Consider the following 57,671-nt stretch of genomic DNA (forward strand, 5'->3'; position numbering starts at 1 on the left):
AAAAGGCAACCACGCTTGCAATTGTGCATAATGAGAAAGCAAATCTTTAAAAATAATGTTCTCTTTATCGGTTCCTTTAAAAACAGGAAGCATATCTCCTACTTTTGTCTCTAAAGTAACTTTCTTTTTATCATATAATTGCATTGTGATTGGCAATGTTGAAACTATTTTAGTTAATGAAGCTACATCATAAATATCCGAATTTTTCACACTTGTTTTATTTGAAAAAGTGTGATAACCAAACGCTTTTTGATAAATTACTTTCCCTTTTCTAGCCACAAGAATTTGACCACCGGGTATCATTTTGGCATCGATAGTTTTTTGCATAATATCGTCAATTTTAGCTAAAATTGTCGGATTCATGTCAACATTTAGAGGATGTGTAAAACCCAATCGATTTATTGTTTCTGTTTTCAATCCATGATTTACTTTGAATTCTTCATTGATGCTAACCGGCAAAAAACCTTTCGCATCAATAGCTCCAAAAATTATTTCCGCTGCGACTGTTTGAGCAATTTCATTATTTTGATAGGCTACAATAATACCGTCTAAATCTTCAAAACTTGTAATCGAACTTAAAGCATAAGGTTTTACAAAACCTGTGAAAATAACTTTTTTACGTTTAGCTATTTCGGAAATCCATTGTAATTCCTTTACAGAAAAATCATGTTTTTTCCAAGCACCATCAGCTTTATGATAACCGATTATTACTTTATTAAAATCTGCTAATTGAAGTAGTAATGAATCCAAATTTTCATTCGAAATTTCTTCGACTTCTGCATATTTTGAAAGTGTTTCAAGAAAAATTCCTTTTGAATCATCACCCATTTTCAGATATGCAATATTTTCTTTTTCAATGTTTTTTATGGGTAAAATACTCAATTTGTTCTTTAATACAGTGATACTATTTTCATACAGTTTATATAATAAAGCATTCGTCTCCTCATTATTGATTGATTTAGAAAGATTCGTTAAATCAATTGGTTTTACTTTAGACAAACCTGCTTTGAATTTATAATGCAGTATTTTTTTTACTGAATGGGTAAGGCGTTCTTCGGTAATCAAATTTTGTTCGTAAGCTTCTTTAATTTTTTGAACTGCAATCGGAACATTTTCCGGAAATAGCAAAATATCATTTCCGGCTTGAAAAGCGGCTAAGTCAATATCTCCTGGACTTTTAAAATTACTCGCCCCTTTCATATTTAAGGCATCGGTAAAAATTAATCCTTTAAAATTCAATTCCTCTTTTAATAAATCGGTCACAATTACATTTGAAATGGAAGAAGGGTATCCTTTACGGGTTTCAAAAGCAGGTACTTCTAAATGAGCAACCATTACACTGGCTAATCCTTTGTTGATAAGTTTTTTATACGGATACAATTCTACATTCCGAATGTGTTCTTGCGTAAAATTGATAACCGGTAAAGTATAATGTGAATCGGTTGAAGTAGCTCCATGTCCCGGAAAATGTTTCCCTGTGGCAAAAACACCATTGTTTTGTAAACCAATCATCAAAGCCAAAGCTCTATCAGTTACTCGATCTTTATCTTCACCAAAAGAACGGTTTCCGATAATTGGATTCTTGGGATTGGTATTGATATCTAAAACAGGAGCAAAATTAAAATGAACTCCAAGTTGTTTGGATTGTAGTGCCATTTGTTTCCCAACTTCTTCAATAAGTTTCAAGTCTTGAATGGCTCCTAAAGTCATGTTCCAAGGAAATTTTGTTACCGAATCCAAACGCATACTCAGTCCCCACTCGGCATCTATACCAATAAACAAAGGGGTTTTTGATAATTTTTGAAAGCGGTTGGTCATTTTTGCCTGACGAACGGGTCCGCCTTGGAAAAAAATTAATCCACCTATTTTTTGTTCAGTGATTAATTTATCTAATGATTTTATATGAGCTGAATCTTTGTTGGAATAAGCCGCCACCATAAAAAGCTGACCTATTTTTTCTTCTAAAGAAAGAGCATTATAAATACTATCCACCCATTTCTTTTCGTCAGTAGTTGGAACGGAATAGTTAAATGAAACTGAATGCTGATATTCTAATTTAGGAAAAGTATCTTTTTGATGTGTTTGAGTTGGTTCATGAATAGCCAAAGGTTTTTGCTTGATTTTATTGGTTGCACAATTAACAACCACAATCAAAACAAGTATCAACGGAACTATTTTAAAATATTTACTATTCATAATATTTCAAAGACGTCAATTTTAATGCCTTTTTATGACTAACGCAGTAATTTAAGCTAAAATTATAATTCTGTGAAGTTAAATTAAAAAAAGCGACTATGCCAACTTTCCGCAGCGGGAATTTCCCAACTTTCTTTCCATTCTTCAATGGTATTAACTAAGTTATTAAAAACAATAGTGTTAGAAGAAACTGCTTTTTCTTTCGCCATACGTTTAAAATCTAGCAACGATTTATGCGTGATATATTCGCCTTGACGATAAGTCACGTTCATTTTATCTAATAAATCAACCTTGTATTTTTGTTCCAAGGCTTGAATGAATTCAACTGACTTATCAATAGAACATCCGGTGGCTTGCTGTACTTCTTGATTTACAGCTAATATAATAAATCGATTGTATTGAAGGATAAAAGAAGCTTCTAAAGACGTGCCATGAGCAGACCAGTCTTCAACAAAAGCTTTTAAATCGTTTTCTATTTCTGTAACTTCATCATCCGAAAATTTTCGGTTGGATTGGTAAATCCAAATTCGGGATTCTTCAGGAAGGTTTTCAAAAGGAATATACATTATTTTTTTGGTAAAGAGTAATGGGTAATTGGTGATAGGTTAGAAAAAATTCCCTTTACCCATAACCCATCACCCATTACCTAATTTATAAATCTTGTGCGTTTGCAATCAACTCAGCCACATCCATGACTTTTATTGAGGCTTCTTTTTCTTTATTTTTCACACCATCAGTCATCATGGTATTGCAAAAGGGACAACCCGCTGCAATAATATCCGGTTTTGTTTCCAATGCATCTTCGGTACGTTCGATATTTACTTCTTTATTACCGGGTTCGGCATCTTTAAACATTTGGGCTCCTCCTGCTCCACAACATAAACCATTGGCACGAGAACGTTTCATTTCTAGTAATTCAACATCCAGCTTTTGAATCAAATCACGAGGTGCTTCATACACATTGTTGGCTCTTCCTAAATAGCAAGGATCATGAAAAGTGATTCGTTTCCCTTTGAATTGGCCGCCTTCAATCGTTAGACGACCCTCATCCAATAACGATTTTAAAAATTGGGTATGATGCACCACTTCATAAGTACCGCCAAGTTCCGGATATTCATTTTTTAATGTATTGAAACAGTGTGGACAAGCCGTCACGATTTTTTTTACTTCATAAGCATCCATCACTTGAATATTCATCATGGCTTGCATTTGAAACAAAAATTCGTTTCCGGCTCTCTTTGCCGGATCACCGGTGCAACTTTCTTCTGTTCCTAAAACGGCAAAAGAAACATTGGCACGGTTTAAAATCCGTACAAAAGCTTTGGTAATTTTTTTGGCTCTATCGTCAAAACTACCGGCACAACCCACCCAAAATAAAACTTCGGGTTGTTTGCCTTGAGCCATCATTTCTGCCATGGTTGGCACCATTAGATTTTCTGCCATGCTTTATAGTTTTTTAGATTGTTGGATTATTGGATTTTCAGATGAACTGATAATCTAATAATCTAAAAATCGTTAATTATTCATGATGTTCGTCATCAAAAACCTGAATGGTTACTTCTTTTTCAACCAAATCGGTAAATTTTCCTCTGTAACGAGTGGCTTTTACTAAATGGTTGTCAATCCAATGGTAATTCCCACCTCTTGGTTTTCCCATTACCATTCCATGGTATTTGAATCCGTGTTTTTTTAACCAAATTTCGGTATATTCTCTGTGAGCTTCGGTTCTGGATGTAAAAAAGAAAATGATGTGACCTTCATCATACCATTTATTCAACGTTTTTAAAGCATCCGGATACACTTCTGCTGTCAACATTCGCTCGGGTTCTTCGTTTGGAATATCGTCGCAAATGGTACCGTCAATATCAATCAAATAATTTTTAATTCCCGGAGGTAAAATTGGGCTTAAATGTTGACCATTTTCGGTCACCGTTTGTAATTTCTTTTCAATGTCTTCCGCTTTCATTTTTTAAATTTTAATTTGTTTCACATGCATTAAACACCTCCCCAAGCCTCACATATATGGGAAATTGTTTGGTTTATATTAATTTTCGTCTTTCCAGTTTAATCGGTCCATTTGATTGTATTGCCATGGAGCTCCGTTGTTTTCTATATTAGTCATCATAGCATTGAGCGACATAGGAGCAGCACTTTGTTCCATGACCAAATATCTTCTCATGTCCATAATAATGGATAACGGACTAATATTTACCGGACATTCTTCTACACAAGCATTGCAAGAAGTACACGCCCATAGTTCTTCCGGAGTGATGTAATCATTTAATAAGTATTTATTATCCGGTACAAAAACACCTTTATTGGCATCGATGTTTTTACCCACTTCTTCCAGTCGATCACGAGTATCCATCATTATTTTTCGTGGAGACAATTTCTTTCCGGTTTGATTGGCCGGACAAGAAGAAGTACATCGACCACATTCTGTACACGTATAGGCATTAAGTAACTGAACCCAATTCAAGTCTTGAACATCACTGGCACCAAACTTAGCCGGAACAGCATCAGGATTGGCAGGAGCGGCAAAAGGATCGGCACTAGGATCCAACATTAATTTTACTTCGTTGGTAACACTTTCTAAATTATCAAACTTTCCTTTCGCATTTAAATCGGCAAAATACGTATTTGGGAAAGCTAAAAGGATATGCAGATGTTTTGAAAAATATAAATAATTTAAGAAAATTAAAATCCCACAAATGTGTAACCACCAAGCGGCACGTTCAATTACTATCACAACTCCCTCTGAAAAGCCATTGAAAAGCGGTGCAATAAATTGACTCACCGGAAAACTCCCCGCTTCATTGTAGTGATGTACTTCCATTTGTTGCAACCAAAGATCTGCTGCATTCATAAGAAGAAACAAAGACATCAATACAATTTCAAAATATAAAATGTAATTGGCATCACTTTTGGGCCATGCTTTTAAATCAGAACTGATAAAACGCTTTAATTTGATTACATTTCTTCTTGTCCAGAAAAGGATGACAGCAACCACTACTAAAACAGCTAATATTTCAAAAGAAGCGATTAAAATATTGTAAAATCCTCCCATGAATGCAAAAACTCGATGTGTTCCAAACAAGCCATCAATAATGATTTCTAACATCTCTAAGTTTATGATTATAAATCCAATATACACAATTATATGAAGTATTCCGGCGATAGGTCTTTTTACCATTTTGGATTGCCCCAAAGCAATCATAGCCATATTTTTCCATCGCTCAGACGGGCTGTCTTTTCGGTTTACATCTTGTCCTAATTTGATATTTCGGATTAATTTTTTGACATTGATGGCAAAATATCCAAATCCAATTGCTAAAAGAATCGCAAATAAAATATTATCTAAATAACTCATAAAAACTTATTTTTTAGTTTGAGTTGAATCGGTTTCTTTAGGTGCTACGTAAGGTTTGTTTTTCTTACCGAATAAAGAAACATTTACATATCGTGTAGGATTTAAACGTAAATCTTGTAGCAAAAGTTCCAATTCTTTGGATGATTTGGTAAAATTTTCATACATCTTATCATCTTTCAATAATTTACCCATTGTACCATTTCCGGCTTCAAGGTTAGCCATTATTTTATCTACACTTGCCAATGTTTTTTCTAAATTTTGAACCGTTTGTTTAAGATTAGCTTGAGCTAGAGAATCAGAAATTTTTTCAAAATTGGAAGAAACTTTTTCAAAATTGGTAACCACATTATTTAATTTTCCTTTGTTGGAAGAAATAAGCTCATTTGCTCCATTTGATGCTTGATTTAATGCCGCAAGTGTTTCACTTAACTCGCTAAAACTTTTCTTTAAATCATTTTTGGCTTTTTCATCCAATAAACTGTTTACATTCAATAAAACTAAATCAGCACTTTCCATTGCTTTTTCAATTTTCTCTTGTAAGGGTGCTAATTTTTCAGAAACCAATTCCGTTAAACCGGGCTTAACACCACCTTTTAGATAACCACCATCCTCAATAAAAGTTTTATCGTCAAGGTTGGGAACTATTTGAATCTGCTTACCACCTATTAATCCCGGTTCATAAATTCTGGCTAAACTAGATTTAGAAATTTTAAAATCCGAATTAATTTGAAGTTCTACTAATAACTTTCCTGAATCATCAGAAAATTGTATGTTTTTTACTTTACCTATTATTAATCCATTAATGGTTACCGGTGAAGAAGACATAAGTCCTTCTACATCATCATATAAAACATATATTGTTTTATGATTGGACAAAATATCAGTTCCTTTTAAAAAACTATATCCCCAAATAAATAATAAAATGGCTGATATAACCAGAATGGCAGTTTTTATTTCTCTTGATAGTTTCAATGCAATTTATTTTTTACAAATGTATAATAATTCTAGTTACTTTTTTTTCAAAGCTTCTTGAATGCTGATTTTTTTGCCGTTCTTAAAAGCTACAATAAACGATGATTCATATCCTTTTTCTTTGGCTTCTGCTAATTTTGTTTTGGCTTCTTCATAGCTGGAGGTTTCCGCATAAAAATATTTATATAATGCATTATCAACTACCAATGAAATGGGCGATAAACCTTTAAAATTCTGCGGAACTAAATCTAATTTTTTTCCGCTTGCTGAGATTTGGATTTTAAAGACGGCTTCATCAGTTGATGGTTTTGCTACGATTTCAGGCTCAATTTTTTTAACTTCTTTTGTTTTAGGTGTATCAATTTTAGCTAAGCTTTCATTTGGAACTGGTTTTTCTTTTTCTTTTTCTCTTTCTGTTCTATCAACAACAATTGTTCCGCCATAATATTCTTTTTTATAGGATAAAATAGCATCTGCGATTCCTTTTGCTAATTCATTTTGGCCACTTTCAGAATTTAAATATTCTCCTTCGGGTCGATAGGAAAGAAAACCTAATTCTGTTAAAACACTCGGCATAGAGGTTTGATTCAATACAAGAAACGGACCTTGTTTTACACCTCTGTTTTTACGGTCTAATTTGTTGGTATATTCATTTTGAATTTTCGTAGCAATCGTAATACTTTGATCTAAATACTCTTCTTGCAAAAGCGTAATCCCAATAATACTTTCAGGAGATTTTGGATCATAACCCGCGTATTTAACCTTATAATCACTCTCAAGTGTAATTACCGCATTCTCTTTTTTAGCCACTTCTAAGTTGGATGCATTCTTTGTTAAACCCATTACAAATGTCTCCGTGCCCTGAGCTTCTCCTTTGGGTGCTGCATTACAATGAATCGATAAAAACAAATTAGCATTTGCTCTATTGGCAATTTTTGCTCTTTCCATTAATTCAACAAAAACATCTGTTTTTCTGGTATAAATCACTTGTACATCCGGATTTTTTTCAAGAATCTTTCCAACTTTCAGAGCAACATTCAAGGCAATATTTTTTTCGATAAAGCCATAGTAGTTGGCTCCAAAATCTTTTCCGCCATGACCGGCATCTAAAACAACTTTAAATTTTTCATTTGATTGTCCAAATATTTGGAATGAAAAGAAAAATAAAACTATATAAATGAGCGATTTATACTTATTTTGCGAATACATCATTTCTAAAAGTTAATTTTAATTAAAACTCTACGTTTTAAGATTTATTATTTATTTATTTTTGACCCGAAATTATCATTAAGTTTGGCGGTTCAAAAATCAAGCCATAATTTTACAAAAATAGTATTAAAACCTTTGCATACAAACTTATTTCATATCGTTTTATCAGCATTTTTCCTAACAATTGGTTTTGCAAATGGTTATACTCAAGAGCTTCCCTCTAAAACACTTAAAATTTCACCATCCCAAATTCAAGACAGCTTGATAGTCAGCAAAGAGGACTTCATTACAGTTAATGATTCGGTAAAGAAAGATTCTACTAAAGTGGAACAAAAGAAAAGTGTTTTAGAAGATAAAATCAAGTACAAAGCTGATAACTACACTAAAATTGACCAAAAAAAGAAGTTAATTACATTGTATGATCAAGCTGAGTTATATTATCAAGATATTGAATTAAAAGCCGGAATCATTGTCATGAACTATGAGAAAAACGAAGTGTATGCCGGAAGAATAAAAGATTCCACCGGTAATTACACTCAACTTCCCGTTTTTAAACAAGGAACAAATGTTGTTGAACCTGATTCTATTCGATTCAATTATAAAACGAAAAAAGCTTTAATTTGGAATTCTAGAACTGACCAAGGCGAGTTCCGAGTGAAGGCAGAAATTTCCAAAAAAGAAAATGATTCCGTTTACTTTTTAAAAGGTGCCAGATTTACTACTTCAAAAGATATTGATGATCCGGAATACTATTTTTACACCAAAAAAATAAAATTGGTTCCAAAGAAAAAAGTGGTTACTGGCTTAACCAATATGGTTATTGCTGATGTTCCAACTCCAATTGCTATTCCGTTTGCATTTTTTCCCATGACGGAAGAAAGTCAATCCGGAATCATAATACCTACTTTTCAAGATACCAGAAGACAAGGTTATTCACTTCAAAATATAGGCTATTATTTAGCTTTAAGTGACTATGTAGATTTAACCATTTTTGGAGATTATTATACGAATGGAAGTTATGGTTTGCGTTTTGAAAGTTCTTATGCGGTCAAATATTTGTTTAGCGGAAACTTGAATGTTCGTTTTGAAAATCTGATTCAAAGTGAAAAAGGTTTTCCAGATTATTCCAAATCCAGAATTTACAACATTCAGTGGTCACATGCACAAGACCCGAAATCTAGTCCTAACTCTCGATTTTCTGCTTCTGTGAACTTGGGAAGTAGTCAGTTTTTTCAACAATCTCTTAATCAAATAAATGTAGGCTCTAACTTAGTTAATAACTTGAGTTCTTCTGTTTCCTATTCTAAAACTTTTAATACTGTTCCGCAAGTGAATATGTCGTTGTCGGCAACTCACAATCAGAATACACAAACACAACAAATCAACATGACTTTGCCAACACTTCAAGCGAGTGTGGACAGAATATTTCCTTTTGCTCCAAAAGACGGAGTTAAGAAAGGATTTATAAAAAACATCAACTTTCAATATAATTTAAGAGGTGAAAATAGAATCAGCACATTTGATTCATTATTCTTTAAACCTCAAATGTTTAGAGATGCGAAAACCGGTTTTCAACATTCCATTCCGTTAAGTACTAATTTCAAAGTTTTCAAACATTTTAGTGTTAGTACAAGTGCAAATTACAATGAGGTTTGGTATTTTAAAACATTAAGAAAGAATTTTGATTCTGAATTAAATCAAGTTGTAACAAATGAAGTAAATGGTTTTGATGCCTTTAGAACGTATTCTTTTTCAAGTAGTGTAGGTACAACCATTTATGGAACGTTTAATTTTGGAGAAACTAAAAAAATACAAGCCATTCGACATGTAATGCGACCTTCTATTTCGCACAGTTATACGCCAAGCTTTGAACAATATTATGATACTTATGCCATGGATGCTAGTGGGAAAATGCAAGAATATACGCGATTTGATGGCGGTATTTTTGGATCTCCTTCCAGTAATTACTCCAATAATTTAGGTTTTAATTTGAGTAATACATTTGAAGCTAAAGTAACTGATAAAGACAGTACAAAAACGGAAGCCAAAAAAGTAATGTTGTTGAATCAGCTAAATTTTTCAACGAGCTATAACATGGCTGCTGATTCTTTACGTTGGACACCGATGCGAGTGAGCGGAGGAACCGTTTTATTTAACAATAAAATGAATGTGAATTTTGCTGCCACTCTTGATCCTTATGCCATTAATGCAGCCGGAAGAAGAATTGACAAATGGAATATAGACAATGGCGGAAGTCTTTTTAGAATGACAAGTGCCAACATGACAACAAACTATTCTTTTTCGAGTAAATCTAAAGAGGGAAATAAGAAGAATAATAAACAAGGAGCCAGAAATGGAGGTCGAGAGGATGATTTATTTGGTACCAACACGGATTTAGGTGACAGTAGGCAAAGCCAGTTTTCAAATGATGAGGAAGAAGAAACTAAATTCTCTGAATTTTACAAATCAGAAATACCTTGGGATATTACTTTTGCTTATTCTTTGACGTATAGCAATAACAACAGAGAAAGTAAAATTACCGGAAATTCCGTAATGATTTCCGGCAATATGGATTTAACTCCTCGTTGGAAAGTTGGTGTTTCAACCGGATATGATTTTGTTCAAAATGGAGTCACCTTCACTCAATTCCGATTTGAACGTGATTTGCTGAGTTGGCGAATGGATTTCAACTGGACTCCTTATGGTGATTTTGCTTCTTGGGGATTTTTTATTGGAATAAAATCATCTGTTTTGAGCGACATTAAATGGGATAGACGTTCGTTACCTGATAGAACTTTACGATAAAATTTAAAATATGAAAAAAATCATTTTTACTGAAAAAGCACCCGCTCCTATTGGGCCGTATAGTCAAGCTGTTTTGATTGGAAACACCTTATATACTTCAGGTCAAATTGCACTTCATCCTTTCTCCGGTGAATTAATTTTAGATTCTATCGAAGTAGAAACAAAACAAGTAATGGAAAATATGAAGGCTGTTTTAGAAGCTGCCGACATGGCATTTTCCAATGTTGTAAAAACCACCATTTTCATCATGGATATGGCTGATTTTGCGGCTATCAATAAAGTATATGCAACTTATTTTGATGAGCAGCAAGCACCGGCTAGAGAAACTGTTCAAGTAGCTGGTTTACCAAAAGGAGTGAATGTGGAGATTTCAATGGTAGCGTTGAAATAAAACTTATTCTTGTTTTACAATTTTAACCGTTTTTGAAAGTCCGTTTTCATTTTCTATGCTAAAAAAGTAAATACCGTCTGAACCTAATACCTCAGTAGAAAAATTTACTTGGTTTTTAATTTCAAGTGTTTGAATCGTTTTTCCTAAACTATCTGTTTGTGCAATCTTACCTGTAAATGGTGTTGAAAAGCGAAAATGTATGGTTTTTGTGGTTGGATTAGGAAAAACTTTTATTTCAGAAAAAAGAGTACTCTCGAGAGATAAAGCATTTGGTTCTAAAAGCATTACCCAATAATCTGTTTCTCCTCTATTTGTCTCCGTTTTTTCTCCAGATATTCCTGAACGAGAATTACCGGCCAAAAAATACCTTCCATCATCTAAACAAATTAAATCTTGAATACTATCGGCTTCACTACCACCAATGGTTTTTTGACCTAAAATCTCTCCATTTTCATCAACTTCCAACAACCAAAAATCAGAAGAACCACGTGAATTTTCAGTTTTTACACCAGAAATATTTGAACTGGAACTTCCTGCAAGTAAAATATTGCCATTTGATTTTTCCTTAATAGAATTTAAAACTTCACCTTCAAATCCACCATATACTTTTTGCCAAATAATTTCTCCTTCACTATTTAGTTTTAATACCCAAAAGTTAAACAACCCATAATTATCTAGTGTTTTATCTCCAGAAATAGGAGAAGTAGAATAACCTCCAACTATGTAACCATTATCTTGTGAAATGATTAAATCGCCAAATACTTCTAAACCACTGCCTCCTAAAGTTTTTTGCCACTCTATTTCACCGATGTTGTTCAATTTAACAATCCAATAATCAAAATCACCTCTTGAATTTTCATTTTTTTCACCTGAACTATTTGAATTTGATTCGCCCCCTAAAATATATCCACCATCTGATGTAATTTGTATAGTAAATAATCTATCTGTTAAATCACCTCCAATTGTTCGCTGCCATTCGATTTCATTATCTTGGTTTAATTTCAAAATCCAAAAATCAGGATTTTGAAAATTACCTCTAGGATTCTCTGTTTTTTCTCCCGATATTGGGGAATCGGAACTGCCACCAATTATCAAACCATTATCATCAGTTCTCTTGATATTACTTAATCCATCAAGTCTGTTTCCTCCAATAGTTTTTTGCCAAACGATAGAACCAAAAACATCAATTTTAAGAATCCAATAATCATTTAAACCTCTTGAATTTTCAGTTTTCTCACCAGAAATATTTGAAGAAGAAGTACAACCTAATAAAAATCCACCATCAAAATCTTTAGTCATTTGAATTAAAGCATCTCTACCACTACCTCCTATTGTTTTTTGCCATTCTAAAATTCCTATTTCAGAAATTTTAATCATCCATAAATCACTTTCTCCCCTACTCAACTCCATCTTATCACCAGAAGCACTTGAATATGAAGTTCCGCCAATAAAAAAATCACCATCATAATTTTCACATTTTCTAACCCAATCATAATCGTTTCCGCCAATTGTCTTTTGCCAAATAATTCCGGGTTGAGCAAATACATTTAAAACAAATAAATTAGATATGATAAAAATAATTTTCATATTATTGTTTGTAAATTATGGTATGTTTTATAGCACCACTTTCAGTTTCTTTGTTAATAATATGATAAAATTGATTCATTAAGGATTCATATAATCCAGGATCTTTTACTTCCATATCGTTCAATTCTTTGACTGTAAAATTATAAGAACCAATTAAAGGTGTTGATACAACTAATCCTTTAACAAAATTTTCTGTTGAACAATAAAAACCTCTATTGCAATCTACAAAAACTTCTCTACTAACAGCTGGGTTAACTTGATTGATTTGAACATAAAAAGACGCTGTACTATTTTTTACAACAGGTAAATCATCAATAATAGCTGTAGATGGGTCATCACCAAATGTAGAATAAAACACATAATCAAACCCTTTTTGAAAGCGATGTTTTTTTCTTAAATTTCTACATACTTCTGCTGTACCATCGCCATTATCTTCTACACTAAAAACCACATTTCCACCATAATCCGTAATTTCAAATGGCTCATACAAACTTTCTATTGTATTATATGTTAATACTATGTGAGATAAGCTCGGATTTTGTAAATAGCTCCTCATTCGTTTTGCTTGACCTGGAGTAAAGTGTAAACCACATTCAATTAAAGCGTCATAACTCATATAATTGGAAGGAATTACATTTTCATAAGGTGTCCCTAAACAATCTGTTTCATTAGGATTAAAAACATGAATACAATTATCGTAAGTATGATATGGCAAACATGCTGGTGTGTCTTCAACTTGATCACCAGCTATGTGAGCATTATAAAGTGGTGAATTTTCATCTCTAGTAACATGTTCACAGTTTCCTTCTGGTCCATTATTTGGATCATTTATATTATAATTTTGAAAAGTATGTGCTAAACGTAAACAATGTCCCATTTCATGAATTATCGCTAATTCTCTATAAATACCTTCAAAGGTTCCAAAAGTCATTTTTATAAATGTATTTCCATAAATGGAATATGCATTAGCACCACCAACATATTGCATCAAATAAATATTATACATATTTGGAATGGAAGGCAAGCCAGATAAATTATTCATTGTCATAATAGAATTATTTACAACACGATAACCTTTATATTTAAAAAAAATATTAAATTGGTTAAATTCAACATTTAATATTTTAATTAATTCCATTGCTTCATTCTCACCATACTGATAATTAGGAAACAAAATACTTCCTGTATTACCATTATCATCATTAATAAATGTAAAAAAAATATTTAATACGTATTTAGCATCCGGGTCATAATTTTGAGGTTGAAAATTATTCAAAACAATGTTACCTTCTTCAATAACTCCACATGTAAAAGTAGTTTGTGCTTTAATTGAAAAAGAAAATAAAATCAGTAAGTAAGTAAGTAAGTAAGTAAGTAAGTAAGTTTTCATGAAAATAAAATTTAAAATCAATCAAATTTAAAATTATTTTTTAATATTTTAACAATTAAAACAGGAAATTATAACAAATTTTTCATAAAAACTTTTTTTTATTTAAGTTTACAATACTTTAAATAGAATATTACATAAAATTTATTCTTGTTTTACAATTTTAACCGTTTTTGAAAGTCCGTTTTCATTTTCTATGCTAAAAAAGTAAATACCGTCTGAACCTAATACCTCAGTAGAAAAATTTACTTGGTTTTTAATTTCAAGGGTTTGAATCGTTTTTCCTAAACTATCTGTTTGTGCAATCTTACCTGTAAATGGTGTTGAAAAGCGAAAATGTATGGTTTTTGTGGTTGGATTAGGAAAAACTTTTATTTCAGAAAAAAGAGTACTCTCGAGAGATAAAGCATTTGGTTCTAAAAGCATTACCCAATAATCTGACCCTCCTCTATTTACTTCTGTTTTTTCCCCTACTATGCTTGAAAGTGAATTTCCACCCAGAAAAATGCTTCCATTATCGTCTACAAGCATATTTTCAATTCCATCATAAAGTTCACCACCAATTGTTTTTTGACCAATTATGTTTCCATCAAAATCTATCATAACGACCCAAAAATCTTCCAATCCTCTTGAAAAGCTGTTCTTATCACCGGAGAAATTCGATTTTGAACTACCTCCTAGAACGTATCCTTGACCGTTTTTGGAAATACTAGTTAAATTATCCTGATCATTACCTCCGATTACTTTTTGCCATTCTATAGTTCCATTACCAGATAATTTTATTACCCAATAATCATTTAAGCCTTTAGTATTTTCAGTTTTATTTCCTGATATTGAAGAATTTGAATAACAACCAACCAAAAATCCACCATCATCGGTTTGAAGTATGTCTCCAAAAACCTCAGTTTGACTTCCTCCCAAGGTTTTTTGCCATTCAATGATTCCTTGGCTATTTACTTTTACAATCCAAATATCATAATCGCCAAAATTAGTTTCTGTTTTTTCTGCTGAAATAAACGAATTTGAATCACCAGCCAATAAAAACCCACCATCAGAAGTAGCAATTACATTATATAATCGATCATTTTGATTGCCACCAATTGTTCGTTGCCAGATGATTGAATAGTTAAAATCCATTTTTACAATCCAAAAATCATTATCTCCAACAGCTCCTCTTCTATCTTCTGTTTTCTCACCAGAAGCCATAGATTCAGAAAAACCACTTAATAAAGGACCATCGTTAGTTTTTATAATGGAAGTTAAAACATCATTTCTGTCACCTCCTATCGTTTTTTGATTGATAATATTTCCAAGATTGTCAATTTTGATTAACCAATAATCGCTTAAACCTCTTCTGTTTTCTGTTTTTTCACCTGAAATGTTTGATGAAGAGGTACAAGCTAGAAAGTAACCATTTTCATCATCGCTAATTATTTGATTTAAGGCATCACTTCCACTCCCTCCAATTGTTTTTTGCCACTGAACCAATCCACCATCAGAAAATTTTATTATCCAAGGGTCAGTTGATCCTCTGCTAACCTCATTTTTGTCACCATTAATACCGGTATTTGAAGTTCCACCCACCAAGAATCCGTTGTCATTTCCAACCACGCAAGAACTATACCCATCAATTTGATTTCCTCCCATTGTCTTTTGCCAAATAATTCCGGGTTGAGCAATGCCAAATTGGGAAATAATAAAAAGTAAAAAAGCCTTTTTCATTAATTTTTTTCATTAAATTTAATGTAAATATGGCTTGAATAAAATTTCTTAAAAGAATTTTAACTATTGATAAACATACCATTTATGAGAAGTTGAGCCGTTGCTTCATTTGTTGCCAACGGCACATTATGTACATCACACACACGAATAAGCATATTTACATCCGCCTCGTGAGGATGACTGGATAATGGGTCTTTGAAAAAAAGTACCATTTTTGTTTTTCCTTCTGCTACTCTTCCGGCTATTTGAGCATCTCCACCTTGTGGCCCTGAAAGCATTTTTTTGACTTTAAAACCTGCTGCTTCGGCTTTTGATCCGGTTGTTCCGGTGGCAATTATTTTGATATGTTCTCTTTTTAAAACTGCACTATTTTTATTTAAAAACTGGACCATATCGGCTTTTTTACCATCATGTGCGATTACTGCGATTTCCATTTCTAATAAGATTAAAAAACCACGATTCTCATCGTGGTTCAGGGTTATTTATTTAGGATGTGATAAGCAATCAAACCATCAATTGGTCTTCTTAATACATTACCTAATTGTAAATTGTGTTTTTCTAACGTAATTTTTAATTCATCCTTTAAATAAAAGGCAATTGATCCTACAAAATGAATAGGCAATTCATGGCAATTATCATATTGTTTGATGTAATTTTCCACAAAATCTTCCATTTCTTTGAAAATATATTTTTGACAAAATTCGGTATCTTTATGTTTGATTAAAAATTTGGCAAATGTGGCTAAATAGGCATTTGGATTGGGTTCTTTATACAAATTTTGCTTGATATAATCAGGATCGGTGTTGTATTCTTCTTCAAACTCAAGAGCCATTTCTTTTGGCATTTTGTTAAAGGAATATCCTCTTAATAAATGACGACCAAACCGATTTCCACTCGCATCATCCATACAGATATAGCCCAATGATTGCACTTTTTGATGTAAAACTGAACCGTCAAAATAACTACAATTTGAACCGGTTCCTAAAATACAAACAATAGCTTTTTCATTTTTTGGTGTGGTAGCATAAACAGCCGCATACGTATCTTCATTTACCGATATGGTTGCATTTGTAAAATAGGCTTTAAACACATCTGTTAAAAAGATTTTCATACGATCTGTTCCACAACCTGCTCCGTAAAAAAACAATTGATTTGCTTTTGTTTTATTAAAAGAAATATCAAATTTATCGTTTAAACGTTCAATCACTTCTTCTTTGGTTAACACTTCCGGGTTGAGACCAAGTGTTTGAGTGGTAAACAAAACCTTTCCATTATCATCAATGGCAATCCAATCTGCTTTTGTTGACCCACTATCTACAAGTAATTTCATAAGTTAGTTTGTTTGTTAGTTAAAAATAAAAATCCCGTTGTAAAGCATTACAACGGGATTTCATTAGTTTTATAAGTTGGCGATATGAACAGATAAATCAATCAATTTTGAAGAATATCCATACTCATTATCATACCAAGAAACCAATTTAAAGAAAGTTGAATTCAATCCGATACCCGCTTTTGCATCTACAATTGAGGTTCTTGAATCAGATATAAAATCTTGAGAAACTACATCATCTTCTGTGTAACCAAGGATTCCTTTCATTTCATTTTCAGATGCTCTTTTCAACACAGCCATAATTTCCTCATAAGAAGTTTCTTTGGCAACTTTTACGGTTAAATCCACCACAGAAACGTCAGCAGTTGGAACTCGCATCGACATACCGGTTAATTTTCCGTTTAATTCTGGGATTACTTTACCTACCGCTTTTGCAGCACCGGTAGAAGCCGGAATGATATTTAACAAAGCTGCTCTTCCCCCTCTAAAATCTTTTCTTGAAGGTCCGTCAACTGTTAATTGAGTAGCCGTTGTAGCATGAACAGTAGTCATTAAACCTTCAACTATTCCAAAATTGTCATTGATAACTTTAGCTAAAGGAGCTAAACAGTTGGTTGTACATGATGCGTTTGATACAATTGTATCAGCAGCTGTTGCTTTTTGATGATTTACACCCATAACAAACATAGGAGCATCAGCAGATGGAGCAGAAATCACCACTTTTTTGGCACCACCATCAATATGTGCTTGGGCAGTAGCTAACGTGGTAAAAATACCTGTACATTCAGCAACTACATCAACATCAACTTTTTCATCATCCCATTTGATTAATTTTGGATCTTTCTCAGCGGTTACACGAATAAATTTGTCGTTTACATATAATTGACCATCTTTTACTTCTACTTTTCCATCAAAACGACCGTGAACAGAGTCATATTTTAACAAATAAGCTAAATGATCTACATCTAACAAATCGTTGATGGCTACTACCTCTACATTATCTCTGTTGAAGCTTTCTCTAAAAACAATTCTTCCAATTCTACCGAATCCATTGATTCCTAATTTTACTTTTGACATTTTATTTACGTTTAAAATTTTATATATACTATATTGACATTATATCTGAAACCCTAAGTAATTCTTTATCGATAGTTGAGTGACCTTTGATAGCTTGATCTAACGGAGTCAATTCTACTTTATCGTTCATTAAACCTACCATATAACCAGATTTATTCTCTAACAAGGACTCAACTGCTTTAACTCCTAAACGAGAAGCAAGAACCCTATCAAAACAAGAAGGTGCACCACCTCTTTGCATATGCCCTAAAACAGAAACTCTCACGTCATACTCTTGCATATTTTGATCAATGTAATCTTTTAATTCAAATACATTTTTACCAATTTTATCACCTTCAGCAATCACAACAATACTTGAAGATTTCCCGGACAGTTTACTTCTTCTTAATGATTCTAAAAGACGTTCAAGTCCCATGTCTTCCTCTGGAATCAATATTTCTTCTGCACCAGCACCAATTCCGGCATTTAAAGCAATATGACCGGCATCACGCCCCATTACTTCCACTAAAAACAAGCGGTTGTGTGAACTGGCGGTATCTCTAATCTTGTCAATTACTTCCACTACAGTATTTAATGCAGTATCAAAGCCTAAAGTATGACTTGTTCCAAAAATATCATTATCAATTGTGCCTGGTATTCCCATCACTGGAATTCCAAACTCTTTATTAAACACTAATGCACCAGTAAAACTTCCATCACCACCAATAACTACAAGGGCATCAACATTTTCTTTCATTAAATTTTCATAAGCCTGTTTTCTACCCTCTTCGGTCATAAATTCCTTTGAACGTGCTGATTTTAGAATAGTTCCTCCTTTATTCACAATATTATGAACAGAACGTGGTCCCATTTCCTTGAAATCACCTTCAATCATTCCTTGATAACCTCTGTAAATTCCAAGACATTGTACTTTATAATAGGCACAAGTTCTAACAACAGATCGAATGGCAGCATTCATCCCCGGAGAATCTCCACCGGAAGTAAGTACACCTATTTTTTTTATTATTTTGCTCATTTTTTTTAGTTTATACTGTAAAATTAGCAAAGTTTAGGGACTTAAAATAGTAGTTTTTTGAGTAATTAATAGAATAGTCGAAAATCAAACGTTTTCGTTGATAAGTTTTTGGAAGAAAATTTTTATTTACTAACTCCGGTTAGTCATGTGGAATATTTTCATCTACCTCTGTTGATTGATTAACCGGTTTTGGTTTTTCATTTTTCTTTTTTCGATCAGAAAAATTTATAAAATCCGGTGAATAATCAGAATCTTCATTTTCATTTTGTGATTCTTTCTCTTTTTTATAGGTCGAGTTTCTAAAGATTTTATAAAACAATTCGTTGAATGTACTAAAATCAACTTGATAAGATATACCGATACCTTGTGTATAACCAATTCCTTCCCCTATATAGTTAATATCATTTTCTCTGTTAAAAGCTTTCATGTTAAGTGTACCGTCTTTATTTACGCGATACAACACCTCAATATCACCTACAATTGCAGCATCATTTACACCTCCAACGGGTACACCTAATACTCCATTTACAGAAATTCGATCATTAATTGCAAATGAAGTAGAAACACTAACATTACCATCTGTTTCGCGATTTGGAGTTTTTTCAGGGGCAACATAACCCACTTCAATTGAAATTTTACTATCCGCATCTTTAAACAAACTATCAAATACACCACTCGCAGTTTGGAATAAATTATTGTATAACGCATTTTGACCAACAGCAGAACTGTCATCACTAATAAAACTATTAGAGGCTAAAAGATACAAGGCTTGTGTTTGTCTAATATCTTTATCACTCAGTTTTGTATCAATTTCAGAACGTAGAATAGAACTAACTGTTGGAAAATTGATATTAAAATCCGGTTCAGGATTACTTATTGTTCCATTAATAGTAATAGCTACTTCAACAGGAACTTTTTGATTTAACGTAGTATTGTTTAATAAAACTCCGGGATTGGCTCTTGTTTCATATAATGCTTCTAAATTCAATCGAGCTTTAAGCGGATCTCCTTCCCACACAATGTTTCCATTGTTTTTTACATTGAATTTTTTACTTACTAAACCTCGATATTTAAAATTATATTCACCTTCATCAACCATAAAATCACCATACATATTAAATTTCCCCAAAGTGTTAATTTGAAGTGATAAAATTCCAACTCCGCGACCTTTCATATTGTGACCTGATTCTTTATCTAAAATCACTTCAATTTCAGCATTTTTGTTGATATCTAGTTCAAACTCAAGTTCCAATCCATTATACCTTTTTTCATTTCTGTTTGCGGTCAATAAGTTGTATTTCTCTTCTTTTGTCACAAAATGAATAAACGAATTTTCACTAATCGATTGGTTATCTAAAATAGGTAATTTAATTGCGGTACCTTTTTCTGATTTTGCGTTTACTTTGATCAACAAACCATCAGTTGGACCTGATATGTTGGCATCACCGGAAATAAATGCTTTTCCATAATAATAAGCTTCATCGCTATCTTGTGTATCTAAAACACATAAATAATTGGAATTGACACCAATATCTAAAATCCAATTGGAAAGTTTAGAATGTTTCACATTTCCGGTTAAGATTCCTTTTGTTTTATATTTTGTATCGGTAATCGATATGTTACGCATTAAAAATTGTCTTTCTGTGAGGTCAACAATTGAATTTGGTTCCATTTCTAAATCAACATTCAGATAGGGAATTCGTAAACCGGCTTGGTTCAAAAAGAGTCTTCCGTTCATTTCAGGGTTGTCAATTGCTCCTCTGAAATTTGCATTTCCGTTTACTAATCCTCTGATATTAGACACCACATCACCACCCATTGTGCTAAAAGCCCCAATATTAAATTTATCAAATTTAACATCGATATTCATCGTTGGAATTTTATCTTTAAAGTACAAATTCCCTAATAAATTAAAACTTTCAACATTTTCATTTTCCAATGTTGATGTTACATTAAAAATATTGAAATCATCATTCCCTTTAATGTCTAATTTGATTGTACCTAGTTTTATATTATTTACCAATAAATTATTGACATTTAAGGAGGCATAAGGTTCAAACTGCGTTTTATTCTGTTTAAAATTGACCACTCCATTCATGTTTCCATCCATGGTAAAATTCTCAATGTCAGGAATAATTTTACCAATATTAACTTCATTAAACTTAATTTCTAAATCTTTAAAATCATTGCCTTTCATTAATCCATTGAAGTCAACCCGCTGAATTTCATGTGTTAAAGAAAAATGATCAAAGTTGAAATTATTTAACTTTTTATCAAAAATTATTTTGTTGGAATTATCATCCATTTCATTTAAAAACCAGATATAATCTTTGAATTTCAATTCTGATTTAAAAAATCCAACAACATTGTTATTATCGTTATTAATGGTATGATAGGCATCAAAGTTGAAATAATCTTCACTATTTTTTCCTCCTTTGAACTCAGTTCTAAAAATTAAAGAATCTTTTCTGGTAATGTTAATGAGGTTAAAATCTGCAATTTTATACCATTTATTTTTGATACTATCAATTGAAATAAAGGAATTAAAAAGTGGATTTTTGTTGTCAATCTCTAACGAAATGGCATGAATATCATTATCAAAAGCTTCAATTTTAGAGGAGGTTAAATCCAATTTAAAATCATTTGTGTCTGCATTAATACTACCATTAATTTTTGTATCCGAACTTAAACTGATCTCTGGATAAAAAATCTCAATAATTTTATTGTAAACTGAGAAATCAAACCGAAGATATTGTCCTTTTTTTACTTTATTATAGTTAAAATGAGCATATATACTACCCAATGAATTTTCAACTAATTTCGGAACTTCTTCAAAATCAAATTTACCCTCAATTTTTCCATCAATGATGTCAGGAGAATTAATTGTAATTAAACGTTGATTAGAACTATCAAAATTCGATGTAATCGTAAAATTATCAAATACAAAAATATCTCTACCATTTTGATACGATGATTGTTCAATTTTTAAATCTCCATACATCGTATTAATGTTATTGCCAATTAAATTACTGAAAATTTTTCCTTTAAAAATGGAAATACTATCTGATTTTACTAAATTTAATTTTTTCAAATTTGCATAATCAATTTGGGTGTCAAACTGATAGACTTTTACTTTTTTAGACATGTCTATTACACCCTTAAAGTCCATAAATAAATTAGGATCATTAACGTTTAACTTTCCTTTAAAAATTGGCGATTTGAAACTACCATCAACTATAATTCCTTTGTAATTATAACCTTTAAATTGAAGTTGATTAACAGCACCCGTAATTTTAGTGTCAATAAATTTTTCTGTAAATCCTTTACCATTTACTTCGGCATCTAAAGAAACTTTCCCTAAATCGCGTTCATTTATGAAAGTTCCAATATCAAAATTATGGGTTGATATCGTTCCGGAATAATTGGCATTATCAATATTTTGAATATTGGTCATATACAAATCAGCCTCCACATCACCCAATGCCGATTGCATAAATAAATCGGTTTGAATTACATCAGTTGTCAGTTCTATTTGACCAATTACTGTAAATTGATTTAATTTACGTAATGATGTTGGTAAATTTTTTCCTAGTAAGTTTGGTAAAATACTAACCAAATCTTGATAATTAGAAGAGAGTTTATCAAAATTCCCAATTAGTTTAAATTCCTGATTTTCGTTACCAAAAATGTTGATAAATTGAATATCTCCATTAATTTCTGAAGCATAATCATCGTTTAAACGAAGTTGTTTGGTTTTAAAATTATTGAGTGTTCCAACAAGATGTGTAGAAAACGAAAATACATTTTCTTTGCCCAATTCATCATAATAATTTCGAATGTCTGATGATGCAATTTGAGCTTTTTCTACTTTAAAATCCCAGATTACTTTATTGATGAAATCTGCAAAATCAGCTCGATTATACCGCATAGCTAAATTTCCTTCCAAATGCGATTTTTGGGTTTTGAGCAATAATTTTTCTAAAAGAATATTGGTTTTGGTATAGGTGAAATCTGTATTGAGTTCTGTGACAAATAACCCTCTAAAATCCTTAAGAGATAGCTTACTGATATGCGTCGTAACATCACTTCCTTTAATCTTAAATCGATGTAAAGTTCCATTGATTTTCTTAAAATCAACACTTTTTGGTGTTTGTAAATTCTGATCAATTAGCACAAATCGTGAGTCGGCCACTTTGATTTTATTGGCTTTCATTAAAAACTTTCCAGACGATGGTTTTCCATCATCAAAAGCAGCAATAAATTTGTCTAAATTGGTTTCTTTTTCGGATTTATACTGTACCATTCTCAAGTACAAATTGTTGATATTTATATCTCCAAAAAGTAAATCGCCATCAACTAACCGATTAATATCCAGAATATTGGTTTTGATTCTATCGGCAAAAATCAATGTATCTTTGTGATGATCTTTTATTAAAACACTTTTCAGTTTTACGCCGCCAAAAAAAGTAAAATTGACTTGATCAATCTGAATATCAGTACCAAAATCTTTGTTTATTCTTTCTGTAAAATACTGACCTAATTTAGTTTGAACTGACGGCAACGAGAGTAATACACTGATGATGAGCATCAACAGCAAAATTCCAATGAAGGAACGAACAATTATTTTTCTTATTTTTTTAATACTCTCGAACAATTAAAAAATTTGCAGCATAACGGGTAAAAAGCCTATTTTTACCAAAACAAAAGTAAATAATTTACCCTTTATTTTAACAGATTATTAAAGTAAATTATTCGTACAAAGTATAATTCAAATTTCATGCCTTTTTTATGACCGAAAAACCAATTTATCTTTTAGCAATTGAAAGTTCATGTGATGATACGGCTGCTGCTGTGCTCGAAAATGATAAAGTACTTTCTAATTTGGTTGCTCGTCAACACATTCATGAAGCATATGGTGGCGTTGTTCCTGAATTAGCATCAAGAGCCCATCAACAAAATATTGTACCGGTAGTAGATGCTGCTCTAAAAAAAGCCGGAATTACCAAAAATCAACTTCATGCTATTGCTTTTACACAAGGACCGGGGCTGATGGGTTCATTACTCGTAGGAAGTTCTTTTGCCAAATCAATGTCTATCGCACTTAACATTCCTTTGATTGCAGTTCATCACATGCAAGCCCATATTTTTGCTCACTTCATTGATGAACCGGGATTTGACAAACCAACTTTTCCTTTTTTGGCTTTAACCATTTCTGGCGGACATACACAAATTGTAAAGGTTACTGATTTTTCAACTTTGGAAATTATTGGCGAAACAACCGATGATGCCGTTGGTGAAGCCTTTGATAAAACGGCTAAAATCCTTGGACTTCCTTATCCCGGTGGCCCTTTGATTGACCAATTTTCTAAAGAAGGAAATCCGAAAGCCTATTCGTTTACAAAACCAAAAGTGGACGATTTGGATTTTAGTTTTTCCGGATTGAAAACACAAATTTTATATTTCATCCAAAAAAATACGCAACTAAATCCGAATTTTGTTGAAGAAAACAAAACTGATATTTGTGCATCTGTTCAACATACCATTATCGAAATATTAATGGATAAATTGAATTTGGCCGTTAAGCAAACCGGAATTCATCAAATTGCGATTGGTGGTGGAGTTTCTGCCAATTCCGGCATTCGTCAGACATTGAAAGATGCCGAACAAAAATATGGTTGGAAAACCTATATCCCAAAATTTGAATATACTACCGATAATGCCGCTATGATTGGAATTGTTGGCTATCAAAAATTTTTAGCACAAAATTTTGAATCTTCATCTGTAGTTTCTAAAGCAAGAATTGAATTGTAATGCAATTATTTTATTTTAAAGACATAAACGAAAACTCAACTTCTTTTATTTTTGATAAGGAAGAAAGCAAACATATTATTAAAGTATTACGCAAAAAAGAAGGTGATATTTTGATGGTAACAAATGGTTTAGGTTTTTTATTTGAAACCAAAATCAGTATTGCATCCGATTCAAAATGTACAGTTGAAATTGTTAGCTTTCAACAACAAAAGGCTACTGATTATTATCTTCATATGGTCGTTGCTCCTACAAAAATGAATGAGCGATTGGAATGGTTTTTAGAAAAAGCTACCGAAATTGGTTTGCATGAATTTACGCCCATTATTTGCGAACACTCCGAACGTAAAGTGCTAAAAACGGATCGATTGGAAAAAATTCTGCTATCGGCTATGAAACAATCTAATCAATGTTATTTACCCAAAATAAATGAACCTATTTCATTTAAAAATTTCATACAAATGGAAGAAAAAGGGCAAAAATTCATTGCTCATTGTGAAGAAACTCAGAAATTAACTTTCGCTTCACAAATTCATCCTGGTGAAAAATGTACCGTTTTAATTGGTCCGGAAGGTGATTTTTCTACTCAAGAAATCAAATTAGCTTTAGAAAATAAATTTATACCCGTATCTTTGGGAAATAACCGTTTGCGAACAGAAACAGCTGCTTTGGTGGCGTGTCACACGGTTGTATTAAAAAATGAACAATGAAAAAAATAGTATTCATCTTTTTATTCGTACATTCTTTAGTTGGTGCTCAAGAAATCGCCTTATTGAAATACAATGGCGGCGGCGATTGGTATGCTAATCCGACTTCTTTGCCCAATTTGATTCGGTTTTGTAATCAATCAATTCAAACCAAAATCAAACAAAAGCCTTCTACGGTTGAACCTGGGAGCTCGGAATTGTTTTCCTATCCGTTTGTGCACATGACCGGACACGGTAATGTGGTTTTCAATGATAATGAGGTGAAAAATCTCAGAGCCTATCTAACTTCAGGTGGATTTTTGCACATTGACGACAACTACGGAATGGATAAATATATTCGAAAAGAAATCAAAAAGATTTTTCCAAATAATGAGTTGATTGAAATTCCATCAACGCACAAAATTTTTCAAGGACCATTTTCGTTTCCAAACGGTTTACCTAAAATTCACGAACATGAAAAACAAAAACCGCAGGCATTTGGAATTTTTATTGAAGGAAGATTAGCCTTAGTTTATACGTTTGAAACTGATTTAGGCGACGGATGGGAAGATGAAGAAGTACACAATAACCCCAAAGAAGTGAGAGAAAAAGCCCTGAAAATGGGAGCAAATTTGGTACATTACGTATTTTCGAATTAAAATAAAGTGAAATGAATTCAAAAATTATAGCAAATGGAATTTTGAGAGCAATAGGAATACTTTTGCTTTTTTCGATTGGAATTTGGTTTTTGTTTTCCATTCGAACGTTATTTGTGTATTTGATTTTAGCGTTATTGTTGAGCATGATTTGCAATCCGATTGTTCAATTTTTAAAGAAAAAAACAAAGTTCAATAACTTCTGGGCGGTGACTACTACCCTACTAATTTTAATTTTAGGTATAGCATTATTCATCTTGTTATTTGTACCATTAATTACATCTCAAATTCAAAGTCTTTCATTGTTAAATACAGCTGATATTGAACAAAAAGTCATTCATTTATACGATCAATTTTCATCTTATTTATATCAAAACAACTTCGATATTCAAGAAGTTTTTAAAGAATTTAATTTTACTCAATACATTAATATTACATTTTTACCCTCCTTTTTGAATGGATTTTTAGGTACATTAAGTTCAATTGGAATTGGAATTGCATCCGTATTATTCATTACTTTTTTCTTTTTGAAAGATCAAATTTCATTTATAGCAGCTTTCAAAAAAATTATACCGGTAAGTCATGAAGAAGAAACATTGCAATCTATTCAAAAAATCAATGAAATGTTGACGCGATATTTTGTTGGATTATTGGTTCAACTTTTTATAGTGTTTGTGCTTTATTTTATTGTTTTATTGATTTTTGGAATTGACAATGCGTTTGTAATTGCCTTATTATGTGCCGTTTTAAACATCATTCCCTATGTTGGACCTTTAATTGGAAGTATTTTAGCGGCAACGTTAACCATGATAAGTCAAATTGGTGGTGATTTTCAAACAGAGATTTTACCCACAACCATTTATGTTTTAATCGGCTTTTTTATAGTTCAGTTAATCGACAACAATGTGAACCAACCGATTATTTTCTCAAAAAGTACACAATCGCATCCGTTGGAAATATTCTTAGTCATTTTGATTGCCGGTATGATTTCCGGAATTGTGGGAATGATTATCGCTGTTCCGTTTTATACTATGGTAAAAGTGGTGGCAAAAGCTTTCTTGCCCGACAATAAACTAGTGCAGGTTTTTACCCATAAGATTTAAAAAAAAATCCTTTTGGAAGCATTATTAACAAACGAAATTCAAGAATATATTAGGAAACAGTGTGAAAATCCAACCTCGCAATTGGCTTTTCAAAAAAATCCTTTTCCACATGTGGAATGGAAATTAATTTTGCAACAAATTGAAGCTAAAGCTAAAGCAAAAGAAAAATTACCGCTTTGGTATTCCACGCGAAATATTATATATCCCTCAAAAATTTCGGTTGAACAAACTTCATCAGAAAAAACCGCAATCTTCAAATCAAGTTTAATCAGGGGCAAAAAAATTATCGACTTAACCGGAGGTTTTGGAATTGATGCCTATTTCTTTTCAAAACAGTTTGAATCGGTCATTCATAGTGAACAAAATGCAGTTTTATCCTCAATTGTTCAACATAATTTCAAGCAATTAAACGCAAACAATATTCAATGTATTGCCGGAAATAGTGAAGAAATACTTTCGTCATTACAACAACAATTTGATTGGCTGTATATCGATCCTTCCCGAAGAAATGAACAAAAAGGGAAAGTTTTCATATTGAAAGATTGCGAACCAAATGTTCCTGAATTAATGAATTATTACTTTCAGTTTTCAAAACAAATCTTAATCAAAACAGCCCCAATTTTAGACATAAAAGCAGGGTTGAATGAACTGAATTTTGTAAAAAACATTCACATTATTGCTGTTGAAAATGAAGTAAAAGAGTTGTTATGGGAAATTGAAAAAGAGTATTCAGGTCAACCCACTCTGAAAACAGTGAATTTGACCAAATCAAAAACGGAACTTTTTGACTTTGTTTTAAACGAAGACTCGAGTAAAGCAACGTTGGGTAAACCTGAAAAATACCTTTACGAACCAAATGCCGCCATTATGAAATCAGGTGGATTTGATGAAGTTGCTCATTTTTTTAAATTGAAAAAATTGCATCCTCATTCACATCTTTATACTTCAAATGAGCTAATTAATTTTTGTGGCAGAGTTTTTGAACTGCAACAAACAATTCTATACAACAAAAAAAATATGATGCAACTTGGACTTTCAAAAGCCAATATCACGATAAGAAATTTTCCGGAAACGGTAGAAACTTTACGAAAAAAATGGAAAATCAAAGACGGTGGAGAGGTGTATTGCTTTTATACAACGGATGAAGAAAACCAAAAAATTGTTTTACTTTGCAAAAAATTATAATTTAAAAATGAGAATTTTACTTGTATTGCTATTTGCCTTTTATTCATTACAAACTTTTGCACAACGAAAATGTGAATATACAACAGAAGTTAAGGATAGTTTAGGAAGTTTAAAAACAACCAAAGAAGTCTTGCTTTATGAACGTATTTTTGGTCAAAATGAGCAATATTTATTTTTCTCATTAACAAATGATGACGGAACTCCCTATCTTACCTTGCAACAAGTGCAAAAGAATAATGCCTTCATTAAAGCAATTTGTATTGATGCTTCTACCAAAATGTATGTTCAGTTAGAAAACGGTAAAATAATAACCTTAATTCACGTACAAGAAGAAAACTGTGGAAATTTCTTTTACAGCGACAATAAAAATGTACGCGTTTTATCAGCTAATTTTATGTTTTTAAAAGATTCTTTTAAAGAGTTAAAACAAAGCCCGATAAGCATGATTCGTATCAAATATAGTACAGAAACCATTGACTTTCGAATAAAACTCGAAATGGAGTCAGAATTGTTAAAAGAATTTAATCGTCCCGCTAATTTCTTTATTGATTATTTGCATTGTGTAGAATAATCAATCACATTGCCAAGTAAAATTTGAAATTTTATCAGTTGGTTCAGTAGCTAAATTATAGTGCCACCATTCGGATTGAAACACTCTAAAAGAAGAACTTTCCATTGTTTCACGTAATAGTTTACGATTGTTTTTAACTACTTCAGAACTATTTTCGTACAAATGAGCGGCTTCTTTACCGAAATGATCAAAGGGTGTACCCATATCGAGTTCATTTCCACTTAAATCAACTAAAGTCAAATCAACCGCACATCCTCTGTTATGAATTGAACCTTTGGAGGGATCTGCTACATAAATTGGATTAGGCACAATTTTCCACATTTTCTTTTGAACATCCAACGGTCGATAGCAATCGAAAAGTTTTATTTTGTAGCCGAGTTTCAAAAATTTTTCGTTGGCTTCAATTAATTTTTTGACTGTTTTATATCGCAAATAACATTCGGCACAATCGTACACTTTTGCATTCAAAAAATTATTTTCAGTGGCATATCGCAAATCATATTCAAACTGATTGGAAAAATCTTTTAACCGAACAAACAAGGTATCATTTGGAGTTGTCGTTTGACAAAAACTAATTTGAATGAAAAAAAATAGAAAAAAGATAACTTTATTCATTTTATACACAGCTTTTAATTTGCCACGAGTAAAGATACAAGAAAAAAGTTAGGGTAAAAATTCACTCCAATAATCATGAATCAACTCTTTATGTTGTTCATAAAATAAAAGTGCTTTATCTCTGGATCGAAAAGCTAAAAATTGAGGTAAAACTGAAATGCCAATATAAGGAATAAATTCGCCCTCTTTGATTTGTGGTAGGATGGCATAATTCTCTAAATGATGATTCCAACCACTAAAATAAGAGTGAAGCAATTGAGAAAGTTGAGCTTTCGCCAATGCAGACTTCGCTTGATTTTCGGTGGCAAAAACATTTCGATTATCGTCATGCACCGGTCTATTTTCGTAGGATTCAATTTTTGAAAAACTATCAATATAATAGCCACTTACCTCATTTAAATCGGACCAACTTTTAACAAGCTTCGGATTTTCTTCAAGGTATTTGCGGAGTGCACTTATATCATCCAGGTTCTTTTTTTGCTGGTTTTCAAGGGCATTTAACCGGTTAATAATATTCAATTTTTCTTCAGGCGACATTTATCGGTGATGTTTTCTGATTTTGTAAAAAATTGTTAGTAGTATTTGGGGCTACAAACAAGTAAATTAAGGTGGAAAGTTACTATTTTAGGTTAATATTTCACCATAAAAACGTTGAAAAAGTAAAAAAAATCGTTTAAAACAACATTACAAGCTATATTTCAATGGTTTAAAAGAAAATATTCTTAAATAATTTTTGCTTAGTACAATTAATAATATGGTTTTAAAACAAAAAAACCACCTGAAAAATCAGATGGTTTTGATGTGATCCAGTCAGGATTCGAACCTGAGACCTACTGCTTAGAAGGCAGTTGCTCTATCCAGCTGAGCTACTGGACCGTAGTCGGGGTGGCAGGATTCGAACCTGCGGCCTCCTGCTCCCAAAGCAGGCGCGATAACCGGGCTACGCTACACCCCGAGAAAAAAAGCGGAGAGACAGGGATTCGAACCCTGGCATCGGTTACCCGATGACAGATTAGCAATCTGCTCCGTTACCACTCCGGCACCTCTCCTATTCTGCAAAGAACTTGACTTTTTTTGCGGTTGCAAATGTAACGTAACATTCTTAAGTTTACAAGTAATTGAACTATTTTTTTTGGTTTTTTTTGATGAAATAAATAAAGCGACTATCAGTCAATTAGATAGATAAAATTTTTTTATTCGTTTACTAACCTGTTAGAGTGGTCAAATAGAAATTTAGATTGAATTTAATTTTTGAAAAAGTACCATATTTAATACGCTCAATCGCTTAAAAATTATTAAATTCGCAATCTAAACTTATTATTTCTTAATTATGAACAAAAAAGTTGTCATTGTATCAGCAGTCAGAACCCCAATGGGTAGTTTTATGGGTGGTTTATCTACTGTAACTGCTCCTCAATTAGGTGCAACAGCCATAAAAGGAGCTCTTTCCAAAATAAATTTAGATCCATCATTAGTGGATGAAGTACTTATGGGTAATGTTGTACAAGCTGGTGTTGGTCAAGCTCCAGCCAGACAAGCCGCTTTATATGCCGGGCTTTCAAATGCTGTTCCTTGTACGACTATAAACAAAGTTTGTGCTTCGGGTATGAAAGCGTTTATGCAAGGTGCTCAATCTATAAAATGTGGTGATAATTCGATTGTTGTAGTGGGTGGAATGGAAAACATGAGTTTGATTCCTCATTATGTTCATTTAAGAAATGGTTACAAATTTGGCCCGGCTTCCATGTTGGACGGTCTTCAAAAAGATGGTTTAACTGATGCTTATGATAATAATGCAATGGGGGTTAGTGCTGATTTGTGTGCAAAAGAATATTCAATCTCAAGAGAAGAACAAGACGCTTTTGCTATTCAATCGTATCAACGTTCTGCCAAAGCATGGGAAGAAGGTAAATTTGATAATGAAATTGTGCCGGTTGAAGTACCACAAAGACGTGGAGAACCAGTAATCGTTGCCAAAGATGAAGAATTTACCAACGTAAAATTAGATAAGATTCCGAGTTTGAATGCCGTTTTTACTAAAGACGGCACTGTAACCGCTGCAAATGCTTCTACTATTAATGATGGTGCAGCAGCTCTTGTTTTAATGAGTGAAGAAAAAGCAAATGAGTTAGGATTAAAACCATTAGCGTATGTAACCAGTTATGCTGATGCGGCTCAAGAACCAAAATGGTTTACTACTGCTCCGGCAAAAGCATTGCCAATTGCATTAGACAAAGCCGGTTTATCACTTGATCAAATTGATTATTTTGAATTCAATGAAGCATTTTCTGTTGTAGGATTAGCAAATGCGAAAATTTTAGGTTTATCCTCTGATAAAATCAATGTAAATGGAGGTGCGGTTTCGTTAGGACATCCGCTTGGATGCTCTGGTGCAAGAATTTTAGTAACGTTAATTAATGTTTTACATCAAAATAATGCTAAATTTGGTGCGGCAGCAATTTGCAATGGCGGTGGCGGTGCATCTGCTGTTGTTATTGAAAGAGCATAATTGATAAATTATTTGCATGTACGGAATTTGTAATCTGGCAATTATTCCATTAAGGGTTGAACCAAATGATAGAAGCGAACAAGTTTCGCAGGTATTATTTGGGGAACATTTTACCATTATTGAACAACAAAAACAATGGTTAAAAATTCAACTTCACTATGATCAATATGAAGGCTGGATTGATTCCAAACAATGTCAAATTATTACGCAAAACGAATTTGATGAAATTTCAAAATCATCCATAATTTTAAATAATGACTTAGTTGAATTTGTAACAAATGACCAAAATATTTTAATGCCAATTCCGCTTGGAGCTGCACTTACTTTTTTAAATTTTGAAAAAATAAATGTTAACAATTTTATTTTTGAAGGTTTAAAAGTTACCGGTCAAAAACCCAAGCAGGAATTAATTAAGACGGCTTTTTTATACTTAAATGCTCCCTATTTATGGGGTGGAAAAACCCCTTTTGGCATAGATTGTTCAGGTTTTACACAAATGGTTTATAAACTAAACGGTTATAAACTCTTGCGGGATGCTTCTCAACAAGCTACTCAAGGTGAAGCATTAAGTTTTATAGAAGAAAGTGAAGCCGGTGATTTGGCTTTTTTTGATAATGAAGAGGGGAAAATCATCCATGTAGGTATCATTATGAATGACAACTACATTATTCATGCCAGTGGAAAAGTTAGAATTGATCGTCTGGACCATTTAGGAATTTATAATGCTGAAACGAATAGGCATACACATAAATTAAGAGTCATAAAAAAAATTATATAAAAAAAGGTCGGATATTTAAATCCGACCTTTTTTTATTTTTAAAATAAATTTATAAAATTATTAATCTAAAGTATTTTTAATTGCTTTGTATTTATCAGTCATATCCAAAGCAGAGTAAACATTCATCAACGTTTGTTTAGCTTCTTTATTTTTAGGATCTAATTCAACAACTTTCTCTAAATAAGGTAATGCTTTTTTGAAAACCTTTTCGCGTTCTACTTTAATTTCCTCATAACGCTTATTGTCTTTAGCTGAGTTTCCTAATTTATTGGATTCATCTACTAATTTTGTATCAGCATCTAAAACCAAAATAGCTAAATTCAAATAAGCATTTTTATATTTTGGATCAATTTCAATGGCTTTTGTATAATATTTTTCAGCATCCGCAACATTATTTGCTTTAGAAGAGATTACACCTAAATTGTAATATAAATCAACATCATTAGGATTTCTGGTCAAGATTTCATTTACAATTTTTTTATAGGAGTCGAAATCTTGAGCTTCTAAGTATAAATTTGCTTCCGTTATAGCCAAAGAATGATCTTCAGGATTAGATTTTCTAGCTTCTTGAATAGCAGTTCTAGCTTTATCTGATTCTCCTTTTTCAACTAAAATTAAGGCATAATTTCTAAGAATCTCACCTCTTTTTGATGGCAATTTTTCATCTCTAGGATTGGCATGCATTTTCAATCGAACTGAATTATCACGTTCTTGTTTTGAGTTGAAGAAATCCTCTTCTTCTGTTAAAACATTTTTAGCATAATAAGCCATTCCTTTACCTGAATAGTTTAATTTTTTTAACTCATCATATAACGATAATGCTTTGTCATAATCCTTAGCATTTACAGCACCATTGGCAGCATAATACAAATAAACAGTATCCTTAGTGTTTAATTTGTATGCTTCATACAACTTTTCTGTACCTTCTTTATATTTTTTTGCAGCATTATCTTCAATGGCTGCATTTACTAGTTCATCTCTAACCGTTGCTAATGAAGTTTCTGCTTCAGAAGAATACTTCTTTTTTCCTAATGTTTTTTCAATTGCTAAAAGGTCTTGATATGATTTGGCAGCAGAAACTAGGTTCTTCCCTTTTTCCATACCTTTTTTAGCAAATTCTAAATGTGCATTACCTTTTAAAAAATAATACTGAGCTTTTTCTGCATCCGCAGCTGAACCAATTACCGCTTCAGCATCAGTAAGAGCTTTTTTTAAGTTACTAGGTTCATAGTTTTTAATCGCTTTTTCCAATGCTTTTAATTGGTCTTTTTGGGCAAATACTCCCAAACTTAAAAATAAAGCAAAGGCAGAAATGATGTATCTACTTTTCATTTTACAGTTAATTTAATTAATATTTATTCTTGGTCATCTTTGTTTTCGTCATCACTTTCTGTGAAATCATCATCATATTCAACTGATGAATTGTCATTTGAAACTGTTTCGCCTGTTACTGCTGCAGTAACATCTTCAAATTCTACTTCTTCAGCTGCTTCTTCTTTCATTACTTTAGTTACCGCAGCAATAGAATCGTTTCCTTTGATGTTGATCAATCGAACTCCTTGTGTGGCTCTTCCCATTACGCGTAAATCGGAAACTTCCATTCTAATGGTCAATCCAGATTTATTGATAATCATCAAGTCGTCTGCATCTGTCACATTGTTAATAGAAACCAATTTTCCGGTTTTATCCGTAATATTAAGTGTTTTTACACCTTTTCCACCACGGTTAGTAATTCTGTAATCTTCTAATGAAGAGCGTTTTCCGTATCCATTTTCAGAAACAACCAAAATTTCACTGTTCATATCGTTTACAGAAACCATGCCAATCACCTCATCTTTATCATCTGCTAAGGTAATTCCACGAACTCCGGAAGCACTTCTTCCCATCGGACGGGTTTTGCTTTCTTCAAATCGAACCAATTTTCCGGATTTTACAGCCACTAAAATTTGACTTTTTCCGTTGGTTAATTTTGCTTCTAACAATTCGTCGTCTTCCTTAATAGTAATTGCTGCAATTCCGTTTACTCTCGGACGAGAATATTGTTCTAACAACGTCTTTTTCACTTGACCTTGTTTAGTAGCCATAATCACATAATGACTATTGATATATTCTTCGTTTTTCAAATCTTGAGTACAAATGAATGCTTTTACTTTATCATCATTTTCAATGTTGATTAAGTTTTGAATTGCTCTTCCTTTTGACGTTTTACTTCCTTCCGGAATTTCATATACACGCATCCAGAAACATTTTCCTTTTTGAGTAAAGAATAACATGTACTGGTGATTGGTTGCCACAAATAAATGCTCTAAGAAATCTTGATCTCTAGTTCCGGCACTTTTTTGACCAACTCCTCCTCTATTTTGCGTTTTGTATTCAGATAAATTAGTGCGTTTGATATAACCGGCATGTGAAATGGTAATCACAACATTTTCATCAGCAATTAAATCTTCTATGCTTACATCACCACCCGAATATTCAATCACAGAACGTCTTGCATCTCCATATTTATCACGCATTTCAATCAATTCATCCTTGATAACTTGCATTCTCAAGTCTTTGTTTGCTAATAAATCTCTCAAATAAGCGATCAATTTCATTATTTCTTCATACTCAGCACGTAACTTATCTTGTTCCAATCCGGTTAGTTGACGCAAACGCATTTCTACAATTGCACGTGCTTGAATTTCCGTTAACGAAAAACGTTCAATCAATTTTGTACGGGCTTCATCACCATCTTTTGAACCACGAATTAAAGCAATTACTTCATCAATATTATCCGATGCAATGATTAAACCTTCTAAAATGTGTGCTCTTTCTTCTGCTTTACGTAAATCAAATTGAGCTCTTCTCACCACTACATCATGACGGTGTTCCACAAAATAATGAATCAAATCTTTTAGATTCAACATTTGCGGACGACCATTTACTAACGCAATATTGTTTACACTAAACGAAGATTGTAATTGTGTAAACTTATATAAGGTATTTAAAACAACATTAGGCACTGCATCTCGTTTTAATTCGTAAACGATTCGCATACCATTTCTATCCGATTCATCTCTAATATTTGAAATTCCTTCAATTTTTTTCTCATTTACCAAATCAGCGGTTTTTTTAATCATATCCGCTTTGTTCACTTGGTATGGAATTTCAGTTACAATGATTGCTTCTCTTCCGTTACTTTCCTCAAAAGAAGTTTTAGCCCGCATCACAATTCGGCCTCTACCTGTTTTGAACGCTTCTCGTACACCTTCATAACCATAAATAATACCACCTGTTGGAAAATCAGGTGCTTTGACAAAATTCATCAATTCGTCAATTTCAATTTCATTATTATCAATATAAGCTAAAGTACCATCAATCACTTCTGTTAAATTGTGTGGTGGCATATTTGTAGCCATACCAACAGCAATACCCGAAGCTCCATTCACTAATAAGTTTGGAATTTTGGTTGGCATTACTTTAGGCTCATATAATGTATCATCAAAGTTCAATTGAAAATCAACCGTTTCTTTTTCAATATCTGCCATGATTTCTTCTGAAATCTTTTGCATTCTGGCTTCAGTGTAACGCATCGCTGCCGGACTATCACCGTCAACCGATCCAAAGTTACCTTGACCATCTACTAATAAATAACGTAAACTCCATTCTTGAGCCATACGAACCATCGCATCATAAACAGATGAATCTCCGTGTGGGTGATATTTACCTAAAACTTCTCCAACAATTCTTGCGGATTTCTTGTGAGCTCTATTTGAAAAAACTCCTAAATCATACATTCCGTAAAGCACTCTACGGTGTACAGGTTTTAAACCATCTCTAACATCCGGTAATGCTCTGGAAACAATAACTGACATCGAATAGTCGATGTACGCTGATTTCATCTCATCCTCAATGTTAATAGGAATTAATTTTTCTCCTTCAGACATAAGTATTTAAATATTAAATTTATAGCTATTTCAAACGTGCCAATATACGAATTTTTGGGCTTTTAGGAAGCTTTTTTGCTAGGTAATTTCAACGATTTATTAACAAAATCCACACCTTTTTTAGTTAATAATTATACATTGTTTTGGCTTTTATTTTTCATTTTTTTTTTGTCAATTAGCTGACAATAGATTCGGTTCGGAATGATTTTTGTTTTTGGTCTGAATATTTATTAAATTTACCATTAAAAAAAAGCTATGGATGATAATTTTTCTCCAAGAGTAAAAGATGTTATAACCTTTAGTAAAGAGGAAGCACTTCGTTTGGGTCATGATTTTATTGGCACTGAACATTTGATGCTAGGCATTTTGAGAGACGGCAACGGAAAGGCAATTTCAATTCTCACTAATTTAGATGTTGATTTAGATTACTTGCGAAAAAAAGTTGAAATCCTGAGTCCGCCTAATCCTATTACTGAGGTAGGCAACGATAAGAAGAATTTACATTTGACCCGTCAAGCGGAAAGAGCTTTGAAAACTACTTTCTTAGAAGCCAAAGTTTTTCAAAGTTCTTCTATTAGCACGGCACATCTTTTGCTCTGTATTCTTAGGAACGAAAACGATCCTACAACAAAATTACTTAACAAGCTGAAAATCGATTATGATACAGCTAAAGAACAATATTTAAATATGATACCCAATAACAACGACGAAGAATACACTGACAGCTTTCCTAAAAACGAATCGTTTAATGATGATTCCGGACAAGATGACAGTTTAAAAGAAGGCAGTTTTAACAATCCGGCCGGAAAAACCAATAAAAAATCGAAAACTCCGGTTTTAGATAATTTTGGTCGCGATTTAACTGAATTGGCTGAAGAAGGAAAACTTGACCCGGTTGTAGGAAGAGAAAAAGAAATTGAACGGGTTTCTCAAATCCTAAGCCGAAGAAAGAAAAACAATCCTTTGTTGATTGGTGAACCCGGTGTGGGTAAATCGGCTATAGCTGAAGGTTTAGCGTTGCGAATCATTCAAAAGAAAGTCTCTCGTATTTTATTCAATAAGCGAGTGGTAACGCTTGATTTGGCAAGTTTAGTTGCTGGGACAAAATACCGTGGACAATTTGAAGAACGCATGAAAGCGGTGATGAATGAATTAGAAAAGAACGACGATATTATTCTATTTATTGACGAAATTCATACTATTGTGGGAGCAGGTGGTGCAACCGGTTCTTTGGATGCATCCAACATGTTTAAGCCTGCTTTAGCTCGAGGTGAAATTCAATGTATTGGTGCTACAACGCTAGACGAATACCGTCAATATATTGAAAAAGACGGAGCCTTAGAAAGACGTTTTCAAAAGGTAATTGTTGAGCCAACTTCAGTGGAAGAAACCATTACCATTTTGAATAATATCAAAGGAAAATACGAAGACCATCACAGTGTAACGTACACACCTGAAGCAATTGAAGCGTGTGTAAAATTAACCAGTCGTTATATGTCCGACCGTTTTTTACCGGACAAAGCAATTGATGCATTAGACGAAGCGGGTTCACGTGTACACATCACCAACATAGAAGTTCCAAAACAAATTTTGGAACTCGAAAAACAATTAGAAGATGTTCGAGAATTAAAAAACACAGTCGTTAAAAAGCAAAAATATGAAGAGGCGGCCAAGTTGCGAGATGATGAAAAACGCATTGAAAAAGATTTAGCCATCGCTCAAGAACAATGGGAAATTGATTCTAAAAACAATCGAATTACCGTTACCGAAGATAATGTAGCCGATGTTGTTTCGATGATGACAGGCATTCCGGTGAACCGAATTGCTCAAACCGAAAGCAACAAATTAGCCCACCTTCCCGAATTAATTAAAGGAAAGGTAATTGGTCAAGATGAAGCGGTCATGAAAATTGCTCGCTCCATTCAACGTAATCGTGCGGGATTGAAAGATCCAAATCGTCCAATCGGTTCGTTTATTTTTCTTGGTCAAACCGGTGTTGGAAAAACGCAATTGGCTAAAGTTATTGCTAAAGAATTGTTTGATTCAGAAGATGCATTGGTGCGTATTGACATGAGCGAATACATGGAAAAATTTGCCATTTCCAGATTAATTGGAGCACCTCCAGGATATGTAGGTTATGAAGAAGGTGGACAATTAACCGAAAAAGTACGTCGCAAACCCTATTGCGTGGTGTTATTAGATGAAATTGAAAAAGCTCATCCTGACGTTTTCAATATGATGTTGCAAGTATTGGATGACGGATATTTGACAGATAGTTTGGGTAGAAAAATCGATTTTAGAAATACCATTATCATTATGACTTCCAACGTGGGAGCTCGTCAATTAAAAGATTTTGGACAAGGAGTTGGTTTTGGAACAGCTGCAAAAGTTTCACAAGCTGATGACCATTCAAAAAGCGTTATCGAAAATGCTTTGAAGAAAACTTTTGCCCCTGAATTTTTAAATCGTATTGATGATGTGATTGTTTTCAATCCGTTAGAACAAGAACACATTAATTTGATTATCGACATCGAATTGAAAAAATTATATGCTCGTATCAAAGATTTAGGTTATACGCTAAATTTATCAGATAAAGCCAAAGCCTACATTGCTGAAAAAGGTTTTGACAAACAGTTTGGAGCCCGTCCGCTAAAAAGAGCCATTCAAAAATATGTGGAGGATGCTCTTGCCGAAGAAATCATTACTTCTAAAATTAACGAAGGTGATGAAATCTTTATGGATTTAGAAGACAATGCCGATGAATTAACGGTAAAAATCAAAAAAGCCGAAAAGCCAACGAGTTAAATATAATCTTTTCATAACGCCACGAATTCACGAATAAATTATTTTTATCATGTGAATTCGTGGTTTTATTTTAATTATCATCATCAAAAAATGTTAGACAATAAATTAATTTTAGGTAGTGAAGAATGGTGTTCGTTTCCAGAGTTAGGAATTCCTACCATCAAAGCTCGTGTAGATTCAGGAGCCAAAACTTCTGCTCTGCATGCCATTAATATTAGCCCATTTGTAAAAGACGGAGAACATTGGGTAAAATTTGACATCAATCCGATTCAAAATAATGTAAAAACAATAATAAGTTGTCAAGCTCCATTAATTGATAAACGAATTGTCAAAAGCTCTAGTGGTTTTAGAGAACAGCGTTTTGTGATTCAAACCCAATTACAATTAGGAGAATCGAGTTGGGCAATCGAAATGACACTGACTAATCGAGATTCTATGGGTTTTCGCATGTTGTTAGGTCGAGAAGCCATGAGCGGACGAGCGTTGGTTGACCCGGAACAAAAATACCTACTTGGTGATACTTCAACAGATAAATTAAAAGATTTATATCCCGAAGTACTCAATGAAAAAAGAGGTTTAAAAATTGGACTTTTAGCCAGCAATCCGGAATTGTACAGCAACAAAAGAATTATGGAAGCCGGTGAACGCCGTGGTCACGAAATGCAATTTCTCAACATTAAAGAATGTTACATGAAATTGGATGCCGACACGCCCGAAATTCATTACCGTGGAGGAAAAATTTTGAATGAATTGGATGCGGTTATTCCAAGAATTCGTCCGAACATCACGTTTTATGGTTGTGCGTTGACGCGTCAATTTGAAGCGTTGAAGATTTTTTGTTTGAATTCTTCTTCGGCAATAACGCAATCGCGGGATAAATTGTATTCGTTGCAATTGCTCTTGAATAATGGAATCGATATTCCAACCACCGGATTTGCCAATTCGCCATTAGATACAGATGATTTGATTAAAATGGTAGGTGGAACTCCTTTAATAGTAAAGCTATTAGAAGGAACACAAGGAAAAGGAGTTGTTTTGGCAGAAACCAAAAAAGCTGCAGAAAGTGTGATTAACGCTTTTAAAAGTTTGAATGCAAACATTTTAGTACAAGAATTCATCAAAGAAGCCAACGGAAAAGATTTGCGTTTGTTTGTCATTGATGGAAAAGTAGTTGCCACAATTCAAAGAGAAGCATTAGCCGGAGAATTTAGAGCCAATATTCATTTAGGCGGAACAGCTACAGTGATTAAACCTACTAAAGAAGAGAAAGTAATCGCCATTAAAGCAGCCAAAGCTATGGGCTTAAAAGTTGCTGGAGTAGATATTATCCGTTCGAGTAAAGGCCCTCTTTTGTTGGAAGTCAACTCTTCTCCTGGTTTGGAAGGAATTGAAGGGGCGACTAACAAAGATATTGCAGGCGAAATGATTAAGGCGATTGAGAAGAATTTTAAAGTAAAATAAAATAATTCCAATTCTGATTATTTACTTTGAATAATTTTTGAATATTAAAAAAACCCTTAAATTATGTATTTTAAGGGTTTTTAATTGAATTACTTTTCAGCTTGCGGAGAAAGAGGGATTTGTAACACCTCTCCTATTCCTTTATTTATAAGGCTTCCGATCTTTATCAAAATGAGTGCACCGAATTGTGCACCTTTAAATTTAACTCAATTTATTACTTGTATTGAATAGCTCAAATATAGTTTAAATTCATGAGATTATCAATTAAAATGGTTCATTTTTTAGCTAGGTTGAATGATAGATTATCCTATTATTAAGGGTTCTACTTGTTCATATTTTAAGCTAGTATATTGGCAGAACTCCTCTACACTTAATAACTCATTATCTAGCTTATTAAGGTCCTTTCTAATCTTTTGTAACATTCGTTTACTTTGTTGGTAAGACTTACCTGTAATGCGTTGTATGTCCTTTGGGTAGATACATATTCGTTTTGGTTCTGTTCTCATACATTATCCTTGGTTATGACTAGACTTTGAGTAGTCTTTGAGTTTTACTTGCTTTTACTTCAACATTTAAAGTTACTGAAAAATTCTATTGGAATACCGATTGCAATTGACTTCTATTTTAAGTTTGATTTGGGTGTCATTTATGCTAAAAAATGTCATTTATACCTTTGATAGTCATATGGTATATTGTTGCAAATTCAATTTGTCAATTTCTATATTCATTTAAAAAATCTCTAAACTTATTAACAAAATATTTTTTAATATGTTGATATATAATTATTCAAATAGGATAAAAAAGTATTATTTAATTTATTTTTGAAGAAGCAATTCAACTTAATTATTTTTAAAATCATGATGTATGGAAAAATATGTTATTAAAAGAAATGGTGTTTTTAAGCCGTTTGAAAAATTTAAAATAGCACAAGCTATCGAAAAAGCTTTTCAAAGTGAATCACAACCCTATCCTCCGGAAGTTGTGGTGGAAGTTATGAAACATTTAGCGTATAAAGAGACCTTTGCGGTTGAAGAAATTCAAGATACCATAGAAAAAGTATTGTTTGACTTTAATCATTATGACGTAATGCGTTCGTTCATGCTTTACCGACATACGCGTAAATTACAGCGAGAACACGTTAACGGATTAAATGAAGACACGACCTATGTTGACAGTACTCAAACCATTGAAGAATACATATCGCAAACCGATTGGCGAATTAATGCGAATGCCAATACATCTTATTCAAATGCCGGCTTAGTGAATAATGTGGCCGGTAAAATTATTGCCAACTACTGGTTGGATAAAGTGTACACTCCAGAAGAAGGCTATGCACACCGAAACGGTGATATTCATATACACGATTTGGATTGCTTGACCGGTTATTGTGCAGGATGGAGTTTACGCGTTTTATTAAACGATGGGTTTAACGGAGTTCGTGGCCGTGTGGAAAGTAAACCTCCCTCTCATTTTAGAGAAGCTTTGGGACAAATGGCTAATTTTTTAGGCATTTTGCAGAGTGAATGGGCGGGTGCACAAGCGTTTAGTTCGTTTGATACCTATTTAGCACCCTATGTTTTTAAAGATAACTTACGTTTTGAAGAGGTGCTAAAAGCTGTACGAAGTTTTGTTTATAATTTAAATGTTCCCGCACGGTGGGGACAATCACCTTTTACGAATATCACTTTGGATTGGGTTGTTCCGAGTGATTTGAAAGAACAAATTCCTACACGTAATAATGCACACTTATTTCTACATCATACAACACCCGATTTGGCACATCGAGCAAAGCTTAGGGGCGTTGCTGAGGTTTTTGAAATGCGGTATGAACATTTTCAACCGGAAATGAATATGATTAATAAAGCCTATTACACGGTGATGACGGAGGGCGATGCCAATGGACAACCCTTTACTTTTCCCATTCCCACAGTAAACATTACTGAAGATTTTGATTGGTATGGAGAAAACACCGACTTATTATTTGAAAATACGGCCAAAATTGGGTCGTCTTACTTTCAGAATTTTATTGGAAGCCAGTACACTTTTGATGCTAACGGCCAAAAAGTAGAAAACCCGAATGCCTACAAACCCAATGCTGTTCGAAGCATGTGCTGTAGATTACAACTAGATTTGCGAGAATTATTAAAACGAGGCAATGGTTTATTTGGCAGTGCAGAAATGACCGGAAGTATTGGTGTTGTTACTATTAATATGGCTCGTTTGGGCTATTTGAATGCCGGTAACAAATTGCAGTTGTATCAGCAATTGGATCATCTGTTAGCAATTTCAAAATCAACTTTAGAGAAAAAACGTGTATTTGTGCAAGAGATGTACGACCGAGGATTGTATCCGTATACCAAACGCTATTTGCCTCATTTTCGGAATCATTTTTCCACCATTGGTGTGAATGGAATTAATGAAATGATTTTAAATTTCACAAATGGTAAACACGACATTACGAGTCATTTTGGTTCTGAAATGGCCTTAGAATTATTAGAACATATAAGAAATTGTATGAAAGCATTTCAGGAGGAAACCGGAAATTTATACAATTTAGAGGCTACTCCGGCCGAAGGAACCACCTATCGTTTTGCCAAAGAAGATAAAAAGCGTTATCACGATATTATTCAAGCCGGTGAAGGAGAAAATATTTATTACACCAATAGTTCACAAATTCCGGTAGATTTTACCGAAGATCCGTTTGAAGCTTTAATGATGCAAGATGATTTACAATGTAAATACACGGGAGGAACCGTTTTGCATTTATATATGAATGAAAAAATCAGCTCACCCGAAGCTTGCAGAAATTTTGTAAAAAAAGTGATTACCAACTTTAAATTACCTTATATCACCGTTACCCCTGTATTTAGTGTTTGTTCCGTTCACGGTTATTTGAATGGTGAACACGAATACTGTCCGAAATGCGACGAAATTTTATTAGAAAAACTTAAATCAAACCACTATGAAATCACAACCTCAAACTAATTCTGTATTAGAACAACACAACGAATTGCGAACCAAATGTTTAGTTTATACCCGAGTAATGGGCTATCACAGGCCGGTAGAAAGTTTTAACATTGGTAAAAAAGGAGAACACAAACAACGCACACATTTTAATGAAACCAAGTGCTAAAAAAATTGTTCATAGCATCACTGCCTTTACCTTATTGGATTATCCTGACCAAACTGCGTGCATTCTTTGGTTTGCGGGATGCAATATGAAATGTAGTTATTGTTATAATCCGGAGATTGTTTTCGGGAAAGGAAGTTATTCCATTCCCGAAATACTTTCTTTTTTGGAAAAACGAAGAGGTTTATTAGATGCTGTTGTTTTTAGTGGTGGCGAATGTTTGTTGTACAAAGAATCCTTAGAATTAATGGTTTTGATTAAAGCGATGGGGTTTTTGATTAAAGTTGACACTAACGGTAGTAAGCCAGCACGATTACGGGAAGCCATTACCTTGGGTTTGATTGATTATGTTGCTTTAGATTTTAAAGCAACCCGAGCTAAGTTTAAAAGCATTACTGAATCTAGGTTTTATGAGCAATTTTTGGAATGTCTTTCTATTTTACAACAATCAAAAACCCCTTTTGAAGTGCGAACAACTGTTCACACCGATTTGTTAAATGAAAATGATATTGTCCAAATGACCCAACTTTTAGAAGATAATGACTATAATGGAAATTATTTTTTGCAACCCTTCAGAAATAATTCAATCACTTTGAAGCCACTCATTAATTCAAAAAATTTTGACTATACGCATTTATCAACTCATAACATTCGACTTTGCATGCGTTAATATGATTAAAATCATACCTAAGGATTGTTGGAGTTAATACATTTGCTTTTTGTTGGAGAATTATGACTATTTTTGAAATAAAAAATGCTTTCTAAAACATGTGAATATGCCGTTAGGGCAACTTTAGTAATTGCAGCAGAAACGGAACAAGGTAATCGAATCAGTTTGCGAGAAATTGCACGTAAGATTGATTCACCTGAGTCGTTTACGGCTAAAATTTTACAAAAATTAGCCCGAAACAATATTGTTGATTCCCTGAAAGGAAATGGCGGTGGTTTTTTTGTTTCTAAAGAAAAACTTATTCAGGTTACATTAAGTGATATTATTTTAGCCATTGATGGAGAAGCTCTATTTAAAAGATGTAGTTTAGGTTTAAATGATTGTTCAGAAATTAAACCATGCCCGTTTCACAATCAATATAAACCTATTCGTGAGCAATTAAAATTAGCTTTAGATTCTACATCATTAGCCGATTTAGTTAGTGGTTTAGTTTCTCATTCCACCTTTTTAAAAACATAAAAAAATTTTAATTGCAAATAAGATAAAAAAGTCCTATTTAAATGAATGTATCGACTTTACAACAAAAAATTACAGCCTTAAAGCAATCAAAAAAAGCAATACTATTAGCTCATTATTATCAGTCTCCTGAGATTCAGGAAATTGCAGATTTTGTGGGTGATAGTCTTGAACTTTCCAGAAAAGCAGCTTCAACAGATGCAGCAATTATTGTATTTGCCGGTGTATATTTTATGGCAGAAACGGCAAAAATTTTAAATCCGTCAAAAAAAGTAATCGTTCCTGATGTAAATGCGGGATGTTCATTGTCTGATGGTTGTCCGCCTGATAAATTTGAAGAATTTCTTAAAAATTATCCCAATCACGTGGTTGTTACGTATATCAATTGTTCGGCAGAAATTAAAACCCTGAGTGATTATGTTTGCACTTCTTCCAATGCTATCAAAGTAATTAATACAATACCTAAAGAAGAAAAAATTGTTTTTGCACCGGATAGGAATTTAGGGAATTATCTTATCAAAGAAACCGGTCGGGATATGGTTTTATGGGAAGGTTCTTGTGTGGTACACGAAGCATTTTCGTTGGAAAAACTAATTACTTTACATCAAAAAAATCCTGATGCAGTAATTGTTGCTCACCCTGAGTCAGAAGCTCATATTTTACGAACAGCAAACTATATTGGTTCTACTTCCGGAATGATTAATTATATAAAATCTTCACCCAAAACAAAATTTATTATTGCTACTGAAAATGGAATTTTGTTTAAAATGCAACAAGAAGTTCCAGATAAAATACTCATTCCTGCACCTTCCAAAGAAGATAATACTTGTGCCTGTAGTGAATGTGCATTTATGAAAATGAATACTTTAGAAAAAATTTATACGTGTCTTTTAAACGAATCACCTGAAGTTTTTTTAGAACAAGAAATAATCACTAAAGCACAACATCCCATTCAACGAATGCTTCAAATTTAGACCTATGAAAACATGTGATGTATTAATTTCGGGCACTGGAATAGCAGGACTTTCCTTAGCCATTCATTTAATTGAACAACAACCTGATTTACAAATTATTGTGTTGTCTAAAAACGATGCACGATTAACCAATACTTCCTTGGCTCAAGGAGGAATTGCTGCGGTTTGTAACCGACTTACCGATAGTTTTGAACAACATATACAAGATACGTTAGCAGCAGGTAGAGGAAAATGCAATGCCAAAGTGGTTGAAATGGTGATTAAGCAAGCACCGCAACGATTGAATGAGTTAATAAAATGGGGAGCGGTATTCGATACCGAAAAAGACGGTCAGCTTGCTTTGGCCTTGGAAGGCGGACATTCTCATAACCGCGTGGTGCATTATAAAGATCAAACCGGTTGGCATATTCAAGAAGTTTTGTGGAATAGAATTAAGAATGAGGCAAACATCGAAGTGATTCCAAATGCATTTTGTGTTGATGTTATTACCAATAGGGATTCTGATGAAAATGAAGCCATTGGAATGTCGTATATGTTAGAATCACAATCAGAATTGAAAATTATTTATGCTAAAACAACGGTTCTTGCCACTGGGGGAAGTGGTCAATTGTTTGCATTTACTTCCAATCCTACGATAGCTACCGGTGATGGAGTAGCTATGGCTTTTAGAGCAGGAGCAACAATAAGCGATATGCAATATATCCAATTTCATCCTACTGCATTTTACGAAAAAGATAAAAGTAATTTGTTTCTGATTTCTGAAGCTGTAAGAGGTTTTGGCGGTTATGTGGTTAATTCACAGGGAAAACGATTTTTATTTAATTCTGATATTAGAGGAGAATTAGCGACTAGAGATATCGTTACAGCCGCCATTTTTGAGGAATTGAATCACTCATCTGAATCCTTTGTTTATTTGGACCTTCGTCATTTAAATCAAGACGAATTTAAAGATCATTTTCCTACCATTTATGAACGATTTATATCATCAGGTCTTCATCCTGAAAAGGACTTAGTGCCCATTGTTCCTGTTGCTCATTATCAATGTGGCGGAATTACAGTAAATGAATACGGACAAACTTCTGTGAAAAATTTATATGCATTAGGTGAATGTTCGTGTACAGGATTACATGGAGCCAATCGCTTGGCTTCTAATTCGTTGTTGGAAGCGTTGGTCTATTCGTTTAATGCCGCTCAACAAATTGTTACCTCTATTTGCGGGATTGAACAAAAGTTTTCATGTACTCAATTGATTGAATTTGAATCCCCCGTTAGTATTCATTCTGCTGTATTAAATGAATTTAAAGAGCAAGTGAGAAGCATTATGACTTATCAAGTTTTACAGGGTAGTCAAGAAGATAAAATGAAAGTTTTAACACAGTTGATTAAAATTCATACCGATTTAATGGAGTGTGTAGATTATTATTACCGTTGCCAAAATTGTTGTGAATTAGAGAATATGTTGCAAACTGCGATGATTATCGTGAATCAATCGTCCATTGCCTTGCATTTAGAAACAAACAAAAAAAATGAAAATGCCTTCAGTTGCTAAGTTTTATTCGTTTTCACCCCTAAAAATATTTATTACATTAAGTGTTTTATTTCTTTTATTTTCTTTTTCTATTTATCTAAAACCTCTTAGAAATAAAGAGCTTCGAAATTTATCTACACAAACACATGTGTCCGCAGGAAAGGAAGTTTGGCAACGAAACAATTGCCATACTTGTCATCAAATGTATGGATTAGGTGGTTATTTGGGACCGGATTTAACCAATATTATGTCTAAGCCGGGAAGGACAGATGCTTATATAAAAGGAATTATTACAAGTGGAGTCAAGCAAATGCCGGCTTTTCAGTTATCGGATAAAGAGTTGACAGATTTATTGTTTTTTTTAAAAGCGATGAATGAAACCGGAACTGCTAATCCTACCGATTATCAAATTAATATAAATGGTACTTATACGTTGAAAAAGTAAAATGAAAACAAGTTATTGGTTAATGCGTTTTGCGTTAGCACTTTTATTGTTAGGAATGTTTTTTGGTCATCTTGCCTCAGAGTCTTACCGTTTTACAGATGCAACTCAAGGAATATTACCTTTTCATGTGTTACGCCCCTTACATGTGAGCTCTGCATATTTTGGAATAATTATTGGAGGATTAGCATGTGTATCACTTGCTTTATTTGAAATTTTTCCTAATCTGAAACTGTCAAAATGGCTTAAAATTCACTTGTTTTTGTGGTTTATTTCTATTAGTGGAATATTTTACAGTTATTTTACAAAAGATTTCTCCGGCAGAGAATATTGGGAGTTTAATCCTATCTGGGCTTTACCCATTTTTCTTTCGTTTGTAATTTTTTTATTTTTCATTTTGAAAAATTTGTTGACCGAAAAAAAATGGCCCTCTTATTATTGGATGTGGTTCACCGGAATTGTGTTTTTCCTATTTGTTTTTTTGGAGAATTATTTGTGGATATTTCCTTATTTTAAAAATGATTTAATTTCAGATTTAACGCTACAATGGAAAGTAAATGGTTCAATTGTAGGTGCTGTAAATCAGCTTTTGTATGGATTCTCGCTTTATATGATGACAAAAATAAGTGGTAATTCGGAAATGGCTCACAAAAAAATAGCCTACGCTTTGTATTTTCTTGGGCTATTCAATTTGATGTTTAATTGGGGGCATCATATTTATTTAGTTCCCACTAGTCGATTTATCCATCATTTGTCTTATGTCGTAAGTATGACAGAGTGGATTATCTTTATAAAAATAATCTTGGATTGGAAAAAGCAACTTTCTGAGGCAAAAAAATATTATTACTTTTTCCCTTATCGCTTCATCATGGCTTCTGAATATTGGGTTGTCATTAACTTATTTTTAGCTTTGCTACTATCAATTCCGGCGGTTAATCTTTTTACTCATGGAACCCACATTACAGTAGCTCATGCCATGGGAACTACAATTGGCATCAATATGATGATTATTTTAGCAGGGGCTTTTTATTATATTGCACCTCCACTTTTAAATAAATTAACTAGGATTACTTTAAATGCACTTTTTTGGCTTGTACAATCTTTATTGTTTCTTTTTATATTAGTTTTAGTTATTATGGGTGTTAAAAAGAGTATTTGGCAGTTTAGCGATTCCTCTATAACGTTTTCTCAACATCAAGATAGTTTATCGTTTATCATTGTTGTTTTTATTGTATTGGGTACCCTTTTGTTCTTTAGTTTGGCTGGAATTCTCCTTTTTTTAATGCAACAATCTTTTATTAAAAAATCTAAATCATAAAAAATAGTTATTTTTTTTACTGATGATATGAATTAATAATTACCTTTGCTAACCAAATGGTTAAACTTAATAGTTAGTTCAATGACAACAGAAGAAAAAATATTTGAAGCCGCCTTTAAAGTATTTCAAAACAAAGGCTTTATGGGAGCAAGAATGCAAGAGATTGCAGATGAAGCAGGAATAAACAAAGCAATGTTACATTACTTTTTTAGGAGTAAAGAAAAACTTTTTGAAGCCGTTTTTATGAATGCTTTTGGCAAATTAGCCCCTCAAATTAATGAGATATTCAATTCAGACGATGATCTATTTGAAAAAATAAGAAAGTTTACTGCCAGTTATATCACCTTTGTGATTGAGTATCCTTTTCTGCCTCAGTTTATTATTCAGGAAATGAACAACAATCCTGATTTTGTTGAAAAATTTCTCAAAGAAGAACAACGACCGAACCCCATAAAATTGGTAAAACAAATTGAAAGAGCAATTGAATTGGGAGAAATAATGCCCCTATCTCCAAAGCAACTTTTATTAGACATTTTCTCAATGACCGTTTTTCCATTTGCTGCTCAAACTTTAGTGAAAGGAATCATTGCTATTTCTGACGATGAATTTATAGCGTTAATGGAAGCTCGGAAAGTGCATATTTCCACTCAAATTATCAATGCAATTCAGAAAGGATGAAAAAATTAATTTTTAGTATAGTAATCTTGTTTGGGCAAGATTTTAGGGCTCAGGAGCAATTGACACTTGAAAAATGCTATGCGTTGGTTGAAAAAAACTATCCACTAGCCAAACAAAACAATCTGCTCCAAAATCAATCGGAATTAGAAGCAATAGTATTAGCAAAGGATAAATTACCAAAAATTTCATTCCATGCTCAAGCTAGTTATCAATCGGATGTTACACAAGTACCGTTTTCTATGCCCAATGTAACAATGGAGCCGTTAAATAAAGATCAATACAGAGCTACCCTCGATATTAATCAATTGATTTATAATGGCGGAACTATTAAGGCTCAAACGCAACTTAAAGCAAGTCAAATTAAATCGCAACAGCAAGTAGCTATCGTAAATCTATATCAATTAAAAAGCCAGGTTAATCAATACTACTTTGGGCTATTACTTTCGCAAGAAAGGCAGGAATTATTGCAAGCTAAAAAAGTTCTACTTGAAGAGAAAAGTAAGGAGATTCAAACTGCTGTTAAATTTGGAGCGGTTTTACCGGCCTCAGAACAAGTGATTGAAGCTGAAATAATCAACATCAATCAACAGTTAAGTGATATTACTCTTGAACAACTGAAACTTTGGAAGAATTTAGAACTCTTGTCCGGACAAGTTTTTCATCCAACCACCATTTTATCCCAACCAACACATTTTGAGGCAGAAAGAAGTGGAATTCGACCTGAATTAGTCCTATATGATTTGCAAAATCAACAAGTAGAAGCTGCTCAAAAAGTGATTGAAACTACCCATGCACCAAAACTAAACGCTTTTCTTCAAGGTGGCTACGGAAATCCGGCGTTAAACATGTTAAATAATTCATTTGAAACATTTTATATGACTGGCTTACGGTTAAATTGGACTTTGTTTGAATGGAATAAAACAAAAAAAGAAAAAGAGGTACTAGAATTATCCAAACAAATCATTTTAACAGAAAAAGAAACGTTTGAAGTCAATCAAAATCGTCAATTGAATGAATACAATTTTGAAATCGAAAAAATAAATGCACAATTGAAATCAGATTTAGAAATTATTCAATTACGTGAAAAAATTGTACGTTCGGCAGAAGCTCAAATGAAGAATGGTGTGATCACTTCATCGGACTATTTGAATGAGGTAACACATTTATTTGAATCAAAAATTAATGAAAAAACGCACCATATTCAATTACTTTTAGCTAAAGCAAACTACCAAATCATAAGCGGAATTTAAAACATCAACCATGAAAAAAAAAATAATCCCATTTACAGCATTTCTACTAATTATAAGTTGCCAAAAAAATAATGAAAAAGCGGATGCTTACGGAAATTTTGAAGCCACTGAAATCATTGTTTCTTCTGAATCCAACGGTAAAATTGAATTTTTAAATGTAGAGGAAGGTATTCAACTTAAAAAAGGGACACTTGTTGGGTTAGTCGATACCTTACAACTGCATTATAATAAAGAACAATTAAAAGCCACTATTGAAACCGTTCAAGCAAAATCAGCTGCTGTTCTATCAGAAATTAGTGTTTTAAATGAACAATTAAAAACTGCTAAAATAGAACAAACCCGAATTAAAAATATGTTTGCAGAAAATGCAGCTACAAAACGACAAGTGGAAGAGATTGAAGGAAAAGTGAAAGTCATTGAAAAACAAATTGGCAGTGTGCAAACTCAAAACGCTCCCATTTTAAATGAAATAAAATCGTTAAAAGTTCAAATTGACAAATTAGACGATCAGATAAAAAAAGCTACTATTATTAATCCATTAGAAGGCACAGTTTTGACAAAATATGCAGAACCATCTGAAATCACTTCATTTGGAAAACCACTTTATAAAATAGCTAATTTACATGAAATGGAATTACGCGTGTATTTTACAGAAACGCAATTAGCACAATTGAAAATTGGACAAAAAGTTAACGTTTCGATTGATGCTGAACAAGGAATAAAAACCTATGATGGCACAATCACATGGATAAGTGCTCAGGCAGAATTTACGCCAAAAGTCATTCAAACGAGAGAAGAAAGAGCCAATTTAGTTTATGCAGTAAAAGTAGCGGTTAAAAATGAAGGAAGTATAAAAATAGGGATGCCTGCGGAGGTCAGGCTAACAAATTAATAATTATGAAAAAAATACTATTTCTAGCAATTGTTTTAATTGCAATGGGTTGTAAATCAACAAAAACTAATTTAAAATCAAACAGTATGAACCTTAAAAATTTGCATACAGAACATAAGGCAGTAGCTACTCAACTGCTTTTTGAGCCTACACAAGGCAAAGTAGTTTCCTTACAGATAGCCAAGAATGAACAGTTAAAAGAGCATGTTACCACAATTCCGGCATTGTTGCTGTGTGTATCAGGTGATGCCACTTACAATGAAGAAACCGGTAAAAAAATACATTTGACATCTGGGGATTATGTTAAAATTCCGGTTAATGTAAAACATTGGGTTGACGCTCACGAGTTAACTAATTTTTTGTTAATTAAGTAACTATTTATCTTTAAGGGTTAAGACCATGAGTATTTCTGTTCAGAATATTTCGAAATCGTATAAAAACATTCCAGCACTTCAAAACATTACTTTGGAGGTAAATGAAGGGGAACTTTTTGGTTTAATTGGACCAGACGGAGCCGGAAAAACAACTCTTTTCCGATTATTGACCACCTTGTTATTACCAAACGAAGGAAGTGCAACAGTAGCTAATTACGACATTTTGAAACAAGTGAAAGAAATACGCAATGCTGTGGGGTACATGCCCGGAAAATTCTCGCTGTATCAGGATTTAACTATCTCTGAAAACTTAGCCTTTTTTGCAACTATTTTCGGTACTACGATTGAAGAAAATTACGATTTAATTGAAGATATATATGTACAAATAGAACCTTTTAAGAACCGAAAAGCAGGTGCGTTATCAGGTGGAATGAAACAAAAACTAGCCCTTTGTTGTGCTTTAATACACAAACCAAAAGTTTTGTTTTTGGATGAACCCACAACGGGTGTAGATCCTGTCTCCAGAAAAGAATTTTGGGAAATGCTTAAACGACTGAAGCAGAAAGGTATTACCATTCTAGTTTCAACACCTTATATGGATGAGGCCACATTATGTGACCGAATCGCACTCATTCAAGAGGGGAAAATCCTTAAAATTGATACACCACAGGGAATTGTTGATGCTTATCAAAAAACCATTTATGAGGTTGCCAGTAACCAAATGCACCTACTGATTGAAGATTTAAAACATTTTCCATCGTATTACAGTGTTTTTGCTTTCGGAGAATTTGTTCATTATATTGATTTGAACAATTTTTTTGATAGTGAAACTTTGCGTAACTATTTGAAGGCAAAAGGACATCAAAGTATCATCCTTCAAAAAACAACCCCTACTATAGAAGATATTTTTATGGATTTATAAACCCATTTTACATGAACAATCTTTCGGAAAAAATTATAGTCGTAGAAAACCTTACCAAGCAATTTGGCCACTTTACTGCTGTTAAAGGAATCAACTTTCACGTAAACAAAGGAGAAATATTTGGTTTTTTAGGGGCAAATGGTGCAGGAAAGACAACAGCTATGAAGATGTTGATAGGAATTTCAAATCCTACTAATGGTAGAGCAAATGTAGCCGGTTTTGATGTGCACACACAAAGCGAAAAAGTGAAACAAAATATTGGTTATATGAGTCAGAAATTTTCGATGTACGACGATTTAACAGTGAAAGAAAATATTACTTTTTTTGGTGGAATTTACGGATTATCACGAAAACAAATCAACAGTAAGACGGAGGTGTTAATTCAAACATTGCAATTGGGTGATATTGCCCAAAAAAAGGTTGGCGACTTACCTTTGGGGTGGAAACAAAAATTGGCATTTTCTGTAGCTATGCTACATGAACCTAAAATTGTTTTTTTAGATGAACCTACCGGAGGAGTAGACCCCATCACCCGCAGACAATTTTGGGAAATGATTTATGCTGAAGCTCACAAGGGTACTACTATTTTTGTAACGACACACTATATGGATGAGGCAGAATATTGTGACCGCGTATCGATTATGGTTGATGGTGTGATTGAAGCCTTGGATACCCCGAAAAACTTAAAAAATCAATTTCAAGTTAGTACGATGAATGAAGTATTTTTAAAGCTAGCCCGAAACATAGAATAACAAAATAAAAAGGAAGATGAAACGATTTTTAGGTTTTATTAAAAAGGAATTCTATCATATTTTTAGAGATAAACGCTCGTTGTTTATTCTTTTTGGAATGCCTATTGCCCAAATTTTGCTGTTTGGATTTGCCATTACCAATGAAATTAATAATGTAGAGATTGCTATTTTGGATTATTCGAAAGATACTGAAACACAAAAAATTATTCAAAAGATTAAAGCTTCTCCTTATTTTCATGTGGCAAATGAAATTGCGATTGAAAAAGCGATTGAAAGCGAGTTTAAAAAAGGAAAAATAAAAGCCGTTTTACTCTTTGAAAAAGATTTTGCAAAAAAATTACAAACCGAAATGAAAGCTACGGTTCAAGTCATTACAGATGCTACTGAACCTAATATTGCCAATACGATTGCAAACTATACTCAATCGATTTTTCAAAACCATCAAAGTCAAAAAAGTACAGTTCAAAAAAATACTACTGGGGTTGTCATACAAAGCCGTATGTTGTATAATCCTGAATTAAAAAGCGTCTTTAATTTTGTTCCGGGTGTTATGACCGTTATTTTGATGTTGGTTTCTGCCATGATGACCTCTATTTCGATAACAAGAGAAAAAGAATTGGGCACTATGGAAATTTTATTGGTATCCCCTTTAAAGCCTTTTCAAGTTATCTTGGGTAAAGTGTTTCCTTATATTTTTCTTTCTGTAATCAATGCCATCGTTATTGTTTCTATGGGTTATTTTATTTTTGGAATGCCAATTCAAGGGAGTATTTTATTGTTAGCCGTCGAGAGTATTTTATTTATTATTACAGCCCTTTCATTAGGGATATTCATTTCTACCATTTCCAACTCCCAACAAACAGCCATGATGATTTCGTTGATGGGATTGATGTTGCCGGTTATCATATTATCAGGTTTTATTTTTCCCATTGCTTCGATGCCATTACCTATGCAAGTCATCAGTAACACTATTCCTGCGAAATGGTTTATTATTATTGTAAAGTCGATAATGTTAAAAGGTGTTGGTTTAGAATACATCCTCAAAGAAACATTAATTTTAGTTGGAATGACCATTCTTTTTATTGGTTTAAGTATTAAAAATTACAAAACTCGTTTGGAGTAAATAATCGCACCATGAAAATCATTCTATTCATCATACAAAAAGAATTCAAACAGATATTTAGGGATAAAAGTATGCTTCGTTTACTCTTTATACTACCAATTTTACAACTTTTAATTCTTTCTAATGCGGCTACTTTTGATGTCAAAAACATTCGGGTAACCATTGTTGATTATAGTAATTCATCCTCTTCAAGAACTTTGATTGAAAAAATAAATGCAAATGCTTATTTTACTGATGCAGTGTTTGTTTCCACAACACAAGCCGGTATTGAGCGGTTAAATAGCGGTAAAACCGATGTGGTGATAGAAATTCCTATCCCGTTTGAAAAACAACTACAAAATGAGACTACCACTCAAATTCAGGTTTTAATTAATGCTATTGATGGAGCAACTGCGGGAGTTCAAAATGTATATCTTTCGCAAATTGTTCAGCAGTTCAATCAGCATATTCTGTTGGAAAACAAACACATTGTAAACAATCAAATAATGCCTAATCGAATTGAAACTATTCCTTCCTTTTGGTATAATTCGACACTTAATTATAAAACTTTTATGGTCCCGGGAATCTTAGTCTTGTTGATTACGATGTTAACATTATTCCTCTCGTCAATGAATATTGTGCGAGAAAAAGAATTGGGTACTTTAGAGCAAATCAACGTTACTCCGATAAAAAAATATCAATTTATTATTGGCAAATTATTTCCTTTTTGGGTTATTGGGCTTGTAATTTTAACTATTGGCTTACTAATTTCTAAAATTGTTTTCAATGTACCTATGTTGGGAAACATTGTATTGGTTTATTTTTTTACTTCTATATATTTATTGCTCATTTTAGGCTTTGGCTTATTTCTTTCTAATCATACCGAAACCCAACAGCAAGCCATGTTTATTGCTTGGTTTTTCATTGTTATCTTTATTCTAATGAGTGGTTTGTTTACGCCAATTGAAAGCATGCCAAAATGGGCACAAAACGTGACCTTATTCAATCCGATTCGCTATTTTGTTGAATTTATACGAATGGTTCTACTCAAAGGAGCCGGACTTCAAGAAGTTTTGCCAAATCTAGGGATAATAACTCTTTTTGCAATTGTCGTAAATGGTTTAGCCGTTTGGAGTTATAAAAAGACAAACTGATATTAGAGACTGAAATTTAAATTTATGTAAATATTTCTACCCATTCGCGGTATATTATTCCAGTCGGTGAAGGTAGAATAATAGGTGTCAAATAGGTTTTCAACTCCTGCATTCACCAATAGTTTTTGTGAATACCATTTAAAAGTATAACCCACAGATAAGTTTAAGATAGCATAATCCGGTGTTCTATTTTCCCCATAAAAAGGACTATAATTGGTTTGAGTCGCATTTCCTATTACATTTAATTCCGTTTGAAATCTATTCTTTTTATATTGTATTTGACTTTGGTATTGCAAAGGGCTAATAAAGGGTAAATTTCGTTTTTCTGCATCTTTTCCATAACTGTATTGCAATTTAGTATTCCATGAATAATAATCGTTAAATCGATAATCACATTGAAATGAAGAATGAATTAAATTGGCAAAAGATAGTTGTTCGTAAATTTTGACTCCGCTTGCCCCAATAGTCATAGGAATAAGATTGTCGTCTGGTATTCCGATGATATAGTCCGGAAGATAAAATGCAGAAAAAGTAATGCCTGTTTTAATTTTTTCAGTTTTGTACCGAATATCAAAATTTCCTTCCACAGATTTTTCGTTGGAAAGATTGGGATTTCCTATATAATCAAACAAATCAAAACTATTAAAGATATAAAACGCATAGCCTTCTGTTACCGATGGAGCTCGTTCACCATAGCCGGAGCACACTGAAAAAAACCAATCTTTTACTTGATGTTTGTATTGCAGCGAAATACTCTTTAAAAATCGATTTTGTTGGTCTGCCATTTCAGGATAAAAGATTT

At 32.9% G+C, this 57,671-nt stretch carries 48 protein-coding genes and 3 tRNA genes (2 of these 51 cut by a window edge); 28 read left to right on the forward strand and 23 right to left on the reverse strand.

The genetic code is table 11. The annotated features are described in order from the left end of the window. The 7 genes from H601_RS0101965 to H601_RS0101995 all read right to left on the reverse strand — a co-directional run. Nucleotides 1–2,196 carry the 5' portion of a serine hydrolase domain-containing protein gene (locus tag H601_RS0101965; RefSeq protein WP_026709950.1) on the reverse strand. The gene continues 810 nt to the left of window position 1, outside the view, so only the first 2,196 of its 3,006 coding nucleotides appear in the window; it begins with the start codon at nucleotides 2,194–2,196; its stop codon lies beyond the left edge, outside the window. A gap of 83 nt (nucleotides 2,197–2,279) precedes the next feature. Continuing rightward, complete coding sequence (locus H601_RS0101970; RefSeq protein ID WP_026709951.1) at nucleotides 2,280–2,762, reverse strand: hypothetical protein; 483 nt, start codon at nucleotides 2,760–2,762, stop codon at nucleotides 2,280–2,282. Between the two features lie 85 nt (nucleotides 2,763–2,847). Then, nucleotides 2,848–3,639, reverse strand: a complete 792-nt coding sequence (locus tag H601_RS0101975; protein ID WP_026709952.1) for a (Fe-S)-binding protein — start codon at nucleotides 3,637–3,639, stop codon at nucleotides 2,848–2,850. A gap of 76 nt (nucleotides 3,640–3,715) precedes the next feature. After that, nucleotides 3,716–4,162, reverse strand: coding sequence for an LNS2 domain-containing protein (locus H601_RS0101980; RefSeq protein WP_026709953.1), 447 nt, complete (start codon nucleotides 4,160–4,162; stop codon nucleotides 3,716–3,718). 78 nt (nucleotides 4,163–4,240) lie between these two features. Further along, the gene (locus H601_RS0101985; RefSeq protein ID WP_026709954.1) at nucleotides 4,241–5,566 is read right to left on the reverse strand and encodes a 4Fe-4S dicluster domain-containing protein; all 1,326 of its coding nucleotides are present in this window, start codon (nucleotides 5,564–5,566) and stop codon (nucleotides 4,241–4,243) included. A gap of 6 nt (nucleotides 5,567–5,572) precedes the next feature. After that, nucleotides 5,573–6,538 carry an MlaD family protein gene (locus H601_RS0101990; RefSeq protein WP_026709955.1) on the reverse strand — a complete coding sequence of 322 codons (966 nt, stop codon included), beginning with the start codon at nucleotides 6,536–6,538 and terminating at the stop codon, nucleotides 5,573–5,575. Nucleotides 6,539–6,574: 36 nt separating this feature from the next. Beyond that, on the reverse strand, nucleotides 6,575–7,750 hold the full coding sequence (locus tag H601_RS0101995; RefSeq protein WP_342663339.1) for an N-acetylmuramoyl-L-alanine amidase family protein: 1,176 nt from the start codon (nucleotides 7,748–7,750) through the stop codon (nucleotides 6,575–6,577). Between the two features lie 81 nt (nucleotides 7,751–7,831). On the opposite strand from H601_RS0101995, the gene H601_RS0102000 reads away from it, so the two are divergent. Continuing rightward, nucleotides 7,832–10,552, forward strand: a complete 2,721-nt coding sequence (locus H601_RS0102000; RefSeq protein ID WP_026709957.1) for a putative LPS assembly protein LptD — start codon at nucleotides 7,832–7,834, stop codon at nucleotides 10,550–10,552. A gap of 10 nt (nucleotides 10,553–10,562) precedes the next feature. After that, nucleotides 10,563–10,943: a Rid family detoxifying hydrolase gene (locus H601_RS0102005; protein WP_026709958.1), complete on the forward strand. Its 381-nt coding sequence runs from the start codon at nucleotides 10,563–10,565 to the stop codon at nucleotides 10,941–10,943. 3 nt (nucleotides 10,944–10,946) lie between these two features. Here the strand turns inward: H601_RS0102005 and H601_RS15980 are convergent, their stop codons facing one another. The 8 genes from H601_RS15980 to H601_RS0102045 form a co-directional block, all read right to left on the reverse strand. Beyond that, nucleotides 10,947–12,530, reverse strand: coding sequence for a T9SS type A sorting domain-containing protein (locus tag H601_RS15980; RefSeq protein WP_051220627.1), 1,584 nt, complete (start codon nucleotides 12,528–12,530; stop codon nucleotides 10,947–10,949). A 1-nt stretch (nucleotide 12,531) separates the two neighbouring features. Further along, on the reverse strand, nucleotides 12,532–13,920 hold the full coding sequence (locus H601_RS0102015; protein ID WP_026709959.1) for a M43 family zinc metalloprotease: 1,389 nt from the start codon (nucleotides 13,918–13,920) through the stop codon (nucleotides 12,532–12,534). A gap of 141 nt (nucleotides 13,921–14,061) precedes the next feature. After that, the gene (locus tag H601_RS0102020; protein WP_026709960.1) at nucleotides 14,062–15,639 is read right to left on the reverse strand and encodes a T9SS type A sorting domain-containing protein; all 1,578 of its coding nucleotides are present in this window, start codon (nucleotides 15,637–15,639) and stop codon (nucleotides 14,062–14,064) included. A gap of 59 nt (nucleotides 15,640–15,698) precedes the next feature. Continuing rightward, a complete protein-coding gene (locus H601_RS0102025) occupies nucleotides 15,699–16,073 on the reverse strand; it encodes a methylglyoxal synthase (protein WP_026709961.1) in 375 nt (124 codons plus the stop codon). A 44-nt stretch (nucleotides 16,074–16,117) separates the two neighbouring features. Next, on the reverse strand, nucleotides 16,118–16,969 hold the full coding sequence (locus H601_RS0102030) for an N-acetylglucosamine kinase (protein ID WP_026709962.1): 852 nt from the start codon (nucleotides 16,967–16,969) through the stop codon (nucleotides 16,118–16,120). 69 nt (nucleotides 16,970–17,038) lie between these two features. Continuing rightward, nucleotides 17,039–18,046 (reverse strand): type I glyceraldehyde-3-phosphate dehydrogenase, encoded by a 1,008-nt coding sequence (gene gap, locus H601_RS0102035; RefSeq protein ID WP_026709963.1) that lies wholly within the window; start codon nucleotides 18,044–18,046, stop codon nucleotides 17,039–17,041. 28 nt (nucleotides 18,047–18,074) lie between these two features. After that, nucleotides 18,075–19,061 (reverse strand): 6-phosphofructokinase, encoded by a 987-nt coding sequence (pfkA, locus tag H601_RS0102040; protein ID WP_026709964.1) that lies wholly within the window; start codon nucleotides 19,059–19,061, stop codon nucleotides 18,075–18,077. A gap of 139 nt (nucleotides 19,062–19,200) precedes the next feature. Next, a complete protein-coding gene (locus H601_RS0102045; protein WP_026709965.1) occupies nucleotides 19,201–23,649 on the reverse strand; it encodes a translocation/assembly module TamB domain-containing protein in 4,449 nt (1,482 codons plus the stop codon). A gap of 200 nt (nucleotides 23,650–23,849) precedes the next feature. Here H601_RS0102045 and tsaD point away from each other — a divergent pair, with 200 nt between their 5' ends. The 6 genes from tsaD to H601_RS0102075 are packed head-to-tail and all read left to right on the forward strand — an operon-like array spanning nucleotide 23,850 to nucleotide 29,070. Then, nucleotides 23,850–24,872: a tRNA (adenosine(37)-N6)-threonylcarbamoyltransferase complex transferase subunit TsaD gene (gene tsaD / locus H601_RS0102050; protein ID WP_026709966.1), complete on the forward strand. Its 1,023-nt coding sequence runs from the start codon at nucleotides 23,850–23,852 to the stop codon at nucleotides 24,870–24,872. After that, entirely contained in the window at nucleotides 24,872–25,579 is a 708-nt protein-coding gene (locus H601_RS0102055; RefSeq protein ID WP_026709967.1) for a 16S rRNA (uracil(1498)-N(3))-methyltransferase, read from the forward strand. The genes tsaD and H601_RS0102055 overlap by 1 nt, the downstream gene beginning before the upstream one ends. Then, the gene (locus H601_RS0102060; RefSeq protein WP_026709968.1) at nucleotides 25,576–26,214 is read left to right on the forward strand and encodes a DUF4159 domain-containing protein; all 639 of its coding nucleotides are present in this window, start codon (nucleotides 25,576–25,578) and stop codon (nucleotides 26,212–26,214) included. Before H601_RS0102055 ends, H601_RS0102060 begins: the two co-directional genes overlap by 4 nt. A gap of 11 nt (nucleotides 26,215–26,225) precedes the next feature. After that, nucleotides 26,226–27,314, forward strand: coding sequence for an AI-2E family transporter (locus H601_RS0102065; protein ID WP_026709969.1), 1,089 nt, complete (start codon nucleotides 26,226–26,228; stop codon nucleotides 27,312–27,314). A 6-nt stretch (nucleotides 27,315–27,320) separates the two neighbouring features. Next, nucleotides 27,321–28,499: a THUMP-like domain-containing protein gene (locus tag H601_RS0102070; protein WP_026709970.1), complete on the forward strand. Its 1,179-nt coding sequence runs from the start codon at nucleotides 27,321–27,323 to the stop codon at nucleotides 28,497–28,499. Nucleotides 28,500–28,506: 7 nt separating this feature from the next. Further along, entirely contained in the window at nucleotides 28,507–29,070 is a 564-nt protein-coding gene (locus tag H601_RS0102075; RefSeq protein ID WP_026709971.1) for a hypothetical protein, read from the forward strand. Here H601_RS0102075 and H601_RS15065 read toward each other — a convergent pair whose 3' ends face one another. The 5 genes from H601_RS15065 to H601_RS0102100 form a co-directional block, all read right to left on the reverse strand. Further along, nucleotides 29,071–29,685, reverse strand: a complete 615-nt coding sequence (locus H601_RS15065) for a M15 family metallopeptidase (protein ID WP_051220629.1) — start codon at nucleotides 29,683–29,685, stop codon at nucleotides 29,071–29,073. It abuts the gene before it with no gap. A gap of 48 nt (nucleotides 29,686–29,733) precedes the next feature. Beyond that, a complete protein-coding gene (locus H601_RS0102085; RefSeq protein ID WP_026709972.1) occupies nucleotides 29,734–30,222 on the reverse strand; it encodes a hypothetical protein in 489 nt (162 codons plus the stop codon). Between the two features lie 265 nt (nucleotides 30,223–30,487). After that, nucleotides 30,488–30,561: transfer RNA gene (locus tag H601_RS0102090), tRNA-Arg, on the reverse strand. A gap of 4 nt (nucleotides 30,562–30,565) precedes the next feature. Continuing rightward, nucleotides 30,566–30,640 (reverse strand) — tRNA-Pro (locus H601_RS0102095). Between the two features lie 10 nt (nucleotides 30,641–30,650). Continuing rightward, a tRNA-Ser gene (locus tag H601_RS0102100) sits at nucleotides 30,651–30,734 on the reverse strand. A gap of 281 nt (nucleotides 30,735–31,015) precedes the next feature. On the opposite strand from H601_RS0102100, the gene H601_RS0102105 reads away from it, so the two are divergent. Then, on the forward strand, nucleotides 31,016–32,194 hold the full coding sequence (locus H601_RS0102105) for an acetyl-CoA C-acyltransferase (protein WP_026709973.1): 1,179 nt from the start codon (nucleotides 31,016–31,018) through the stop codon (nucleotides 32,192–32,194). Nucleotides 32,195–32,210: 16 nt separating this feature from the next. Further along, nucleotides 32,211–32,972 carry a C40 family peptidase gene (locus H601_RS0102110; RefSeq protein WP_026709974.1) on the forward strand — a complete coding sequence of 254 codons (762 nt, stop codon included), beginning with the start codon at nucleotides 32,211–32,213 and terminating at the stop codon, nucleotides 32,970–32,972. A 60-nt stretch (nucleotides 32,973–33,032) separates the two neighbouring features. Here H601_RS0102110 and H601_RS0102115 read toward each other — a convergent pair whose 3' ends face one another. Both H601_RS0102115 and gyrA read right to left on the reverse strand, forming a co-directional pair. Continuing rightward, the gene (locus tag H601_RS0102115) at nucleotides 33,033–34,304 is read right to left on the reverse strand and encodes a tetratricopeptide repeat protein (RefSeq protein WP_026709975.1); all 1,272 of its coding nucleotides are present in this window, start codon (nucleotides 34,302–34,304) and stop codon (nucleotides 33,033–33,035) included. Nucleotides 34,305–34,327: 23 nt separating this feature from the next. Then, complete coding sequence (gyrA, locus tag H601_RS0102120; protein WP_026709976.1) at nucleotides 34,328–36,901, reverse strand: DNA gyrase subunit A; 2,574 nt, start codon at nucleotides 36,899–36,901, stop codon at nucleotides 34,328–34,330. Nucleotides 36,902–37,156: 255 nt separating this feature from the next. Between gyrA and H601_RS0102125 the strand changes: the two genes are divergently transcribed. The 18 genes from H601_RS0102125 (at nucleotide 37,157) to H601_RS0102210 (ending at nucleotide 56,869) form a co-directional block, all read left to right on the forward strand. Continuing rightward, nucleotides 37,157–39,706: an ATP-dependent Clp protease ATP-binding subunit gene (locus H601_RS0102125; RefSeq protein ID WP_026709977.1), complete on the forward strand. Its 2,550-nt coding sequence runs from the start codon at nucleotides 37,157–37,159 to the stop codon at nucleotides 39,704–39,706. A gap of 90 nt (nucleotides 39,707–39,796) precedes the next feature. Further along, nucleotides 39,797–41,167, forward strand: a complete 1,371-nt coding sequence (gene rimK / locus H601_RS0102130) for a 30S ribosomal protein S6--L-glutamate ligase (RefSeq protein WP_026709978.1) — start codon at nucleotides 39,797–39,799, stop codon at nucleotides 41,165–41,167. Nucleotides 41,168–42,031: 864 nt separating this feature from the next. Then, nucleotides 42,032–44,152, forward strand: coding sequence for a ribonucleoside triphosphate reductase (locus H601_RS0102135; RefSeq protein ID WP_026709979.1), 2,121 nt, complete (start codon nucleotides 42,032–42,034; stop codon nucleotides 44,150–44,152). Continuing rightward, nucleotides 44,130–44,300, forward strand: coding sequence for an anaerobic ribonucleoside-triphosphate reductase (gene nrdD / locus H601_RS16870; RefSeq protein WP_156900325.1), 171 nt, complete (start codon nucleotides 44,130–44,132; stop codon nucleotides 44,298–44,300). Before H601_RS0102135 ends, nrdD begins: the two co-directional genes overlap by 23 nt. Beyond that, nucleotides 44,284–44,967: an anaerobic ribonucleoside-triphosphate reductase activating protein gene (locus H601_RS0102145; protein WP_026709980.1), complete on the forward strand. Its 684-nt coding sequence runs from the start codon at nucleotides 44,284–44,286 to the stop codon at nucleotides 44,965–44,967. The genes nrdD and H601_RS0102145 overlap by 17 nt, the downstream gene beginning before the upstream one ends. Nucleotides 44,968–45,051: 84 nt before the next feature. After that, complete coding sequence (locus H601_RS0102150) at nucleotides 45,052–45,486, forward strand: RrF2 family transcriptional regulator (protein WP_026709981.1); 435 nt, start codon at nucleotides 45,052–45,054, stop codon at nucleotides 45,484–45,486. Nucleotides 45,487–45,527: 41 nt separating this feature from the next. Beyond that, entirely contained in the window at nucleotides 45,528–46,457 is a 930-nt protein-coding gene (gene nadA / locus H601_RS0102155; protein WP_026709982.1) for a quinolinate synthase NadA, read from the forward strand. 4 nt (nucleotides 46,458–46,461) lie between these two features. Further along, nucleotides 46,462–48,006, forward strand: a complete 1,545-nt coding sequence (nadB, locus tag H601_RS0102160; protein WP_026709983.1) for an L-aspartate oxidase — start codon at nucleotides 46,462–46,464, stop codon at nucleotides 48,004–48,006. Further along, on the forward strand, nucleotides 47,984–48,430 hold the full coding sequence (locus tag H601_RS0102165; RefSeq protein WP_051220630.1) for a c-type cytochrome: 447 nt from the start codon (nucleotides 47,984–47,986) through the stop codon (nucleotides 48,428–48,430). The genes nadB and H601_RS0102165 overlap by 23 nt, the downstream gene beginning before the upstream one ends. 1 nt (nucleotide 48,431) lies before the next feature. Beyond that, nucleotides 48,432–49,745, forward strand: coding sequence for a cbb3-type cytochrome c oxidase subunit I (locus tag H601_RS15070; RefSeq protein WP_051220631.1), 1,314 nt, complete (start codon nucleotides 48,432–48,434; stop codon nucleotides 49,743–49,745). A gap of 81 nt (nucleotides 49,746–49,826) precedes the next feature. Continuing rightward, complete coding sequence (locus H601_RS0102175) at nucleotides 49,827–50,423, forward strand: TetR/AcrR family transcriptional regulator (protein ID WP_035655379.1); 597 nt, start codon at nucleotides 49,827–49,829, stop codon at nucleotides 50,421–50,423. Next, a complete protein-coding gene (locus H601_RS0102180) occupies nucleotides 50,420–51,673 on the forward strand; it encodes a TolC family protein (protein WP_026709986.1) in 1,254 nt (417 codons plus the stop codon). The genes H601_RS0102175 and H601_RS0102180 overlap by 4 nt, the downstream gene beginning before the upstream one ends. A gap of 10 nt (nucleotides 51,674–51,683) precedes the next feature. Then, nucleotides 51,684–52,565: an HlyD family secretion protein gene (locus tag H601_RS0102185; protein WP_026709987.1), complete on the forward strand. Its 882-nt coding sequence runs from the start codon at nucleotides 51,684–51,686 to the stop codon at nucleotides 52,563–52,565. A 5-nt stretch (nucleotides 52,566–52,570) separates the two neighbouring features. Beyond that, nucleotides 52,571–52,939, forward strand: a complete 369-nt coding sequence (locus H601_RS0102190; RefSeq protein WP_245571597.1) for a cupin domain-containing protein — start codon at nucleotides 52,571–52,573, stop codon at nucleotides 52,937–52,939. A gap of 25 nt (nucleotides 52,940–52,964) precedes the next feature. Further along, a complete protein-coding gene (locus tag H601_RS0102195; RefSeq protein WP_026709989.1) occupies nucleotides 52,965–53,861 on the forward strand; it encodes an ABC transporter ATP-binding protein in 897 nt (298 codons plus the stop codon). A gap of 11 nt (nucleotides 53,862–53,872) precedes the next feature. Next, nucleotides 53,873–54,613 (forward strand): ABC transporter ATP-binding protein, encoded by a 741-nt coding sequence (locus H601_RS0102200; protein WP_026709990.1) that lies wholly within the window; start codon nucleotides 53,873–53,875, stop codon nucleotides 54,611–54,613. A gap of 16 nt (nucleotides 54,614–54,629) precedes the next feature. Next, entirely contained in the window at nucleotides 54,630–55,736 is a 1,107-nt protein-coding gene (locus tag H601_RS0102205) for an ABC transporter permease (protein ID WP_026709991.1), read from the forward strand. A gap of 11 nt (nucleotides 55,737–55,747) precedes the next feature. Continuing rightward, entirely contained in the window at nucleotides 55,748–56,869 is a 1,122-nt protein-coding gene (locus H601_RS0102210; protein WP_026709992.1) for an ABC transporter permease, read from the forward strand. Between the two features lie 2 nt (nucleotides 56,870–56,871). Here H601_RS0102210 and H601_RS0102215 read toward each other — a convergent pair whose 3' ends face one another. Then, nucleotides 56,872–57,671 carry the 3' portion of a TonB-copper family protein gene (locus H601_RS0102215; RefSeq protein WP_026709993.1) on the reverse strand. 1,192 nt of this gene lie beyond the right edge of the window, so only the last 800 of its 1,992 coding nucleotides appear in the window; its start codon lies beyond the right edge, outside the window; its stop codon occupies nucleotides 56,872–56,874.

Source organism: Flavobacterium filum DSM 17961, from assembly GCF_000425465.1.
In the GTDB taxonomy this organism is placed as follows: Bacteria; Bacteroidota; Bacteroidia; order Flavobacteriales; family Flavobacteriaceae; genus Flavobacterium; species Flavobacterium filum.

Excerpts from the sequence above, each read along its gene's own strand:
- H601_RS0102105 (WP_026709973.1), top strand. The coding sequence starts at position 31,016 with ATGAACAAAAAAGTTGTCATTGTATCAGCAGTCAGAACCCCAATGGGT.
- H601_RS0102200 (WP_026709990.1), top strand. The coding sequence starts at position 53,873 with ATGAACAATCTTTCGGAAAAAATTATAGTCGTAGAAAACCTTACCAAG.
- pfkA (WP_026709964.1), bottom strand. The coding sequence starts at position 19,061 with ATGAGCAAAATAATAAAAAAAATAGGTGTACTTACTTCCGGTGGAGAT.
- H601_RS0102145 (WP_026709980.1), top strand. The coding sequence starts at position 44,284 with ATGAAACCAAGTGCTAAAAAAATTGTTCATAGCATCACTGCCTTTACC.
- H601_RS0102075 (WP_026709971.1), top strand. The coding sequence starts at position 28,507 with ATGAGAATTTTACTTGTATTGCTATTTGCCTTTTATTCATTACAAACT.
- H601_RS0102110 (WP_026709974.1), top strand. The coding sequence starts at position 32,211 with ATGTACGGAATTTGTAATCTGGCAATTATTCCATTAAGGGTTGAACCA.
- gyrA (WP_026709976.1), bottom strand. The coding sequence starts at position 36,901 with ATGTCTGAAGGAGAAAAATTAATTCCTATTAACATTGAGGATGAGATG.
- H601_RS0101985 (WP_026709954.1), bottom strand. The coding sequence starts at position 5,566 with ATGAGTTATTTAGATAATATTTTATTTGCGATTCTTTTAGCAATTGGA.
- H601_RS0102210 (WP_026709992.1), top strand. The coding sequence starts at position 55,748 with ATGAAAATCATTCTATTCATCATACAAAAAGAATTCAAACAGATATTT.
- H601_RS0102205 (WP_026709991.1), top strand. The coding sequence starts at position 54,630 with ATGAAACGATTTTTAGGTTTTATTAAAAAGGAATTCTATCATATTTTT.
- gap (WP_026709963.1), bottom strand. The coding sequence starts at position 18,046 with ATGTCAAAAGTAAAATTAGGAATCAATGGATTCGGTAGAATTGGAAGA.
- H601_RS0102025 (WP_026709961.1), bottom strand. The coding sequence starts at position 16,073 with ATGGAAATCGCAGTAATCGCACATGATGGTAAAAAAGCCGATATGGTC.
- H601_RS0102150 (WP_026709981.1), top strand. The coding sequence starts at position 45,052 with ATGCTTTCTAAAACATGTGAATATGCCGTTAGGGCAACTTTAGTAATT.
- H601_RS0102065 (WP_026709969.1), top strand. The coding sequence starts at position 26,226 with ATGAATTCAAAAATTATAGCAAATGGAATTTTGAGAGCAATAGGAATA.
- H601_RS0102125 (WP_026709977.1), top strand. The coding sequence starts at position 37,157 with ATGGATGATAATTTTTCTCCAAGAGTAAAAGATGTTATAACCTTTAGT.
- H601_RS0101975 (WP_026709952.1), bottom strand. The coding sequence starts at position 3,639 with ATGGCAGAAAATCTAATGGTGCCAACCATGGCAGAAATGATGGCTCAA.
- rimK (WP_026709978.1), top strand. The coding sequence starts at position 39,797 with ATGTTAGACAATAAATTAATTTTAGGTAGTGAAGAATGGTGTTCGTTT.
- H601_RS0102185 (WP_026709987.1), top strand. The coding sequence starts at position 51,684 with ATGAAAAAAAAAATAATCCCATTTACAGCATTTCTACTAATTATAAGT.
- H601_RS0102020 (WP_026709960.1), bottom strand. The coding sequence starts at position 15,639 with ATGAAAAAGGCTTTTTTACTTTTTATTATTTCCCAATTTGGCATTGCT.
- H601_RS0102165 (WP_051220630.1), top strand. The coding sequence starts at position 47,984 with ATGAAAATGCCTTCAGTTGCTAAGTTTTATTCGTTTTCACCCCTAAAA.
- H601_RS0102180 (WP_026709986.1), top strand. The coding sequence starts at position 50,420 with ATGAAAAAATTAATTTTTAGTATAGTAATCTTGTTTGGGCAAGATTTT.
- H601_RS0102195 (WP_026709989.1), top strand. The coding sequence starts at position 52,965 with ATGAGTATTTCTGTTCAGAATATTTCGAAATCGTATAAAAACATTCCA.
- H601_RS0102055 (WP_026709967.1), top strand. The coding sequence starts at position 24,872 with ATGCAATTATTTTATTTTAAAGACATAAACGAAAACTCAACTTCTTTT.
- H601_RS0102190 (WP_245571597.1), top strand. The coding sequence starts at position 52,571 with ATGAAAAAAATACTATTTCTAGCAATTGTTTTAATTGCAATGGGTTGT.
- H601_RS15980 (WP_051220627.1), bottom strand. The coding sequence starts at position 12,530 with ATGAAAATTATTTTTATCATATCTAATTTATTTGTTTTAAATGTATTT.
- H601_RS0102085 (WP_026709972.1), bottom strand. The coding sequence starts at position 30,222 with ATGTCGCCTGAAGAAAAATTGAATATTATTAACCGGTTAAATGCCCTT.
- H601_RS0102175 (WP_035655379.1), top strand. The coding sequence starts at position 49,827 with ATGACAACAGAAGAAAAAATATTTGAAGCCGCCTTTAAAGTATTTCAA.
- H601_RS15070 (WP_051220631.1), top strand. The coding sequence starts at position 48,432 with ATGAAAACAAGTTATTGGTTAATGCGTTTTGCGTTAGCACTTTTATTG.
- H601_RS0101980 (WP_026709953.1), bottom strand. The coding sequence starts at position 4,162 with ATGAAAGCGGAAGACATTGAAAAGAAATTACAAACGGTGACCGAAAAT.
- H601_RS15065 (WP_051220629.1), bottom strand. The coding sequence starts at position 29,685 with ATGAATAAAGTTATCTTTTTTCTATTTTTTTTCATTCAAATTAGTTTT.
- H601_RS0102045 (WP_026709965.1), bottom strand. The coding sequence starts at position 23,649 with ATGCTCATCATCAGTGTATTACTCTCGTTGCCGTCAGTTCAAACTAAA.
- tsaD (WP_026709966.1), top strand. The coding sequence starts at position 23,850 with ATGACCGAAAAACCAATTTATCTTTTAGCAATTGAAAGTTCATGTGAT.
- H601_RS0102015 (WP_026709959.1), bottom strand. The coding sequence starts at position 13,920 with ATGAAAACTTACTTACTTACTTACTTACTTACTTACTTACTGATTTTA.
- H601_RS0102005 (WP_026709958.1), top strand. The coding sequence starts at position 10,563 with ATGAAAAAAATCATTTTTACTGAAAAAGCACCCGCTCCTATTGGGCCG.
- H601_RS0102060 (WP_026709968.1), top strand. The coding sequence starts at position 25,576 with ATGAAAAAAATAGTATTCATCTTTTTATTCGTACATTCTTTAGTTGGT.
- H601_RS0102030 (WP_026709962.1), bottom strand. The coding sequence starts at position 16,969 with ATGAAATTACTTGTAGATAGTGGGTCAACAAAAGCAGATTGGATTGCC.
- nadB (WP_026709983.1), top strand. The coding sequence starts at position 46,462 with ATGAAAACATGTGATGTATTAATTTCGGGCACTGGAATAGCAGGACTT.
- nrdD (WP_156900325.1), top strand. The coding sequence starts at position 44,130 with ATGAAATCACAACCTCAAACTAATTCTGTATTAGAACAACACAACGAA.
- H601_RS0101995 (WP_342663339.1), bottom strand. The coding sequence starts at position 7,750 with ATGATGTATTCGCAAAATAAGTATAAATCGCTCATTTATATAGTTTTA.
- H601_RS0102135 (WP_026709979.1), top strand. The coding sequence starts at position 42,032 with ATGGAAAAATATGTTATTAAAAGAAATGGTGTTTTTAAGCCGTTTGAA.
- nadA (WP_026709982.1), top strand. The coding sequence starts at position 45,528 with ATGAATGTATCGACTTTACAACAAAAAATTACAGCCTTAAAGCAATCA.
- H601_RS0101970 (WP_026709951.1), bottom strand. The coding sequence starts at position 2,762 with ATGTATATTCCTTTTGAAAACCTTCCTGAAGAATCCCGAATTTGGATT.
- H601_RS0102115 (WP_026709975.1), bottom strand. The coding sequence starts at position 34,304 with ATGAAAAGTAGATACATCATTTCTGCCTTTGCTTTATTTTTAAGTTTG.